This is a genomic window from Puniceicoccaceae bacterium (genome assembly GCA_040224245.1).
In the GTDB taxonomy this organism is placed as follows: domain Bacteria; phylum Verrucomicrobiota; class Verrucomicrobiia; order Opitutales; family JAFGAQ01; genus JAKSBQ01.
The window spans coordinates 1-46384 of sequence record JBEGIR010000030.1 but is presented as its reverse complement, the minus strand read 5'-3'; the positions used below and the strand labels follow the sequence as shown (position 1 = coordinate 46384).

42 protein-coding genes are annotated in these 46384 nt (G+C 53.2%); 23 read left to right on the top strand and 19 right to left on the bottom strand.

The features are described 5' to 3' along the window. The 3 genes from ABQ298_05320 to ABQ298_05310 form a co-directional block, all read left to right on the top strand. Positions 1-1750, top strand: a 1750-nt coding sequence (locus ABQ298_05320) for a histidine kinase (protein ID MEQ9823786.1), incomplete at its 5' end; no start/stop codon positions are given. A gap of 86 nt (positions 1751-1836) precedes the next feature. Then, complete coding sequence (locus ABQ298_05315) at positions 1837-2541, top strand: LytTR family DNA-binding domain-containing protein (protein ID MEQ9823785.1); 705 nt, start codon at positions 1837-1839, stop codon at positions 2539-2541. Positions 2542-2610: 69 nt separating this feature from the next. After that, entirely contained in the window at positions 2611-3264 is a 654-nt protein-coding gene (locus ABQ298_05310) for an NTP transferase domain-containing protein (protein ID MEQ9823784.1), read from the top strand. On the opposite strand, the gene ABQ298_05305 is transcribed toward ABQ298_05310, so the two are convergent. From ABQ298_05305 to ABQ298_05275, 7 genes are all read right to left on the bottom strand, one after another. Beyond that, positions 3258-3650 (bottom strand): hypothetical protein, encoded by a 393-nt coding sequence (locus ABQ298_05305; protein MEQ9823783.1) that lies wholly within the window; start codon positions 3648-3650, stop codon positions 3258-3260. The two genes, ABQ298_05310 and ABQ298_05305, sit on opposite strands and share 7 nt — an antisense overlap. Positions 3651-3673: 23 nt before the next feature. Then, a complete protein-coding gene (locus tag ABQ298_05300; protein ID MEQ9823782.1) occupies positions 3674-3847 on the bottom strand; it encodes a DUF2191 domain-containing protein in 174 nt (57 codons plus the stop codon). A 57-nt stretch (positions 3848-3904) separates the two neighbouring features. Further along, the gene (gene menB, locus ABQ298_05295) at positions 3905-4744 is read right to left on the bottom strand and encodes a 1,4-dihydroxy-2-naphthoyl-CoA synthase (protein MEQ9823781.1); all 840 of its coding nucleotides are present in this window, start codon (positions 4742-4744) and stop codon (positions 3905-3907) included. Further along, positions 4741-6525, bottom strand: a complete 1785-nt coding sequence (menD, locus tag ABQ298_05290; GenBank protein MEQ9823780.1) for a 2-succinyl-5-enolpyruvyl-6-hydroxy-3-cyclohexene-1-carboxylic-acid synthase — start codon at positions 6523-6525, stop codon at positions 4741-4743. The genes menB and menD overlap by 4 nt, the downstream gene beginning before the upstream one ends. A gap of 9 nt (positions 6526-6534) precedes the next feature. Then, complete coding sequence (locus ABQ298_05285; protein MEQ9823779.1) at positions 6535-7980, bottom strand: isochorismate synthase; 1446 nt, start codon at positions 7978-7980, stop codon at positions 6535-6537. 12 nt (positions 7981-7992) lie between these two features. Beyond that, positions 7993-9534: a methionine--tRNA ligase gene (gene metG / locus ABQ298_05280; protein MEQ9823778.1), complete on the bottom strand. Its 1542-nt coding sequence runs from the start codon at positions 9532-9534 to the stop codon at positions 7993-7995. 139 nt (positions 9535-9673) lie between these two features. Beyond that, a complete protein-coding gene (locus ABQ298_05275) occupies positions 9674-10249 on the bottom strand; it encodes a YqgE/AlgH family protein (GenBank protein ID MEQ9823777.1) in 576 nt (191 codons plus the stop codon). Between the two features lie 133 nt (positions 10250-10382). Between ABQ298_05275 and ABQ298_05270 the strand changes: the two genes are divergently transcribed. The 4 genes from ABQ298_05270 (at position 10383) to ABQ298_05255 (ending at position 16786) form a co-directional block, all read left to right on the top strand. Beyond that, positions 10383-11654 (top strand): hypothetical protein, encoded by a 1272-nt coding sequence (locus ABQ298_05270; GenBank protein MEQ9823776.1) that lies wholly within the window; start codon positions 10383-10385, stop codon positions 11652-11654. Positions 11655-11801: 147 nt separating this feature from the next. Further along, positions 11802-15578 carry a DNA polymerase III subunit alpha gene (gene dnaE / locus ABQ298_05265; GenBank protein MEQ9823775.1) on the top strand — a complete coding sequence of 1259 codons (3777 nt, stop codon included), beginning with the start codon at positions 11802-11804 and terminating at the stop codon, positions 15576-15578. A gap of 507 nt (positions 15579-16085) precedes the next feature. Beyond that, positions 16086-16301, top strand: a complete 216-nt coding sequence (locus tag ABQ298_05260) for a hypothetical protein (protein ID MEQ9823774.1) — start codon at positions 16086-16088, stop codon at positions 16299-16301. A 128-nt stretch (positions 16302-16429) separates the two neighbouring features. Further along, a complete protein-coding gene (locus ABQ298_05255) occupies positions 16430-16786 on the top strand; it encodes an energy transducer TonB (GenBank protein ID MEQ9823773.1) in 357 nt (118 codons plus the stop codon). A 387-nt stretch (positions 16787-17173) separates the two neighbouring features. On the opposite strand, the gene ABQ298_05250 is transcribed toward ABQ298_05255, so the two are convergent. Beyond that, a complete protein-coding gene (locus ABQ298_05250) occupies positions 17174-18244 on the bottom strand; it encodes a DUF481 domain-containing protein (GenBank protein MEQ9823772.1) in 1071 nt (356 codons plus the stop codon). 369 nt (positions 18245-18613) lie between these two features. Between ABQ298_05250 and ABQ298_05245 the strand changes: the two genes are divergently transcribed. Beyond that, the gene (locus ABQ298_05245) at positions 18614-18979 is read left to right on the top strand and encodes an energy transducer TonB (protein ID MEQ9823771.1); all 366 of its coding nucleotides are present in this window, start codon (positions 18614-18616) and stop codon (positions 18977-18979) included. Positions 18980-19031: 52 nt separating this feature from the next. Here the strand turns inward: ABQ298_05245 and ABQ298_05240 are convergent, their stop codons facing one another. The 7 genes from ABQ298_05240 to dinB all read right to left on the bottom strand — a co-directional run bounded on the left by ABQ298_05240 (position 19032) and on the right by dinB (position 28465). Beyond that, positions 19032-20186, bottom strand: a complete 1155-nt coding sequence (locus ABQ298_05240; protein ID MEQ9823770.1) for a DNA-binding transcriptional regulator — start codon at positions 20184-20186, stop codon at positions 19032-19034. Positions 20187-20302: 116 nt separating this feature from the next. Next, a complete protein-coding gene (locus ABQ298_05235) occupies positions 20303-22039 on the bottom strand; it encodes a sodium/solute symporter (protein MEQ9823769.1) in 1737 nt (578 codons plus the stop codon). A gap of 47 nt (positions 22040-22086) precedes the next feature. After that, positions 22087-23256 (bottom strand): galactokinase, encoded by a 1170-nt coding sequence (galK, locus tag ABQ298_05230; protein MEQ9823768.1) that lies wholly within the window; start codon positions 23254-23256, stop codon positions 22087-22089. Between the two features lie 159 nt (positions 23257-23415). Then, complete coding sequence (locus ABQ298_05225) at positions 23416-24504, bottom strand: aldose epimerase family protein (GenBank protein ID MEQ9823767.1); 1089 nt, start codon at positions 24502-24504, stop codon at positions 23416-23418. Positions 24505-24684: 180 nt separating this feature from the next. Then, positions 24685-25260, bottom strand: coding sequence for a thioredoxin-like domain-containing protein (locus ABQ298_05220; protein MEQ9823766.1), 576 nt, complete (start codon positions 25258-25260; stop codon positions 24685-24687). A gap of 119 nt (positions 25261-25379) precedes the next feature. Continuing rightward, entirely contained in the window at positions 25380-27245 is a 1866-nt protein-coding gene (locus ABQ298_05215; GenBank protein ID MEQ9823765.1) for a TonB-dependent receptor, read from the bottom strand. A gap of 146 nt (positions 27246-27391) precedes the next feature. Further along, positions 27392-28465: a DNA polymerase IV gene (gene dinB / locus ABQ298_05210; GenBank protein ID MEQ9823764.1), complete on the bottom strand. Its 1074-nt coding sequence runs from the start codon at positions 28463-28465 to the stop codon at positions 27392-27394. Positions 28466-28642: 177 nt separating this feature from the next. On the opposite strand from dinB, the gene ABQ298_05205 reads away from it, so the two are divergent. The 7 genes from ABQ298_05205 to ABQ298_05175 are packed head-to-tail and all read left to right on the top strand — an operon-like array spanning position 28643 to position 34213. Continuing rightward, positions 28643-29113: an EVE domain-containing protein gene (locus ABQ298_05205; protein ID MEQ9823763.1), complete on the top strand. Its 471-nt coding sequence runs from the start codon at positions 28643-28645 to the stop codon at positions 29111-29113. Continuing rightward, entirely contained in the window at positions 29106-29873 is a 768-nt protein-coding gene (locus tag ABQ298_05200; protein ID MEQ9823762.1) for a putative 4-mercaptohistidine N1-methyltransferase, read from the top strand. The genes ABQ298_05205 and ABQ298_05200 overlap by 8 nt, the downstream gene beginning before the upstream one ends. Positions 29874-29877: 4 nt before the next feature. Beyond that, positions 29878-30621, top strand: a complete 744-nt coding sequence (locus tag ABQ298_05195) for a VTT domain-containing protein (protein ID MEQ9823761.1) — start codon at positions 29878-29880, stop codon at positions 30619-30621. 2 nt (positions 30622-30623) lie between these two features. After that, entirely contained in the window at positions 30624-32033 is a 1410-nt protein-coding gene (xseA, locus tag ABQ298_05190) for an exodeoxyribonuclease VII large subunit (protein MEQ9823760.1), read from the top strand. Between the two features lie 33 nt (positions 32034-32066). Continuing rightward, positions 32067-32654, top strand: a complete 588-nt coding sequence (locus tag ABQ298_05185; protein ID MEQ9823759.1) for a hypothetical protein — start codon at positions 32067-32069, stop codon at positions 32652-32654. After that, positions 32651-33154, top strand: a complete 504-nt coding sequence (locus tag ABQ298_05180; protein ID MEQ9823758.1) for a hypothetical protein — start codon at positions 32651-32653, stop codon at positions 33152-33154. Before ABQ298_05185 ends, ABQ298_05180 begins: the two co-directional genes overlap by 4 nt. A gap of 24 nt (positions 33155-33178) precedes the next feature. Continuing rightward, positions 33179-34213, top strand: coding sequence for a M23 family metallopeptidase (locus ABQ298_05175; GenBank protein MEQ9823757.1), 1035 nt, complete (start codon positions 33179-33181; stop codon positions 34211-34213). A gap of 56 nt (positions 34214-34269) precedes the next feature. Here ABQ298_05175 and ABQ298_05170 read toward each other — a convergent pair whose 3' ends face one another. The 3 genes from ABQ298_05170 to ABQ298_05160 all read right to left on the bottom strand — a co-directional run bounded on the left by ABQ298_05170 (position 34270) and on the right by ABQ298_05160 (position 38973). Next, positions 34270-35481 (bottom strand): MFS transporter, encoded by a 1212-nt coding sequence (locus ABQ298_05170; protein MEQ9823756.1) that lies wholly within the window; start codon positions 35479-35481, stop codon positions 34270-34272. 91 nt (positions 35482-35572) lie between these two features. After that, a complete protein-coding gene (gene nadA, locus ABQ298_05165; protein ID MEQ9823755.1) occupies positions 35573-36562 on the bottom strand; it encodes a quinolinate synthase NadA in 990 nt (329 codons plus the stop codon). Between the two features lie 77 nt (positions 36563-36639). Continuing rightward, the gene (locus tag ABQ298_05160; protein MEQ9823754.1) at positions 36640-38973 is read right to left on the bottom strand and encodes an alpha-amylase family glycosyl hydrolase; all 2334 of its coding nucleotides are present in this window, start codon (positions 38971-38973) and stop codon (positions 36640-36642) included. Between ABQ298_05160 and ABQ298_05155 the strand changes: the two genes are divergently transcribed. From ABQ298_05155 to ABQ298_05120, 8 genes are all read left to right on the top strand, one after another. After that, positions 38960-39217, top strand: coding sequence for a hypothetical protein (locus ABQ298_05155; GenBank protein MEQ9823753.1), 258 nt, complete (start codon positions 38960-38962; stop codon positions 39215-39217). The genes ABQ298_05160 and ABQ298_05155 overlap by 14 nt on opposite strands. A gap of 132 nt (positions 39218-39349) precedes the next feature. After that, complete coding sequence (locus tag ABQ298_05150) at positions 39350-40360, top strand: hypothetical protein (GenBank protein ID MEQ9823752.1); 1011 nt, start codon at positions 39350-39352, stop codon at positions 40358-40360. Between the two features lie 72 nt (positions 40361-40432). Next, positions 40433-40948, top strand: coding sequence for a DUF456 domain-containing protein (locus tag ABQ298_05145; GenBank protein ID MEQ9823751.1), 516 nt, complete (start codon positions 40433-40435; stop codon positions 40946-40948). Next, positions 40941-41705 (top strand): lipoyl(octanoyl) transferase LipB, encoded by a 765-nt coding sequence (gene lipB, locus ABQ298_05140; protein MEQ9823750.1) that lies wholly within the window; start codon positions 40941-40943, stop codon positions 41703-41705. Before ABQ298_05145 ends, lipB begins: the two co-directional genes overlap by 8 nt. Next, positions 41699-42571, top strand: coding sequence for a lipoyl synthase (gene lipA, locus ABQ298_05135; protein MEQ9823749.1), 873 nt, complete (start codon positions 41699-41701; stop codon positions 42569-42571). The genes lipB and lipA overlap by 7 nt, the downstream gene beginning before the upstream one ends. Positions 42572-42630: 59 nt before the next feature. Beyond that, the gene (pdhA, locus tag ABQ298_05130) at positions 42631-43755 is read left to right on the top strand and encodes a pyruvate dehydrogenase (acetyl-transferring) E1 component subunit alpha (GenBank protein ID MEQ9823748.1); all 1125 of its coding nucleotides are present in this window, start codon (positions 42631-42633) and stop codon (positions 43753-43755) included. 36 nt (positions 43756-43791) lie between these two features. Further along, a complete protein-coding gene (locus ABQ298_05125) occupies positions 43792-44766 on the top strand; it encodes an alpha-ketoacid dehydrogenase subunit beta (protein ID MEQ9823747.1) in 975 nt (324 codons plus the stop codon). A gap of 21 nt (positions 44767-44787) precedes the next feature. Continuing rightward, entirely contained in the window at positions 44788-46140 is a 1353-nt protein-coding gene (locus tag ABQ298_05120) for a pyruvate dehydrogenase complex dihydrolipoamide acetyltransferase (protein ID MEQ9823746.1), read from the top strand. Positions 46141-46170: 30 nt separating this feature from the next. On the opposite strand, the gene ABQ298_05115 is transcribed toward ABQ298_05120, so the two are convergent. Beyond that, on the bottom strand, positions 46171-46384 hold a 214-nt coding region (locus ABQ298_05115; GenBank protein ID MEQ9823745.1), incomplete at its 5' end, for a hypothetical protein.

Below are 46384 nucleotides of genomic sequence, written 5' to 3'. Positions count from 1 at the left end.
GATCTATTCGCAACCTGCATTGCCTACCCCTTCACATCGGAGAAGTCCGGGTGTAGTGCTCCTGCGCAGTCTGGGTCTTCTTTGGGCTACGCTCGGATTCTTTTCGTCACATCTCCTGACCGCAGCAGAAAGCACTGCTGTCGAGTTGGAAGTGATCGATGCGAGCTACGAAACCTGGGATGCCTCAACGAACGAATGGCATCGCACCACACTTCCGTGGGTTTATTCCAAGGGTTTCTGGCACCGTTGGAAAGAACAGGTGGTTCAATACCGTTACCGGCTAACCCTGCGTAGCCATGTGGAAGCAGACGCCATGCGCCAGACCTACTATTTTGTTATCAACCTGCCCGGAACGTACGAAGTGTTTCTGGATGGGAAATCCATCGGAACAAACGGTGATGTCAAAATCGAAGATGGGATGGTGCGTGAACTTGGAGCTGGCAAAAACCGAATAATCCTGCTCCTGCCTCCTACGCTCCTGCAACCCGGTGAGCACGAAGTCCTGCTCATGGGATACCGAACCCCGCACTGGGTGTTGTTGAATCATGCTGGATTCCACCTGCAGCCACTGGATGCCATGATTGCAAATGAGCGGTGGCACATCATCAACTACGGCTCTTACCTTGTCTATTTTGTGTTTGGAGTCTTTTTTCTCTCCACCTTCTTCACCCGCCGCGACAGTCTCGTTCAATTCTACCTCGGCACACTGTGCATTTTGTTTTCCACCTTTGCCCTGAACAAACTGGCCTACTACCACATGGATCTGACGTATCGTCAGGCAGCGTGGGCAATCTATCTGGTTTATTCGGTTAACTACGTGATCAGCGTTTTCGGGCATCTCTTGCTCTTCGAAACCTTCCGCTTCCCGCGTCGCATCGCCTGGATGTTGTTGCCGATTCCCCTGCTGCTTGCAGCAATTCTTGAGGGGTTTGCAAGCTATGGAGTGTTGAAAGTTGCCTATGAATGGCTGGCTCTGGTCTCAATCGTGGCAATCTTCCTTCGCCGAAAATATGCTGTGACGGCGTCGATCATTCTGGTGATGCTTTCCATCGTTTACAGCATGCGCCTTTTTGAGAAACAGCAGTTTGTGATTTATTTTGTCCTGTTTCTTTACCTGCTTTTCTCCATCGCGCTGGCCCTCTACAAACAGCACAAAGAAAAACAGGACGCCATCCTGACCAACACACGTCTCAATCTCGAACTGGTTAAAAACAAGATTCAACCCCACTTTATCTTGAATTCCATGACCTCTGCGATGGAATGGATCGAATCAAACCCAAAACAGGGAGTCGCTTTTTTAGGAGCACTGGCCCGTGAGTTCGAGGTGCTATCCCGCATGACTGACCAAAAGCTGATTCCAGTCGGCATGGAGATTGATTCCTGCCGGAACTATCTGAAAGTCATGGAGTTTCGAAAAAAGGCAGAATACCATCTGGTGCTGCGTAATGTGAATCTCAACAGCACCCTACCCCCTTCCATCATTCGCAATCTTCTTGAGAACGCCATTTCCCACAATTCTTTTGGCACGACCAGTGTTGAATTCGTGCTGGAGGAAACCCGGGATAAATCCCGCCGCATCTACACCTTTCGATCCCCGATCACTAACCCACCGACTTCAACCCACAGTCCAGAAGATGGCACGGGCATTCAGTATATCAAGGCACGCCTGATGGAGTCCTACAAAAATCGCTGGAGCTTTTCCCACGGACCGTGCAGTCAAGAATGGGTTACGACCATTGAAATCCATTAAACGTCTACAACGTGCTCGTTCAGAACCCTTCCCGAAGCGCGGATGCATTCAGAATGATTCGAGCGAAACCCTACCCAGTATCCAACATGAGAATCCTTGTCATTGAAGACGAAGCCAGCATTCAGGACCGTATTGTTCGCCTGACGCGAAACATTCTTCAACAGCGACTGCAATCGATCGAAACCGCAGACAACCTCGACCGCGGCATTCAAATGATCAAGAACAGTCGCATTGATCTCCTGCTTCTGGATCTGAACCTCAACGGAAAAGACGGATTTGAGGTATTGAGAGAAGTCGCCTCTCATGCGTTCCAGACGATTGTGATTTCGGCCTACCCGGAACGCGCCATCGACGCGTATGAACTGGGCGTCATCGATTTCATTACCAAACCCTTTGACGAGGCCCGGCTCAAATTGGCATTTGAACGCGTCGCCGGGCGTCAGGGACACGGGCGCGAACATTTTGCAAAATACCTGGCGATCCGCAAATTCGGACTCATCGAGCTGGTTGCACTCGAGGATGTCAATTATGTGCAGGCCGACGGGGGATACTCGCAACTCTACCTCGTTGATGGTCGCAACGAAATGCACGACAAGATGCTGAAAGACCTCTGCAACTTGCTGCCTCCGACTTTCGAGCGCATTCACAAGTCCTTTGTTGTGAACATGCAACGCGTAAAGGGCATTCACAGCAAAGGCAGTCACAAACACTTTATTGTGATGAACAACGGTGCGGAAATCCCACTGAGCCGCTCCAAGTACAAGGAACTGAAATCGCTGATCAATCTGTAGTCGCTCCCATCCCTGTCTCGGCACACCTGTGCGAAGGCAGGGAGTCTGTTCCAACACACAATACCAAGCGTGCAAGTCCATGCGATCATTCCTGCTGCTGGAGCATCCCGACGCCTTGAAGGGCACATCAAGGTGCTCAGTCGCAATGCGTTGACCGGGAAAAGCCTCTTGCAACACTGCCTCGATGCGATTTGCGACCTGCATGGACTTGAATCCGTCACATTGGTGCTGGGACCACCACATGGACCGTGCATCGAAGCAACGCTTCCTGCGGCACATCTCAAGAAGCTTCACATCCTACGCCACACATGCAACAACAAGGGGCTGGGTGATTCGATTGCGTTGGCCGTTTCATCACTGCCTGAGTGCCTGCCTGACTCGGCCTTTCTGATCCTGCTTCCAGATCAACCTGAATTAAGTCCGAAAGCAATTGCCACACTGTGTGAGCATCATGATTTCTCCAACTTCAACGCGATCACGACCGCTCAATATACCGGAGAAACCTGGGGACCTCCGCTGCTGGCAGGAAGCGCCTATCGCAAAGCATTTGAAGCACTCAACGGTGCTCAGGGCGCCAAAGCAATCCTGCTCCGCAACGTCCATTACATGCAATCAGTTGTACTTCCGGATTTTACAGGAGTCGATCTCGACACCTTGCCCTTACTTCAGTCGCACGGTTGGGAACCTTTTCCGGTTCCAACCAGCGGATGCACGCCTCATTGAAGAATGCGAAGTCGTCGGATCCGGTTCACCTGAACCTGCGCATCACTCAGCGTGAACAGTGGCATCTGATTTTGAAGCGCAAGGGCTACGACAATCGCCTCACTCTGCGTTAGTTTCAGCTCCAGGTGCTGCATTTCCCAGGCAATTTGGACGGCAATATTCCAACTGGCCGCTTTGGCCGGCAGCACGGGAAGCTGGTTGAAATAAGAAAGGAATGCAGCGCGCTGAGCCGGTTGGATGCGCTGAAGTACATCAAACCGCACGGCATCACAAATGGACACCATGTAGAGATCGAGAAGCTCCTCCAACTGAATGCGGGCTTTGAACGCCGCAGGATCTGAAGGATTCAGCGCGGTAAGCCAGACACTGGAATCAACGAGAATCATGGTGCATCGAGTTCACACTCATCCTATTCCTTCAGATCAAAGGTTCCGGACTTGATCAGTTCGCCAAACTCGGCGGACTTCATTCGTTTGATGTATTCGAGTACGGCCTTGCTCACAGCCGGACTCATCTTTTTTTCACCCGTAATCTCGAGCAATTCCCTGAGTTTATCATCTGGAATATCAACCGTTATCCTCATTCGTCAGATTATAATGGAATAAAATGATGAAACAAGTCGATGTGGAGAAAACTCTTGTTAGGGCAACCAGGGGAATTTGTGAAACTCGGGCTTTCGTTTCTCGAGAAACGCTTTTTTCCCTTCACTACCCTCTTCAGTCAGGTAGTAGAGCAAGGTGGCATTGCCCGCGAGTTCCTGAATGCCCGACTGTCCGTCGAGCTCAGCATTGAATGCAGATTTCAGGCAGCGAATGGCCAGCGGACTCTTGGTCATGATTTCCCGTGCCCATTGCACCCCCTCGGCTTCCAATCGGTCAACGGGGACTACCTGGTTAACCAATCCCATTTCCAAGGCTTCCTGCGCGTGGTATTGGCGGCACAGGTACCAGATTTCCCGGGCTTTTTTCTGTCCGACACAGCGTGCCAGATAACTGGCACCAAATCCACCGTCAAAACTTCCGACAATGGGACCGGTCTGTCCAAAAATCGCATTATCTGCGGCAATTGAAATGTCGCAGATGACATGAAGCACATGACCTCCCCCGATTGCATAACCAGCAACCAGTGCAATCACCGCCTTGGGAATCGAGCGAATGAGTTTTTGCAGATCGAGCACATTGAGCCGAGGAACTCCACCTTCATCTACATAGCCCGCATCTCCCCGTATGCTTTGATCACCGCCCGAACAAAATGCATACTTGCCGTCGGTGCGTGGGCCGGCTCCGGTCAGCAAGATAGCCCCTACCCTACTGTCTTCCCTTGCAATGCTGAAAGCATCATACATTTCAAAAACAGTTTCGGGTCGGAACGCATTGCGTTTGTGTGGACGATTGATCGTGATTTTCACGATGCCCTCATCCCCCAGGCGCTCGAAACGGATATCCTGATAGGTCTTGATGGGTTTCCAATGCATGCTCATACGGAAGGTTCTAGGTTCTGGAGTTCAAGTTGCAAGGCCGAGAATGCGGATTTGCGAAAACTACGGCTGCTTTTTCGGTCAAAGCGAAGATGGAAACAGCTAACCGAAGGTGATGGCTTCTCGGGATCAAGTGTTTCACCAAGGGCACTGTTCAATTCATTCCAGGAGGTTATCGAGGCATAAGCAATGCCGTAGGCTTCGCAAAGCGGTTTCACCTTCACGCTTTGCGGTGTCGCAAAATAGGTTTCAAAAACATCCCCATGTGCCGCGATGGCAAGGTGTTCAAAAATGCCACCGCCCTGGTTGTCGAGCAACAGAAAGACGATGCGACATCCATCTTGCAGTTGACTGGCGAGATTCAGGCCGCCCGCATCGTGAAAGAAACTCAGGTCGCCGATCAGGCAAAGCAGAGGGAATTCCTTTCGGATGGCACCCATCGCTGTAGACACCAATCCGTCAATACCGTTGGCTCCACGATTGCTCAAGACATGCCGAACATGGGAAGAGCCGCAGTAAAATAATTCCATATCCCGCACGATCATGCTGTTGCCCACAAAAAGATCACAGGGATGCCGGAGCAGTGTCGGTAATTTGTGGCACAGGACGCTTTCACACCACGTCTCGCTGCGACAATGGTCTTGAATCTGCTTCCTAGCCACCTCATCGAACTGATTCCAGCGCTGGAACAGACCCTTCTGTTGCGACATGCCAGGAGTCCATTTTTGACAATATTGCAGCGCAGATTGTGGATCCATTCGAGCAACCGTGCGAAGGAATCCGGGATCCCGATGGTCGCTCTCCCCATTTTCCTGAACGACGATGCGTGCACAATCCAAGCTGCCCAACCATTGCCTCAGCGCTTTGCTCGTGGGAAGATTGCCCCACTGAAACACCAGATCCGGACTCATTCCATGCTGAGCTTCAGGCGGAACATGCTTTACACCCTCAAAGTTCGTGATTCCAGGTGTGACGGAATCCAGCAGGGATCGAGCGGGATGCAGGCCATCGATACACACGGGGATGTGCAGTGCTGCCAAGGTTTGCAAAAGATCCGCGTATTCACTGGCCTGCTTCCATCGAATTCCCGAACCCAGTATCCACATGCAACTGCGCGCATTGCACTGCCATTCGTCACCCGGCATCGTCACCATGGTCTGCCTGGCTGGGCTAACTTCGCCAAAAAATGCGTACGCAAGTTGATTGCGAACATCGGCACGTTCAGAGCTGGGAATCGATGGGGTCAGCGGTTCTTCGAATGGAAAATTGAGGTGAACGACCCCCGCCTGCGGGTGTTGGGTTTTCCAGACAGCTTCGCGCAGTGTTTCCCGAAGGTAGCGCACATAGGATTCCTCTGCACGCGGAAGTTCGAGCATCTGCCGGTGATTGCAGAAGTCCGCGTAGATCCCAGTCTGCAGAATCGTCTGGCCGGAATGACAGTGCTGACCCACAAGTGGACGATCCGTGGTGATCACCAGAAGCGGGGTTTGACTGTATCGCGCTTCGACGACTGCAGGCAAATACTGGGCTGAAGCAGTGCCTGAAGTGCAGAGCAATACCACGGGTATTCCACGACTTTTGGCTCTGCCCAGGGCAAAAAATCCAGCACTTCGTTCGTCAAGCACAACCGAAGTATGGAGGCGAGGCTCCACGGCACATGCATAGGCCAAAGGAGTGGAGCGTGAACCCGGTGAAAGAATCACATCAGTGACCCCGTTTCTTACCAATGATTCAGTGAAAACCAAACCTGCTAGATCATTTCCCTGGAACGCATCGAGCTGCATCGCTCCACCCTAGTCGAGGTTCATGAAATTTGGCAACATGCTGATGAATTTGAGTTCCGTCTCCCTCAACTCATTTTCCGGTTGCGAATCCACCACGATGCCAGCTCCTGCAAACAATTCTGCTCGATTGTGGCCGACACGGGCGCAGCGAATATTGACAAGAAACTCTCCTTCCCCCCTTGTGTCGATCCATCCCGTCAGTCCCGCGTAGCGCTCGCGGGGTTGATTCTCGATCCGGGCAAGCTGCTGCAGTGCAGCATACTGCGGATATCCACCGAGTGCGGGCGTCGGGTGCAGAGCCTCGACCAGATCGAAGAGGTGCAGTTCAGCTGGCATGCTCCCTTTCAACGGCACTCGCAAGTGCTGGATGTTGGAGAGTTGCAGAATCTCGGGAATTTCGCTCGCCTCGGCGTTTAGGCCAAGCGATTGCAACGTCTCCTGTATGAATTTCAATACCAGTCCGTGTTCGCGACGATCCTTGTCACTACCGAGCAGACTTTTGCTCAGATGGGCATCCTGCCGGGCATTGTCGCCACGGGCGATGGAACCAGCAAGGGCTTCGGTCATGAATTGTCCGTCCCGCACCGCCACCAGTCGTTCGGGTGTCGCACCGATGAAGGATTCGCCGTGGGTGTTCTGATACGAAAAGGCGGTGCAATCCGGAAATTTCTGGCGGAGTTTGTTGAGGATGTCCAGCGGCACAAAGGCATGTTCCGTTGTGATGTGAAGACGCCTCGAAAGCACAATTTTTTCGACATGCCCCGCATCGATTTGCTCCAGCGCGGTGAGAACGGATTGACGGAAAAGCGACTCCGATTTCTCCTGATCGAGCAGGCGGCAACAGGATGCTGGCGAAGCGACAGTTGCCTGCAGTTCCTCAGGAGCAAATTCGAAGGATGTGAAACGCTGATGCGCACGCCAAATGGGTTCGATCAACGCCTCGAGCGGGGTGTTGGCATCGACCCGCAGATTTGCTGTCGCGCTGAACCGTGCCCCTTTCCAGCCGACCTGCCATCTGGGAAGAAAGAGGTGCAGTGATTCCTCAAGAAATGCGGTTCCCTCCGGTTGTTCGGCTTCAAATGCGGCTGAAACAAAAAAATGAGGTCCCGACCAAGGCAAATTCGGATCCCCGACAAACACACAGCGATCCGTCCACTGCCGGACAAACTCTTTTGCCCGCTGAAAACGATCCTGGCCACTGATCGAGAGACTGAGCACTGGTTCTGCACAGGCGACTCCCTCCTGACGCGAATGACGCTCCAGATAACAGTGTTCGACGCTGGCGTCATTGACGCTCTGCAGGACTGCAAGGGGATCCAGGTATTCGGAAGGCAGGGAAATACTGGCAAGGATGGCGTGTCCCTGCGCTACCGCACGTTCCTGACAAAAAGAAAGGAACCGGTGCAAGCCTTGCTTGTCCGGACTTCCAAATTGCGCCTGAGAAACGGTCACCATGAACGCTGCGGCCTATTCAGACTCTGGACGAGGGAAGAGGATGACCTTTTCCCCAACCTTGCGGCCAGTCAGCACAAACTCCCAGACAGGTTGATCGGGAATCACCGATTCAATCGCCTGTGCAGGAACGTTGAGATGCTCATGGATCTTTGGCACGACATTCGGCATCACGGCACCGAGCAATTTGACTCCTAGGCGAAGCCCTTCCGCCATGTATGCAAGGCAGGTTTGAAGTGCTTCCTTATCTGCTTGAGCATCCGATTTTGCCAGTTTCCATGGTGCGCGGTTTTCTGCGTAGCGGTTGATCGCCTTAAAGAAGGTGAAAAGTGCATCAAGACCCGCACTGAAATCGAGATCGTCAAAGTGCTTCACTGTGGAAGCAGCAGCACTTTCGAACTCGTTGACCAGCGTGGTTTCCGGTTCTTCTGAAAGAACGGGTGCCGGAACGATGCCTGCTTCATAGCGGGAAAGCATGTTCAGCGTTCGGCTGAGCAAGTTACCCAGATCATTGCCCAATTCACCACTGTAGCGGCTGAGAAAGCGTTCGTGTGAGAATTCAGCATCCTGTCCCACTTTCATTTCTCTCATCACAAAATACCGAAAGGCGTCGGGTCCAAATGCCTTGGCATAGTCCAACGGATCAATGACGTTGCCCGCGCTTTTGGATACTTTTTCTCCGGCCTTGGTCCAGAATCCATGCACCAGCAGGTGCTGGGGCAGCTCAATGTCGCAGGCCATCAGCATGATCAGCCAATACACGGCATGGGCCGGGATCAAGATATCCTTTCCGATCACGTGAAAGTCTGCAGGCCAATATTGCTCAAAGTGCTCCGAACCGTAACGCACTGCCGAGATGTAGTTGATCAGGGCATCAAACCAGACGTAGGTGACGTAGTCTTTGTTGAACGGCAACTCAATGCCCCACGAAAGCCGCTCTTTGGGTCGCGAGATGCAGAGATCATTCAAGTCTTCCTTCAGGAATTCGACGACCTGTTTCTGCCGGAATGCGGGCACGATAAATCCCGGCGTGGCCTCCAGAAAATCGAGCAGTTGCTGTTGATACTTTTTGAGCGGGAAAAAGTAGTTCTCCTCGGTGATTTCCGAGACGGTTCCAAAGACCTCTGGCCATTTACCCTCCACCTTGTCTTTTTCCTGCACAAACTGTTCCGCGCGCTGGCTGTAATACCCGGTATAGTTGCCCAGATAAATTTCACCCTTGTCATACAGGCGTTGCAGCAGCTGCTGAACCACTGCCTTGTGGCGGTCCTCAGTTGTGCGGATGTAATCGTCGTTGGAGATGTGAAGATCCTTGCAGAGTGCGTGGTATCGCTCCGCCATCTGGTCACAATATTCCTGTGGGTCCATGCCCTTTTCCGAAGCGGACATCTGTACTTTTTGTCCATGCTCATCGAGTCCGGTGAGGAAATGCACCTCATCTCCACGGGCACGGCGGTGGCGTGCGATCACATCGGAGAGTACTTTTTCGTAGGCGTGACCGATGTGTGGCGCTCCATTGGCATAGTCGATGGCGGTAGTGAGATAAAATCGCTTCATGCTTCGAGTTTCGTTCGGGAAAACGGATCATTCCACGGAGGCCGGGCATGGGTGTCAATGCAAACTCCGGTGAAGCGCCGTCGGCAGAGTATTGAGCGATGCGGGCAGCCCACCTCGCATTCAGGCCAGCGCAAATGTCTCAGTTGAGACTCGGGTCGTCCGGAATCTTCAACAGTCCGTCCAGACCCTGATGAAACCTGCCCACCATGGTCTGCCACATTTCTGCAGGGGACGAACTTTCAAGCATGCACACCGGATCAACGGGAGCCTGAAACCACGCATGATGCCGAATCTCCTCTTCGAGCTGTCCTTCGGACCAACCCGCATAGCCGAGATATCCGCGAATCTCCACATTCGGTCCTCCCTCCTGCATGAGTTGTACGGCTTTATCCTGAGACATCCCAAAATACAGCCGGAAATCCTGGTAACAATCAGACCATTGCCAACCTGCCAGAATCAACTGGTTTTGCTGCACGGGACCCCCAAGGTAGATGGCAACATCGGCCAGCGGACCATGGCGAAATTCTTCCACAAACTCGCCCAGGGTATGCTGCAGAGGTTTGTTGATGACAACGCCCAGCGCACCCGCGTCTTTCGCATGGGCAGAAAGCAGGATGACCGACTTCTCAAAATTCGAATCTTTCAGGTCGGGTGTTGCGACCAGCAATTGACCCGAATGAAGGGAACTTGATACAAAATCTGGGTTAAAAACCATAGTGCATTCAGAAATTACTACGGGATTGCAGATCGATCAAGCAAGGGCTTGGTTTTCGACCCTGTGGCACAGGAAACCTACCGGGAACAGTTTCGATTGAAACCAGAATGAACTGAATCCAATATACACTACTATGCTGGATATGATTCTCAAAGGCGCGGATGGGAAATCCGGACTGATCACAATGGAAACCCTGTCGTCAGATGTGGCCAGGATTCTGCCAACCTTCAAGATCACTGTGATCGTTGCCCTGCTGGCATGCGTTTCGGGATATCTGCGCCTGCTTCTGGTAGGGTTTCATCCGGTATTGCAGGGGATACTGTTGGGTCTGGTGATTGGAACCGCGTCCGGGAAGGTGCTGCGACTTGGAGAACAATGCCCGCGCACACGCACGCTGAGAGTGGGAGTCGGCCTGGGCATTGCCATGCTTTTTATAGCCCTGCACTACCTGTCTATGGGATGGGCACTGCCCAATGCCAATGCGGGCTTTCTGTTCTTTTCGTGGATCGAGAACGACGTTCGGGAAATTCCAAAATGGATGCCTTCGCTTGGCATCGGCTCCATGCTGGAAAGCACTCATCGAGCAGGGTGGTTGTCGTGGGTAGTCACAGACGCACTGGTCTTTGTGACAGTAATGCTTCTTGCGTTTCGGCAGGCACTCAAACGTCCCGGAAATGTCCGCAAGGAGCGTGCATGGAGTGTCTACCGCCTGGTTTTTTTTGTATTGGCATGTTACGCCAGCGTGCTTTGGGCGCGCTCCGACTCCATTGCCGGCAATCGACGCTTGCTGGAAAACTGGACGGATGAGGTCTGGTCACAGCACTACCTGCGACGACTTTTTCTCCATCAGGATGCCGCTCGTGCCGCTATCACGGACCCTGGGCGCATCGCGTTGGAGACTGCACTCGAGAAGGCATTGTCGATGGAGCGGGAATTCCCCGAGGGCCATCTGCTGCAGGCACTGAATCAGCTCGCCAAGGGAAATATTCACTATGCGCGGGATGAACTTGGGCGATCCATCCTCGAAGCAGAACAGATGACACGTCGCACATGGCTGATGAACGGGAATGCACTGCCCCGGGATCTTCTACTGGCACAGCTCTACCAAATCCGTGCAAAAATCTCGCATCAACGTCAACAGCTGCTCGCCGCAGAGCGGGATCTGACGGTTGCCATCATTGTTTTTCAAGAGTATTGGCCTGATATCCCTGAACAATTGCATCAGGGTTTCTTCCCGCATACGACGGCCGTACTTCGCGATACTGGATACTCTCCCGTATTGGGATTTGCAGCCTGTCACTACGAACGTCATCGGATTCGGCTTGAACTCGGCGATCTGCCACAGGCCGAGCAGGACCTTAAAGAGGCGAAGGACCTTGGATTTCCATTACTCGATCCTGCATAAACATTGCAGTGCGAAGCACCAGCTATGCCATCGGACGGCAACCTTTGATAAGGGTATTGTTGCCTGATTCTGAGTCCTGAAGCGCATTGCGCGTTCCCCGTAAACTAAAAGATTGAATGAGCCACAGGCGCTTGCTTTGCTCCACACATGGCTGCTTCTGCGGACTCGTTTGTCCATCTACACCTTCATACCGACCACAGTTTGCTCGACGGTTGTTGCCGTATTGACCGACTGATGCGCCGTTGTGAGGAATTGAACATGCCAGCCGTCGCCATGACGGATCACGGCAACCTCTTTGGTGCGATCGATTTTTACTCTGCTGCCAGAAAAAAAGGCATCAAACCCATCATCGGCTGCGAAATTTATCTGGTCTATGACCACAAAATGTCCGAAAAGCCGCGGCGGGATCGCAAACGAACGGACGATATTGGTGACCTGCCGGAAGACCATCAGTTGCAGCCGTCCGATTTCCCGAAACATCAGATTCATCACAAAACCATTCTTGCGAAGGATTTTGAGGGGTACCAGAACCTCTCACGTCTCATTTCGAAGGCACATACCGAAGGGGTTTATTACAAACCTAGGGTGGATGTGGAGGCCCTGGCATCCTACTCTAAAGGACTGATTGGACTCAGTGGCTGCATCAACGGCGTCGCCTCCCAATACCTGTTGTACAACGACTATGAAAACGCCCGCAAGGCGACCGCAACGTTCGTTGATATCTTTGGCAAGGAGCACTACTACATCGAGCTTCAGGATCATGGTCTACCCTTCCAGCGCCGCATCATCCCGAATCTGATCAAACTTGCCCGGGAGTTTGACCTTCCGATTGTCGCTGCCAACGACACCCACTACGTGCTTAAGGATGATGTCGAACCGCATGATGCGCTCTTGTGCATCCAGACCGGAAAGCTCATCAGCGATACGAATCGCATGAAATACCCGTGCAATGAGTTCTATCTCAAATCACGGGAGGAGATGCTGGCAATCTTTTCAGAAGTTCCCGAAGCCATCGAGAACACCCTGCGCCTGGCCGAGCAAGTGGACCTTCAGATAGATTTTGGAGAAAACCACTACCCGGTCTTTGTTCCTGAAATTACCTTGAAGTATCAGGCTGATCCTGAGAATTTCGACCGCATCCTCGACCGCTACGAACTCGAGCGCAACAAGCTGCTCAAACAAAGCGGCAAGGAGCAGGACTTCAAGCTCAGTGATGAGGAGCGCAAATCCCTCACCAGGAATGGAGTGATCCTGTTTGACCTCTGTAAAAAAGGCGTGCTTGAGCGATACGGGATCGACTACGACCATCCCGAACAATACCGCCCCAGAGAAGGCGAACCCGAGGATCGCGCCCAACAGATCTGCGAAAAACTGGAGTACGAGCTTTCCATCATTTCCGGGACGGGGTTTGTGGACTATTTTCTCATCGTCTGGGACTTCATCGACTGGGCCCGAAAACAGGGCATCCCCGTCGGCCCCGGACGTGGTTCAGGCGCGGGTTGCATGGTCGCCTATGTGCTCAAGATCACCGATATCGAACCCCTGCGCTTTGGGCTTCTGTTCGAGCGCATGCTCAATCTTGAACGCGTTTCACCCCCGGATTTCGACATCGATTTCTGCATGCGCCGACGAGATGATGTGGTCAATTACGTAAGGGAGAAATACGGTGCTGACCAGGTTGCCAACATCATCACTTTTGGAACCTTTGGCGCAAAGATGATTGTGCGGGATCTCGCAAGAGTGAACAGTGTCCCCTATCAGGATGCGGATCGCCTGGCCAAGATGGTACCGGATGACCTCAACATCTCCCTCGAGGATGCGGTGATGAAGAGCGAGGATCTTCGCAATGCCGCAAAATCGAATCCTACCTACGGTCGTATCATCGAGCATGGTAAGGTGATCGAAGGCATGGTCCGCAACACGGGAAAGCACGCCTGCGGAATCATCATCGGGGACCAACCCCTGACCAATCTCGTTCCAGTCACGCTCCAGGAAGGCGACCTCACCACGCAATATCCCAAGGGTCCCGTCGAGGATTTGGGATTGCTGAAAATGGACTTTCTGGGACTGAAGACCCTGACCGTGATTTTTGACTCACAGGAGAACGTCAAAAAATCCCGGAATCTGCCCGATTTTGATATCGAAAAGATCCCCCTCAATGACACAAAAACATTTGACCTGCTGAACAGTGGCATGACCGTCGGCGTCTTTCAGCTTGAGTCCGGTGGCATGCAGTCCCTCTGTCGCCAGATTGCGCTGAGCAGTTTTGAGGAAATCATCGCATTGATCGCTCTGTATCGCCCGGGGCCGATGCAGTTTATTCCGCAGTTCATTGAGGGAAAAAAGGATCCGTCAACCATCAAGATCCCCCACCCTTTGCTGAAGGATCTTGTCATTGAAACCTACGGGGTGCTGGTCTATCAGGAGCAGGTCATGCAGGCGGCCCAGATCATTGCGGGCTATACACTGGGAGAAGCGGATATTTTGCGCCGCGCAATGGGCAAGAAAAAGCCGGAAGTCATGGCCGCGCAGCGGGATGTATTTGTCGCAGGAGCCAAGGCCAAGCACAACATGAACCGCACGGACGCATTGGAGATTTTTGCCATTCTCGAAAAGTTTGCAGCCTACGGTTTCAACAAATCCCACTCTGCGGCCTACGCGATGCTCAGCTATCGCACGGCCTATCTGAAAGCGAATTACCCCGTTGAATTCATGGCCGGACTGATGTCCTCCGATTTGGGGAATTCGGACAAAGTTGCCCACTTTGTATCTGAATGTGCGGCGATGGGAATTCCGGTGTTGGGGCCGGATGTGAACGAATCGCTTGAAAACTTCACCCCCGTTTATTCTGAAAAACATCCCGATGGCTCCATTCGCTTCGGCATGGCTGCGATCAAGGGTGTCGGTGATTCGGCGGCAGCCAGCATTATCGAAGAGCGTGAGCGCAATGGACCCTTTCAAAATTTCCGCGATTTTGCAGCGAGAATTGACAGCAAAGCCGTCAACAAGCGCGTGATCGAGTGTCTCATCAAAACTGGCGGCTTTGATCAGCTCGGTGAAAAACGCTCCTTCCTCCTCGAACACGTCGAAGGCATCATGAGCGAAGTTGCCTCACTGCAGCGGGATCGCCAGTCCGGGCAGGGTTCGCTCTTCGATCTTATGGGATCGGATCCCGACGATTCTGACGATTGGAATGAACGCGATTTGAGCGGTCGCAGTTCGGATGATTTTCCTGAACTCGATGATGAAACACGTCTTTCCTACGAAAAGGAACTGATCGGCTTTTATCTCACCGGACATCCTCTCGATCAGTACGGACGTCTTTACGAATACCTGCAAACGCTGGATGCTTCACAGCTCAAAACAATTCCGGATCGCCAGCAGTTCCGCATCATGGGAGTGGTGTCCAATGTAGCGGTGAAGGTTTCCAAACGCGACAACCGTAAATGGGCACTTTTCAGTTTGAGCACACCCCAGCAAAGTTTTGCAGATCTTTGCATCTACGCGGATGCCTACGAAAAATATGCGCACTTACTCAGCAACAATACCATCGTCACCGTTCACGGTCAGGTGCTGAATAAGAATGATGAAATTCGCCTTAACGCGCTGGAACTCATCGGAATCTCAGAAACCCTCGAGAATACGATTGAGACAACTTTTGTGATCTTCAACAATGGAGAAACCATCGATGCCTCCCTGAAGTGGTTGCGTCGCCTGCTCAATGATTCGTTTGGAGAGGCCAAACTGGACCTCGGATTGCGTCTGGCAGATGGGAGTGTGCTACGGGCAGAGGTTGCGCCCTCCCTGCGATTTCGGCCCACTACCCGGCTGCTCCGCGAAATCAACCGACACCCACTTGTGATCGAGGTGCGTTACGCAGTGAAGGAGATGCCCGTGCTGGATACTTCGCGCCGCTTCTTCTGATGCATTTACAGTCTGCAGAAATTCTATTTTTGATAAATTTCCAACACTGAAATCGAACAGTTTCAGGGTGCCCAAAGCTCTGCTGATTTCGCGCGAGGCTTCCCTGCGGATCTCAATGCTCACATTAACGGGAAATTCACTTGCTGAACACAGCGGGAATACGTTAGGTTGCATGCGATTCTCACCCGCACGTTCACAGCCTCCACGACCATCATGTCGATCTTACGCAAGGACTATGTCCAAATTCCCCTCGTGTATCTGATCTTCGGATTCCTTTGGATCCTGTTTACCGACTCCGCAGTGCACGCATTTTTTGAAGGAAGCTAGACCTTGCGGACCTTTCAAATGCTCAAGGGCTGGTTGTTTGTCTTTTTGTCGGCAAGCGTCATTCTCACCCTAATTTGCATCCATCATCAGCTGGCAGCGCGAGAACGTGCCAAACGTGAAGAAATTTTCCATCAAACGGTATCAGGATCCTGTCACATCATCCTGAACTACTTGAATCAAATGAAACTGCTCACTCTGGAAGCAGAAAAATGTCCGGAATTTGACCCCGAACTCATTGAGGAGGCGGAGGCGATCAGCGCCCGTGCACTCAGCTTGCTGCAGCAGCTCGACCAATTGGAAATTATCGAATCTGAGGAGATTGAGGCTCTCATTTATCGTGAACTGCATCCCGATCAAGTCCAGTCGATTGCGCCGGATTCGGAGTTCAAACCCTGAGAAAGCAAGCAGCATTTAGTCCTGAAGCGATCTCCTGCTTTTTGATCTTCGTTGAAAACCCTGTAAAACCACAAGTTTACCATAACTTTACCTCAAGTTTTGCTACTTGCACCGATCATTGTGGGCATATGAAGACAATCTTCACACTTCTGATTGCAACCTTAACGCTTGGAGCACTCCACTTGAACGCATCCGACGCTCACGATAGCGCGCTGTCGATCAAGGACGTGGATACGGCACCTGTGCCAGTTCAACAGGCCGCACCCACGCTCACGGATGACATCAAGGGCATTTCCGGAATGGTTCACGTTTCATTCGTGATCGGAGCGGACGGTTCGGTTGTCGAACCGAACGTGCTCAAGACCACCGATGAGCGCTTGAATGCTTCTGCATTGCAGACCGTTTCCAAATGGGCATTCAAGGCTGCCGAAAACAACGGCACTCAAGTCGCTGTTCGCGCTGTCGTTCCGATTCGTTTCAAATAATTGCAATCGAAGATTCGGATTTTTGGGAAACGGACCGTCCTTGGCGGTCCGTTTTTTTGGGTACGGTCATTCCCACCTCGAGTGGATTTCTGTTGGCGCAGGCATGTATCCATACCGCCATGGAATCGACATATCGTGCACAGCTCATTCGCCCTTATGCTTGGATTCCGATATAACGGCTAAACTCCCCACCCGTAAGCGAATCAGAACGAATAGATTGCAGATCCCATCAGTCGATGGTTTGTCGCAGCATCACCGCTTAGATAATCGGTTGTGACGCGGACATACTCCATGGATTCACATGTGACTCAGCTCCTGAGCATCGAACCCATGCATGAAGCCACTGAACTCCAGCTCATGCATGGAGGAAATCAGGTCTGATCAAACTCAGAATTTCACACCCACGCTTGTGATGATGCGACTCTTGGAGCGGGAGTCGGCATCCTGTATCGCCGAATCATAGTCAAGGCGATAGGATAGTCCCAGATTGAATGCACCGACTATCAGGGCATCCAGTCCGGATTCAAAGCGAAAATTGTAGTCGAGGTCCTCTGTCGGAGACACGTAAAAGCGAAGACTTTGCTTGAATGTCATGTGTTGGTTGAATTTCCACTGAAGGTTCTGATTGAGGTTGACCTTAAAGGAGGTCTCAGCCTCCCCTCCCCGACGTTGGAGTTGCTCCACGGCACCACCAAGAACAGTATCGAGCTTCAGACGATCTGAGTTGAAAGGCTCAACCCCCCAACCCACCGATGAAGTGGAGCGATAGCGAGGATCAAAAAGTTCGTCCACATCGTGCGTTGCGAGCGTTTCGAAAAAACCACCCTTCTTTTCAAGCTTGTAGCGGAAGCGACCAGACAGGCCCCAATCGTTTTCACTTCGAATACCACTCTGTTTGGCGTAGGCAAAATAGGATTTGAACTGGTAATTGGATTTGGACTTTGTGCCGTCGAGCGAAAACTCACCGTGATAACGTGTATTGGTCGTTCCAGCTTCTGTCAGATTATACCCGAAGCGCAACTGTCCCTTCCAATCTTTTGGCATGCGTGGAAACCAATCGGGAACGCGATCATGCACGAAGCGGTTCAGCGTCTTCTCTGCAGTTTCCCACAAGATACCCAATCCGCTGCTCACTGACTCTTCCTGGACCAGCAGGGGTGTTGGTAGCACGGGAGGTTTGGGAGGAGCTACGGGCACGACAGGTTTCGGCTGTTCAGGTTGAACAGGCACCACACTTTCTTCGCTATCGAGTGATTCAGCTTGAGACCCTTCCAGGTCGCTCTGTCTCACCAGTGTGGCAATGCGGGTCGGTACTTTGATCGTACCAAAAAACTCAGATTCAAAATAGATCAATGAATCGGTTTGCCCCAGAAAAGTACCATGAATGACATCGCCGTTATCGAGCTGCAGTTGATCCTGCGCGTGCAGACCTGCACAGGCACCTAAGACGATACCCATCAGAAGCACTCTGAACCACCCCATCCTCATGCAAACCTGCTCACGAACCTCTTCTCATTTCTTGGCCTCCGAACCTACCGAAAACGCCCAACTACAAAGCCACTAGACAATCAGAATCCGAAATGGATTCAAGAGATTATACAGGTAAAATCAAAACAGCTCACCCTGTGCTCGCATTCAGCATTTCCAGCGGAATTGAGCGCTGGAAGCACAATATGCGATTCTGTTGTAAAACAGATTTAAAATATCGGTAAGCTTTCGTTTAAAACCGCGGAAATTCACGGATTTCCGTAAAGTTTCCTTATTCTGGTCGATTTCCGAAAGCACACTTTCAGTAACTCAGGTTTCAACCCAAAAATCCCTATTGATATGAAAAAAGTAGTCGTTAGCATTATCACTCTGGCAGTCGCAGCCACCACGAGCGTCATGGCAAATTTCACCGATGATGAAGTTGCCAACACGTTCTCGGCAAAAGAAGTCGAAGTCATGCCGGTGCCCGTCGAACAGGACCAACCCAACGTTCCCGCATCACTGAGGGGACAAGCTGGACGCGTCTATGTCGGCTTTATTGTGGATGAAGCAGGTAAAGTCGTCGCTCCACGCGTGCTCAAGACCGAAAATGAAGCGCTCAACGAAGTGGCGGTTAGCTGCGTAGCAAAATGGCAGTTCAAGGCAGCCCAGAAAGATGGTGCAAATGTATCCATGCGCGTAATCGTTCCCCTTCGCTTTGGCTGATCCCTTTTTTTCTTTCTCGCTCAAAGGTGCACCCAAACACGGTGCACCTTTTTTAGTGCCTCTGGTTTGAGAACCGCTTCCGGTATTCCCCCGGAGTCATGCCAATCCTGTCTTTGAAAACATGATTGAGATACTCCTGGTAGTTAAATCCAGATCGCACCGCGACTTCAAGCAATGGCAGGCGCGTCAAAACCAGCAACTCCTTGGCACGGGCAAGCTTGGTAGCCAAAATCGCATCATGAACCGTTCTGCCGAGCAGGGATCGAAAGCGTCGTTGCAAGACACTGCGAGAGTAGCCAGCATGCTGTGCGATGTGATCGACGGATATACCTTCACATGCATGCTCGCGGATGAGCAGCAGTGCCTTTCGAATTCCCTCGTCCGTGATCGCAAATGCATCTGACGACTGCCGGGTCACCACCCCGGTCGGCTGGACACGATGTTCGCTGGTTCGCTGCTCCTGCCCTTGCAGGATTCTTCCCAAAAACGCCGCTGCGACATATCCGACTTCAGCGTGATTCGCATCCACGCTGCTCAGTGAGGGCTGAATCACTTCACAAAAAGCCGGATCGTTATCCACCCCCACCATGGCAACTTCATCGGGAATGCGAATGCGGGCAACTGAGCATGAGCTCGCCAGATCGGGTGCAAACTGGTCGCTGCAGACAAACAGTCCTACCGGCTTGGGTAGCTGTTCCATCCATTTCACCAGCTCAGTGCGATAGTGGTTCCACGAGTGTTGCTGTCGAAAATCGTGACTGACTTTTCGCACGGCAAAAAAACACTCCTGTTGCATCGCAAATTCTTCATACGCAACGCAGCGCTCGTCAGACCAGCGTTCCCCTTCAAGGCCGAGAAATGCAAAACTGCGAAACCCCCGTTCATAGAAGTGCTCAAACACAAGGCGCGCAATGGCTCGATTGTCACTTCGCACGCAATAAAGGTCCGCATCTTCATAATTTCCAAGGACGTCAACAACCGGAACTTTTTTTGCCCTGAGAACTGCAAGCATTTCCGGAGTATGCACACGCGCGATGATGCCATCGCCGTCCCAGTGATCGAGCACCTCCGGCATCATGCGCCCAAGGGAACCGCTGGCATGAAACACTTCCCAATCCTGTCGCTCATGCACATACTGCGAGATGCCGCGAAGAATCTCTCTTCCCGATCCAAGTGCAGTTTCCACCAACAGTGCGATTTGTGCCATTGCATGTACTTTGGGCAAAATCACGAAAAAACGCGATACTCAGCTCTTTCGAAGATTAAAAAAGCCGCTCCGGCAATCGAAGCGGCTTTCTATCAAAGCGATGAAACTTCCAACGTTTACCAGAAGATCGCGTAGAGCGCGATGGTTGCCACAATCACGCCACCTCCCATGATCTGTGCAGAACGCGAGGTTGTCACCTCGATTTCCTTGTTTTCGGGCATGGTTACGGGTCGCTTCAAGGGTGAAATGATCGTCAGCAGCACACCGACCAGAACCACGATGAAAAAGCAGATCGCCATGCGGTCAAGGAAGGCAATTTCGTTCGAATACCACCACCCATTCTGGGTGATGATGTCGCCGAGCACCCACTTGATCAGTGCATAGAATACCGCATTCACCACAATGCCCACCCAGCCGAAGTAACGGGGAGTGCGGGGTGAAAAGAATCCAAAAATGAACACCGCAAGGATACCCGGTGAAATGAACCCCTGAAATTCCTGAATGTAGGCAAAGATGCTCGTGAAATTGTCAAGACGTGGAGCCACCAGAGACGCAAGCACCACAAATACGATGACGAGCGAACGCCCCACTTTCACCAGCTTCTCCGGATCTTTCTGTTTACTGATGCGCGAATAGAGGTCCATCGTCGCAATGGTCGATGCCGAGTTGAGCATGGATGCGAGCGAACTGATCACAGCACCGCTCAGCGCAGCGAGCACAAACCACGAGATGAGTGGATAGGGCTTGATCAGATTGCGCACCAGGACAGGAAATGCACGGTCGTAGTCGTAGGTTCCTGTTGCTGCGTTAAATAGGTCGGCACTGAACAGGTTGTAGGCAAGGATGCCCGGAATCACTACGAGGAATGGGATCAGTAGTTTGAGGAAGGCTGCAAAAACAATCCCTTTCTGACCCTCCGCTAGCGATTTGGAACCCAAGGTTCGCTGCACGATGTACTGGTTGAGTCCCCAGTAGAAAAAATTGGGAATCCAAAGCCCGATCAGAAGCGCGGTCCAGGGAAGATCCGTGTCCGTTTTGGGGCGCACCATGTGCACTTTTCCACCACTGCCGTTGGGTCCATCCACCGCGATGGCTTCCCCATCGACTCCATCATTGAGCAGCATAAAGCGAGACCATGCTCCAGCCTGCTCGATATCCTCAACCGTTGCGTTGGAGTTGGCCACTTTTGTCTGGATGAGTTCCTCCGCAGGTTTGTTCCCGAGCACATGAAAGGCCATGAACATGACAACGGCACCACCGACGATGAGTGCGGAACCCCACACCAAATCGGTCCAGGCACAGGCTTTGAGTCCACCGATAAAGACATAAATCGCAGCGAAAGCACCAATCAACCAGCAGACTGCGGTGAGGTTGTTGAGCACGGGAACCGTGTTGTAGTATTCGGAGACAAATTTGCCTCCGGAAAAAATCACCGATGATGTGGTCACAAAGACCAGAGTCACCACTGCCGGAACCGCCATCGCCATACGTGCGGTAACATCAAAACGGTATTCCAGAAATTCGGGAATCGTGTAAAGTCCGGTTTTCAGAAATCGGGGAAGAAAGAAGAATCCGACAATCACCAGGGTAATGGCGGCCATCCATTCGTAGGAAGCAATCGCCATTCCAAGCCAGTTGGCGGCCGAACCCGACATGCCGACAAACTGTTCGGTCGAAATATTTGCGGCGATCAGGGAAAACCCTACCAGCCACCAGCTGAGTCCACGTCCGGCGAGAAAGTAGTCAGATGCGCTTTTGCCTTGGCCTTTCGCACCGCTGTTACTCTTCCAAATACCAAGACCGATCACGCCGACCACCGCGACAATAAACAGGATAACTTCAATTGTGTTCATAGTTTCAGGGATTACAGAATATGAGAATCAGGGCTTTGCACATTCGCTCAACTGAAGCGTTCTAATACCACTCCCTGCGCAGGACTGGTCATAAACGCGGTTGCCCGAATGCCAAAGTTACGAAAATAGGAAGTTTCTGCCAGTGATGCAACGTCGGCAGCAACGGCCTTATCGAGCAACACCAGTGCCGCTCCGCCAAAACCGCCTCCCATCATGCGGCTGCCATACACTCCCGGCTGTGCGTTGCAGAGCGAGGTCAGGTAATCCAACTCCGGACAACTGACTTCAAAGTCATACTGGAGCGAGTGGTGGCTTTGCTGCAATAACTTGCCCGCGAGAACAAAGTCTCCGGCCTGAAGGGCAGCAATCATGGAATCCGTTCGCTCAATCTCGCTGACCACATGCCAGGCCCGGTCGCGGATTTTGGGTTCGGAAAATGCAAGCGTTTCAATTTGCTCACGGGTGGCATCGCGAAGCGACTTCACCTTCAGTTCTGTGCAGGCCTTTTCACAGGCATCACGGCGGTTTTTGTACTCCCCGTTTGCCAATTCGTGATGCACTCCCGAATCCACGATCATCAGTGCAACTTCATTACTCTGAAAGGGCACCTGTGAAACACTCAAGTCCCGGCAGTCGAGCTTGAGAAGATGTTGTGATGTTCCCAGAATGACTGCTGCCTGATCCATGATGCCACATGGAACACCTGCGTACTGGTGCTCTGCCTTTTGGCACAACAACGCTTTTTCCATCGGTTCGAGCGCAAGTCCCAGCAAATGCTCGATGATGGTGGCAAACAAGGCTTCGAGCGCAGCGCTCGAGCTGAGTCCGCCGCCCGTCGGAATCGTAGAATAAAGACAGAGATCAAAGCCCGGTATTCGCAACTTTCGCTCCTGAAACTGCGCAAACACGCCTTTGGGGTAATTCAGCCAGCTGCCCTTTTCCGGTGAAAGGGGATCGTTGGGAGACAATTCAGCGGCTTCATCATATTTGAGATCGTAGATGCGAACGCGACCGCTTCCGTTTGCACGCACACAACCGCAAATCCACCGTTCGATGGCTGCGGGCAGCACGACTCCGCCGTTGTAGTCGACGTGCTCACCAATCACATTGAGGCGTCCGGGAGAAGTGATGCCAAATTCCGGTTCCTGACCAAATCGCTGCCTGAATGCAGCACTGGTTTTGTTCAGGATTTCATCGCGCGAGAGTCCAGTTTCCATATTGGGGTGTCGATTGAATGCGATTGTTCAAAAGCATAGTATAGCAAGGCTCCTACCCGAGGATCAATGGATGTACCGATCAAAGTTTTAAGATTTTCGGTCAGCATTGCATGTAGGTTCTGTCCCAACTGCGTCATTTTCACTTCCCAAGTTTACTCTTCAGCGCGATTCTACCCCAAATCGGTAAACGGTCGTAGTGGTGTAAACTTCGCCCGGTCTCAACAGCGTGCTGGGAAATTGGGGTTGATTGGGACTGTCTGGAAAATGTTGGGTTTCCAGGCAGAAGCCCGAGCGTTTTCCATAGGGGCGACCGGACTTCCCGATCTGCGAGCCATCGAGAAAATTTCCAGTGTAGAACTGGACACCCGGTTCCTCTGTGATGACCTCAAGAAAGCGGCCTGAGGCCGGGTCCACCACTTTTGCGATCCTCGAAGCACTTCCTGCAGCAGGGTTGACCACATAGTTATGGTCAAATCCGCCGCCAAGCTCGAGTTGTGCGTGGGGCATTCTTATGCGGTCCGCAATCAATGCCGGTGCTTGAAAATCAAATGCCGTGCCCTCGACAGGCATGCGTTCTCCAGTTGGGATGAGGTTCGCGTCCACGACAGTGATCGCTGCTGCATCAATCCAGACTTCATGATCGAGGATGTCGCCCTGCCCTTCGCCTTTCAGGTTGAAGTAGCTGTGGTTGGTCAGGTTAATGTGAGTCGCACGGTCCGTAGTCGCACGGTAGTCCATGCGAAGCTCGTTGGCATCCGTCAGCGTATAGATCACTTCGACCTCCAGATTGCCGGGATATCCTTCTTCTCCATCGGGACTCAGCAGGTTGAGAACAAGCGCAGCTTCACCATCGCGCACTTGTGGAACTCCACGCCAGAGTCGTTTGTCAAAGCCCTGAAGTCCTCCATGCAACTGAACGGGAGGCTGCCCAGGTTCTGTGGTCGGTGACAGCTGAAACCGGACTCCGTCGATCTCAAATGAGGCCCTGCCAATGCGATTCCCAAACCGCCCAATGATCGCCCCAAAAAAAGACGAACTGCGAATATACGAATCCAAGTCACTATGACCCAAAGCGACATCCGTGGTCGTACCATCCGGATTGGGAACATCGATAGCGGTCACAATACCACCATAGTCGAGGATGGAAACCGACATTCCTTTTCGGTTTTGAAGGCGGAAGGAAAGCACGGGTTCGTTGTCTGGCGTCACACCAAAGGGTGTCACCGCTATCTGGGGTTCTTGATTCATGTTGGAAGAATTCAGATCTGCAAGAAAAGGAACTAGACCGGACTTTCTGGCGAATTCCGGAAGTCGTATCTGAAACCACAAATCCAGCCGCTCGTCAAAACCCGAATTTGGGTACAGCAAAAAAGACAGGTGCACAAAACACCTGCCTTTAAAAGTTGAATTTGCTGTTCAGCCGATGACTTAAATCATGTCGCCGAGTTGCTCCAGTACCTTGGCAGGATCAACACCATTGTCATAATCTGTGTTCGCTACCTGATTGCCATCTCGATCAAACACCACGAGCCAGGGAATGTAGGCACCCGCATGTTGCTTGATGTTGCTCGAATCAATAGCGCTGAAATTGACGGCGAGCCAGGGCATCTGCTCTTCCTTCATGTAGCCATACATGTCAGCCTCCGAACGATCCGAACTGACAAATACAATTTCAAAACGCTCTCCACCACCGTTTGCCTTGTAGAATTCCACCAGTTTGGGAGTGAAAAGTCGGCATGGTGGACACCAGTGCGCAGAATAATAGAATGCAACATAAGGCGCTTCGGCAACTTCAGATACCGAGATGCTCTCCGCCTCAGCGTTCACGAGTGAGCTTTCAATGGGTGCAAGAATGGGCGAAGGAGCATCGGAAGATTGGGTCGTTGCCGATGGGCTGGCAACAACTTCCTCATCGACTGATGCATCATCGGAGCAGGAAGTAATTGCAACGAGCAGGGTGGTCGCCGATGCGAGTGTAATGACAGATTTGAGTGTGAATTTCATGGTATCAGGAAAACCATAAGGTTTACTCCACTTAACTGTTGGCACAAGTCTCTGATTGCATTTCAGAACATTTTGCGTGAACACCTTGGCCAGACGTTCAACTGAAGCTGCAAAAGCACTCAAGTTCCCCATTTCCAAGTCAGCGAAACCCACGCGCTTGTCTCTGGATTTGGGTAGCCGATGAGAACCTCCTGTCGCTTGTTTAACAGATTGTGCAGCTCAACACTGCTGTAGAGCGATGCGGCGATCTGCCAGCGCCAGTGCACAAACACTGCCGTATCGGCGGAAAGTTCCCGATTTCCCGTTGGAATCGAGGAATCCCACCTCCTCCCCGTCCAGCGCAAGGACAGCGTGAGTTCGTGATCATCATGGGCATACCAGTGAAGGCGGGTCGTGAGTTGGGCTTTGGGTCGATGCCGAAGGATTTCACCGGGGGTATCCAGATCATAGTCCAATGCAGCCACATCCATCGACCAGCGAAGCTTGGGATGCAGGTTGAACCACATGCTTGCCTCCAGTCCACTGATCTGGAGGGAATCCAGGTTTTCCAGACGTTGGCTCAGTTCCGACATATCGACCAGATTTTCATAGTCCTGACGAAACACCGATACCCTCCAGCCTGCTTCCGTTCCGGGCAGGATACCCGAAAGCCCAAGTTCCCAAGTGTGGCTGCGCTCGGCATCCAGTTCGGGGTTCCCCACCAGTCCATTGTTCAAGGCAAATAGGCTCGGTGCCTTGAACGCCTCCCGAAAGCTGAGATCGAGAGTGCTGTTCAGAAAGCGGGTTCGGGTGAGAAAACGCACGCCACTGCTCCACTCTGCGTCCAACCCCGACAGATCTTCCATTCGCTGTGAGAACTGCAAGGCATGGGCCTCACTCCAACTCAAGCCCAGCTCTGCAAAAATACTTTGGCTGTCCCTCTTCACATCATATTCGGAGGGAAGGGAAAATCCCGGAAACAGGTGTACAATGCTGCGACTCTCCGCAGTTTCCCGATGAAACGCCGTGCCGAGCACCAGGTCGATGTGCTCATTTGCCGTCCACTTCAAATCCGCTTCGGCCTGCAATCGTCGAAAGGCATCATCGAAACGATTCCCGGGAATTCCCATCGGATTGCGCGGACCACCCGCAACTCCTGGTGAATCGGAAAGCGTGTCGATCGCATACCGCCCCAGGGTTACTGACACTTGCGCATTCTCCAGAATCTGCTGCCTGTAGCGAAGACTCAGACCAACAGTGTCAGTCTCGACGGTTTCCAATTCATCGGATTCACTGTAACGTAGTCCGCCACTGTCCTCCGGCAAGCGAATCTGTTCCGAACTTGTCGACCACAGGCTGGCAACCCAGGTTCCTCCCGTGCCCGCATCGATACGGGTACGCAAAAAACCGCCTCTGCTTTCAAACTCATGATCCCGAAAACGCCCTGATTCGCGGGTGGAGTGCACACCGACCTGCGAGTCAAATCGCCCTGACTCGAGTCGGGTGACAGCGTCCCCTGAAGCCCAACCCGTCGAGGCGATGCTCCCTCTGACATAACTTTCTCCGCTCGGCGAACCCAGCTCAAATGCCAATATACCGTTGAGTGCTCCGGAGCCTTCGAGCGACGAAAGCGATCCTTTTTGCAACTGAAGGGCTTGCACAGGCATGCCTGCAAGGCTCGCAAATGCAAATCCCCCACCGCGATGATCCAGTGAGTTGTTCACCTCAATTCCGTCAATGCGCACTTTGGTGTAGTTGGGTTCGCCTCCCCGAACGATGAGTTCACTGTTGCCCGCAGCTCCCAAAGGATGAAAAAAATGAGTGCCTTCAAGAGATTGAATTGATGAGAAAATTGAGACCTGATCCCTCAATTCATCAAAAAAATCGTCATTAAAATCCTCAAAAAGCGGATTCAAGCGACTCCCATAGATGTAAAGAGGGTCCATTGTCGCAATGGTTGCTTCATCATCAGCCTGTAGCGCAAGCACACTGGCGAACAGAATCATAATGAAAAAGGGCGAAAGAGCATGCTTCATTGTGCATGATCATAGAGCACGCTGCTGCATCGTAAAGCATTCTTGAATACCCATTTCCTGGAACGTTTCAAAAAATGCTGTATTCAGTATTCAACCGGAACGCAAACTCCCCTGCCCTACTCCATCGAAGCATCACCTGGCATGAGTTCCAACACCATCTGATCATCAGGCGGGGAGACAGCTGGTGCAAAGCGAACACCCACTCCAAGCAAGCGAACTTTTCCATTTCCGCGATCCCACGCCTGCCTGAGCAGTGTTTCGAAATGCGCGGGATCGATCTGATGGCATGCACCAGCCCGTGTGGTCGTTTGGAAGTCCGAGAATTTGAGTTTTACAAATCCTGTCGTGATGCGCCGTGAACGGTGTCTTGAACGCTCAAATTCCACCGCAAGTTCATTACTGAGGCGTCGCAATTCCGATACGGCCTGTTCGATCTCCTGCAAGTCGTTCGCAAAGGTCGTTTCTGTGCTCATCGATTTGCGTTCCCGTTCAACCACCACTTCGCGAGTGTCTACTCCCCGACAGAGCCAGAACAGGGACTCTCCAAAACTGCCGAACTCCTGCAACATTTCCAATTCACTGAGTTGCTGCAGCTGCCCGCATGTTTCAATACCGCGAGAGGCCAGTCGCTCTCGCGTGCGCTTGCCGACCCCCCATATTTTTCCCACTGGCAGTGTCTTCATGAACGCGTCCACCTGCTCCGGAAGCACTGCAAACTGCCCATCAGGCTTGCGCCAGTCACTGGCAATTTTTGCGAGTAACTTGTTGCCCGCAATTCCGGCTGAGGCCGTCAATCCGGTTTCGGCGCGGATGCGTTGACGGATTTCCTTGGCAACGTCCCAGGCATAGCGATCAGTGATTTCAGAAACATCCAGATACGCTTCATCGAGCGAGAGGGGTTCGATGCGTTCAGTATAGTCCGCAAAAATCGAGCGAATCCGTTTCGATTCAAATTGGTATTTTTCAAAATTTGTCGGAAGCAAGATGAGCTGCGGACAGCGCTGCAACGCCTGAAAGGCGGGCATGCCGGAATGGCAGCCAAACTTCCTTGCGTGATAGTTGCACGTCGTCAGCACTCCACGCGCACGAGTTCCGCCCACCGCAACGGGTTTCTTCGCCAATTCGGGACGATCCCGGATCTCGACCGCTGCAAAAAAGCAATCCATGTCGATGTGGATGATTTTGCGCATGCTGGGCATCAGTGTGCACGAAACAAAGGTGAACACAAGTTCATTTTAGTTATCGCCATCTCCATCGTTGGAAATTCAGTGCTGCTGCTTTCCAGAAATGCGAACATTCGCATGCGGGATGCATTTCTTCAAAGGTAAGATTTGAAATGACTTCAACATGCACTAAGAATCCCTTTCATGGCTTACTGGCTCTTCAAAACCGAACCCTTCCAATTTTCGTGGGACGATCTCAAAACATCGGACCGACAAACCACCACCTGGGACGGGATTCGAAATTACCAGGCCCGCAACTTCCTGCGTGACAATGTCAAACTTGGAGACAAGGTGCTCTTCTATCATTCCAGGGTGGATCCTCCGGGTATTGTGGGTATCGCAGTCGTGACCCGTGAGGCCTATGCCGATCCCAGCGCATGGAACCCGAAATCTCAGTATTATGATGCCAAATCCTCTCCCGACAACATTCGCTGGTTGATGGTGGATGTAACTTTCTCCCAGGATTTCCCGCGCATGGTCACGTTGGAACAGATGAAAAACGAACCCGATCTCAGCGACATGCTCGTCGTCAAACGCGGGCAACGCCTCTCGATCCAACCCGTTGAAGAACGCCATTTTCGCAAAGTTTGTTCCATGGGAGGGTTGAATGAGTGAGTTCTATGAGGATGCGGATGTTCTCTCGGAATACTTGCTTTTCCATTATGGAGATCCCGAAACAATCCTGCCCTGGAGTTTTGGTCCTTCGCAAAGTGTCGATTTTCCAAGAAGAATCGCGCATCAGTTCCAACACCTCTATCCCGAAATTCCGGCAAGCAGCTCACAGCCGACACGCGCACTGGATCTGGGCTGCGCCGTCGGGCGAAGCACTTTCGAGCTGACGCGATGGTTCGACGAGGTGGTTGGCATCGACTACTCTCAGGCGTTCATCCATGCCGCCTCCCGACTCAAGCAAGAGGGTTCGCTTCAATACCGCTTCCGCATTCAGGGTTCAAGATTTGAACCGGCTCAGTGCACAGTGCCCGAGGGATGTGATGCCGCTAAAACCCGCTTCATTCGGGGAGACGCAATGAATCTGGCAACTTTTTCACTCGGAGAATTTGATCTGATTTTGGCAAGCAACCTGATCTGCCGTCTTCCGGATCCCTCGCGTTTCCTGCAAGGACTCGCCAGCTCGCTCCGCCCCGGTGGTATGCTGATCTTGTCCACACCATATACCTACCTCGAATCGTTTACTCCCCCATCCTTGTGGCTGGGCGGACGGGAGGATGGTCCATCTGCGGAAGAGGCTGTTACCGACGTGCTGAGCCTGCATTTCACACAACTGGAAGCATTTGACCTGCCCATGCTGATTCGCGAACATGCACGAAAATTCCAGTGGACCGTTTGCCATGCCAGCGCCTGGAAAAAAATCTGACACCATGACTTCGAATCTTTGGACTTCGTTCTCATCCCAGCTCAAACGTCCGCAGACACTGCTCGTATTGGCTGTGCTCATCACGATGGCTGCATCGGGAATTTATGCCATGCGGGTAACAGGGATCAGCCCTTCGGATCTCAAAACGCTGAGCGATCAAATCATTGAATCGATTGCAGATTATCCATTGCTCGCCTTTCTTGCAGTGCTGTTTGTGGCGGGACTTCCGCTGCCGCTGAGTCCCTTTCTCGTGCTTGCCGGTGCACTCTACACCCACCGATATGGCCTTCCCACTGCCCTGTTGCTGTGTTATTCGGCAATGGTTCTCGGTATGGTTTGGACCTATTTTGTATCGGCATACCCGCTGCACTCGCTTTGCCAGCGCGTAGTGGCACTGTTCTCGCGCAAGCTTCCGGAAATCCCCGAAGAACACAAATCCAAGGTCGCCCTGATCATTCGCATCACTCCGGGAATTCCGTTTTTTGTACAAAACTACTTTCTCGGGGTATCCAAAGTTCCATTCTGGAAATACCTCTTCATTGGCATGGCTGTGCAGGCGCTCTATACTCCGGGCTTTGTCATCGGTGGTGGAGCCATCTTCGAAGGCAAGCTGGGACTTGCCCTGGGTGCCATTGCCCTGATCATCGTCATGGGAATCACCATTCACTGGCTGCGATCCCGTATGGCCAACAAGTTGAAACCCGTGCCAGAGAGTCCCGATCCATCCCACTCCACCCCTAGCCTCTGACTGTGAATCCATCTCCTTCACCCGATCAAATCCGCACAGTCTCCGAGCTGACTTCCCAGATCAAGCGACTGCTCGAGGGAGCGGTTCCGCCATCCTGGGTGAAGGGTGAAATTTCCAACCTTCGTTATCAATCGAGCGGCCACATTTACCTCACGCTGAAGGATGCCGGAGCACAGATCAGTGCGGTCATGTTTCGTGGAGATGCATCGCGCCTGCGCTTACGTCTCAAGGAAGGCATGGAGGTGTTGGCTTTGGGGAATCTCAGCGTCTATGAACCACGTGGTTCCTATCAATTGATCATTCGGGATTGTGTGGAGGAAGGCGCCGGACGCCTTCAGGCTGAGTTTGAACGGCTTAAGAAACTTCTGCAGTCCGAAGGACTTTTTGACGCAGCGCGCAAACAGGCACTGCCCCTCCTGCCCCGCACCGTGGGCATTATCACTTCACCAACCGGGGCTGCATTGCGTGATTTTGTGAGCATCCTCAAGCGACGCAAATGGATGGGTCGCATCGTGCTCTTTCCCGCAACCGTACAAGGCAGCGAGGGTGCGGCGGATATTGTGGATAAGTTGAAGTGGGCAGAATCGTATGGCGAACTCGACCTGCTCGTCATCGGCCGCGGAGGTGGAAGTGTTGAGGACCTCTGGAATTTCAACGAGGAAAGTGTCGTGCGAGCGGTGGCTTCCTGTGCGATTCCGATTGTATCAGCGGTGGGTCATGAAATCGACTTTGTGCTGACTGATTTTGCCGCAGACCAGCGCGCCGAAACCCCAAGTGCAGCAGCAGAACTCATCTCCAGCGGGTATCTGGAAATTCAACAACGGCTGCAACAGTCAACACTCGCCCTGCGACGTCAGCTTGCCGTCGGCATGCGCCAACACTTGCAGCGACTGCAGCATAACCGCGAGCGTCTGAGGGGTGTCACTCCGTCTCGCATGCTCGAAAATCGCCATTTGCGCCTGGATGAATTGCAGCAGCGCATGGGTTCTCGCCTATCAAGCGCCATGCATCGCTATCGCCATGAAACCCACCTCGCCGCTGAACGCCTGAAAAACCTGCATCCCTCACGTCAGTTCCTTCAGCGGCGCGACCAGTTCACGTCGCTGCAGTTGCGCCTGAGCAGGGAAGTTCGTCATCAAATGGATCGCAGGGCACAACACATGAGAGGCTTGGAAAAACGTCTCGAAGGACTGGGTGTTGACAATGTTCTTCGCCGGGGTTTTGCGGTGGTCCGTGATTCCAAGGGCAAGGTAATGACTCATGCAGGCTCGCTGAAACATCAACAACGCATCACATTGCAGATGCAGGATGGCGTCCGGAAGGCCCAAATTGATTCAAGCGAACAGCTCGATTTTTTCCTGGGACACGAATCCCAAGGCAAACCAGACCCTCAGGGACCAACGAACACTTGATTCCCGTGCGGCTTTCCTTCATCTTCAAGCGAGATGATCACGGAGTGGCAGATTCAATCCTTCTCACGAAAATGCGCTCATAGCGGCCAAACCTTCCAACCCGGAGATCAGGTCGTTTGTCTGCTTGTCGAAAGCGCAACACAGGGCCTCATTCGTCTCGATGTGCTCGAGTCCGTTGCAGAACAACTCTCGCTCGACGGCCCAATCGTTGGACGCTGGTCCCGCCGAATCAAGGAACCCGACACCACTCACTCTGAGGAGCAGAAACAGCAGGCACAATCGGTAGAGGAGCTGTTCCTCTCGATGGCGGAATCCGTCGAGGTATCGATTCGCTCCAATTCCACGAAGTGCATGATCTACATTTTGGCCCTTTTTCTCGAGCGCAAGCGCATCCTCAAATCCATTCCATCTCGCGGCATCCCCCAGCACTATCTCAATTTTCGCCATGTAAAATCCAAGCAGGAATACCTGGTTGAAGCGGTGGAAATGAATCCCGAAAACATGGCTCACATTGAAAAAAACCTGAGCATCCTGGGAGGTTCTGACAGTTCGGATGATGCATCCGCAGCGGCAGAGCAAAGCGATGATGCCTCAAAAACTGCAATTCCGGAGGCATCGTGAATCTCAAGTCCATTCCCAGGCATGCCATCGCGCGCTCTTTGCAATGCATCAGCCTTCTGATGCTGCTGGCGGGTTGTGCTACAGGTCCGAAGGCTGACCCTCAGTTTATTCCCAATTTTTTCATCGAAGCACGGGGTTCCGAACTCCGAAACCCCAGGGTGACGAGTGTGCAACTGCCGATCAGCGCATCGGTGATCCAGATCAAGCCCGTTCCAAGCATACCCCACTTTGATCTGCAATCGGTTCAGTTAAAACAGGGAACCATGGGTCCGTATCTGGAGTTTGCGCTAAATCCTGAATCGCGCCTGCGCCTCATGGAGCTGTCCGGAACATACCGCTCGAGGCGTCTCGTGCTCGTCGTGGGTTCCGAACCCCTGGGCGCCTGGCGCATTGACCGCATCATCGAAGACGGAACTCTCGCGATCCATGTTGAGGTGGATGAGGGCGAGCTTCCCACGCTGGTTCAAAACATTCAGAAATCGCTTCAGGCACAGCCTTAAACTGACCCTCTGCCCTTGCTATTCATGGTTTCGCAACAACAAAAGTGGTGGTTTTCGGGCATCGCTCTGTTTGCCTGCAGCATTCTTTTCACAGCGGCCTCGGATGTGTCCACCTACGGAAGTACGCTCGTTTGGCCAACACCCAACACGGCCTTTCTCAACGGAGAGCATCCAGAACACTACTTGCAACCCACTTCATCCGGAAGGCTGGCATCTGCGGACTGGGGCTGCACTCGCAATGGCGGAAGTCGCTTTCATGAAGGAGTTGACTTAAAATCAGTGCAGCGCTCTCCCGATGGTCGCAGTCTGGATGCGATCGGTTCCATCGCAGCCGGAGTCGTGGCGCATGTCAGTCGCACTACGCAGCACAGCAATTATGGCAAGTATGTGGTGATCTCTCACGTCGGACAGGGTCTCGAGTGGGTTTCACTCTACGCCCATCTCGAGCAAATCGCAGACTCCATCCGGCCTGGCGTGCGCGTGCGCGCAGGAGATGTTCTGGGAACCATGGGAAACAGCTCATCCAATATCCCCATTCCCGTTGCCAACGCACACCTGCACCTCGAAATCGGGGTCAGGCTCAACAGCAAATTTGACAGTTGGTATGCCTTACAGGGATTTGAAACCCGCAACTGGCATGGCTCCTGGAACGGGATGAATCTGCTGGGTCTACACCCGCTGGAGTTTTTCAACTATTACCTCGATCACCCCGGTGCCCCGTTTTTTGCCTACTTCCTCACAGAACCCGTCTCGTTTGAATGTTGGATCCACTTCGAAAAACGTCCCGACTTTCTGGAGCGCAACCCGGTTTTTCTGCGCGGTCAACCCGCTCCTGCAGGACCGAGCTGGTACCGGGTCGGCTTCACCTGGTATGGCATGCCAGTGGAATGGATTCCGGCTGAAGCATCGACTCTCGACCGACGTCTGGATCCCGATGCCGTGCACGTGCATCAGCTCAGGCATGAAAAACCCTGTCGCAACTGGATCGATGAATCTCCTGCGGGTCTGGTGCCCACCTCGCTGTTGCTTCGCCACATCGAACTCCTGAAAACCCACTGAGCCAACTCGGGTCTTACTGCAACCTGAGTCGCCTTCTCTCTAACGCAGAATTCTTGTCAATACGATGCCTTCAGGCGTGGGTGTCGGGTCAGCGGAAGGTTGATCAGAATCGAAATTCCGGCAAGTGCCGACGCAATCAAGGCAGTCTGCACCGGTCCCAACAGCGTGATTGCTGCAAACCCGAGAAAGGGTGACAATAGTCCCCTGACACCAGTGGTTGCGGTGTGCACGCTCATGTAGGAAGCGGATTTCTCTGGTGGTGCAATTTTTGTCACCCACAGGCTCCAGGCAATGTTGCCTCCACCATGGGCAAAGCCGGTTATCGCCATGGAGATTGCCATCGGTTCAAAACTTCGACTCATGAAAAACATCAGGATGCCGACCAGAAACATGCCATTGAGCAGGCTGCGAAGCACCAGCATGTTGACCCGGTCGAAAAAATACCCCCAGATCCGCGTGCTCAGAATCCTGCAGATCGAGGGGATCACAACGACCAACAACGAAATTTCCGCATTGCTGAGATTCAATCCGTAGCTTGGCGAGGCCAGGTATTCCACGCGGAGTGGAATCGTCATGAGATTGGCGAACCCGATGAACATCCACGAGGCCAGCATGCCACCAAACAGGCGGTCCTTCCAGATCAACGAAAAATGCTGCAGCGGTGATCCATGATGCTTCGCCTCCACCGGCGGAGAAGGCATGAAAAACGCACAGGCCGCACTGGCAAAAGCAGCAGCGGCGATGATTCGCAGAATCCAGCGAAATCGCTCCAAATCCACATCAAGCCACTCCCCCGCCCAAAACGAAAAAACGACGGCTGCTGCAGACGAGATCATGAAAAATACGGCGATACGCTGCCCGCGCTGCTGCGCCGTGTAGTTGTTTGCATAGGCAAAGATCATGAACGTTGGCACCAGCGCAAACACGAGCATGCCCGGACCCAGCATCGCAAAATACCCATGAAATCCCTGCGCATAACTTGCTCCGAAGACCCAAAGTCCGCTCAGTATCCACAAAAGCGATGCGATGCGGGTTGCGCGAACCCTCAACCGCCATGCAACGGATAACACGATCGGACTGAGCAAAAAGCCGACTGAAATCGAGGCGGGGATCCATGCTTTGAAAAAGGGATTGGGGTCAAAGACCCGAATCGCGATCAACAGCACCAGTGCATGCATGCCGGACTCCAGCACTCCGGCAAAGGGTGCACGCATCAAGTCCAGCGTGTAGGTGCGATTCGCAATCGCCCGTTTTTCAGGTGTGATCAAAACGAAAAATGTCAGCCTTCCTCAACAAGGCAGCGAAGACCCACACTGCGCACTCATATATGCCCGGTCAGTAGCGGGCACGCAAGAGGACTCAGCGGCTCCAGTCCAGCATGCGCTGGATCGGCAGGCGTGCCTTGTCGATAAGGTTTGCAGACAGGTGAATCTCGGGACTGAGTGTCTCGAGGCAAGCATGAAGTTTTTCGAGGGTGTTGAGTTTCATGAACCGGCAATCGTTGCAGGCGCAGGTTTCGGTCGGACCCGCAATGAAGGTCTTGTTCGGAAGTTCCTTGCGGAGTCGGTGCAGCATCCCGGTCTCGGTCACCACGATAAAGGTATCACTATCGTCACTTCGACAGAACTGCACCATTTTTTCCGTGCTGCAAACTTCGTCCGCAATATTGCGAACCGTTTCAACACATTCCGGGTGAGCCACCACTTTTGCCCCGGGATGGTCGAGGCGGATGCGCTCGATCTGTTCTTTGGAAAAGAGCACGTGCGCGTAACAGCTGCCCGGCCACAATTTGATGGTGCGGTTGGTTTGCCCCGCAACCCATTGCCCGAGGTTTTGATCGGGCACAAAGAGAATGTCCCGATCCGCAGGCACCTGCTCCACGATGCGCACCGCATTTCCACTGGTACAAATGACATCGCTCAGCGCCTTTACTTCTGCAGAACAGTTGATGTAGGCCACCACGTAGTCGTCCGGGTAGCGTTCGCGGTAGGCAGCGAGTTTTTCCGCAGGACATGAGTCCGAAAGCGAACAACCCGCATTCAGATCGGGCAAAATCACCCGCTTCTCCGGGTTGATGATTTTTGCAGTTTCCGCCATGAAATGCACCCCGCAAAAACAGATAACCTCTGCATCCGTCGACGCTGCCTGGTAGGCAAGCCCGAGGGAGTCTCCGAGATAGTCAGCTACTTCCTGGATTTCGGGAATCTGGTAATTGTGCGCGAGTATGACTGCGTTTCGCTCTGTTTTCAGACGCAGAATCTCCTGCTGCAGTGACGAAAGTCCGGACGCACCCGTGGTTGCGCGCGCGGATAGAATCATGGGTTCGATGTTGGGAAGTGTCGTGGCCATCTGATTGCTCAATGAACCGGACATCCTGAAGCATTCAACTCCGGAATACAAGACCCTGTGCGATCACTCTCGAGCACCTAGCGAATCCAGAGTCCACAGGTGAGCGGTGGCAGTAGCAGTTTGCCGTCCTTCCACCTCAGGCGCGCACTCGGAAGTCCATGAATCTCAAAACGGAACTGGTCTGCGATCTGGGTAGCTCCTTCGATTCCCATACCCTCAATGCTGCAGGATTCGGCGTGCAAACTCGGATTGATCGCATAAATCAGCTGACGTTCGCCATGCTGATGATTGGCATTGATCAATACTGCCAATCCCCGTCCTCCATGCTCCGCATGGGAAAAGCGGAAATAGTCCTCATCCGGATGGAATTCGAGCCGTAGTAACGATCCCGCATCCGAGAGGCGAAACGCGATCCAGCGCCGCACGTAGTCATGGGTATTTGAAAACGAGATCAGTCGGCTGTAGTCCATCGCATTGATGTCGCCACGCTGGTAGGTGTTGCGCACTCCACGCTTGCTGCGCAGGAAATCCTGTCCGGCCGAAATCATCGGTATACCCAGCGAGATGAAGAGCATCGAAAACATCAGGTGCGTGCGCCGCATGTCATTGAAGGAGGGGTGAGATCCATCCCGCTGCCCATTTTCGGTGATGAGATCCATCCAGCAATAGTCGTCGTGGGACTCGGAATAGTTGACCGTCTGCGCGGGAAATCGCGTCAACCCTTCCGGGGAACCTTTGAGGTGCCAGGCGAACTGCTCAGGTGAGCCATCGCCTCCGAGGTATTTGACAAAAAAGTCGCGGTAACTGTCATTCCAGGACGCAAAACCCGTGAATTTCAGCTTGTCCGCAATGTGCCCGCGAAAACTCCATGGTTCGGCGATCAGGATGACGGAGGGGTTGATTGCTTTGAGTTCGTGCTCGATCTCTTCCAGCACACTACGCCCGATCAGTTCGCCTAGATCGAAGCGAAAGCCGTCCACACCCATGTGGGTCATGTAGTATTTCAAACTGTCGATGATCAATCGCTTGGCCATGGGAGAGCGGCAGCGCAGGTCGTTCCCCACTCCACTCCAATTGGTCAGGTTGAAGTTGGAATCCACCTCATAGTAGTAGTGTTTGTCGATTGCATACAAGGCATTGGGAGAACCCAAGTGGTTGTAAACCACATCCAGAATGAAGGCAAACCCCGCCTCGTGTGTGGCCGCTACCATGTCGCGAAACCCTTCGATCTGTGAACCATTTTTCGGGAAGCGCGCATTGCAGCTGGCGGGGCTGAACCAGTTCACCGGCATGTAGCCCCAGTGGTATTCATCCTTGGAGTCATACTCAAATTCGTGCAGGGGTTGAAACTCGATGGCATTGACCCCGAGCTGCCGCAGGTAGTTGCCCTGATCACGCAGCCATTTGCTCATGCCCCGAAATTGCTGACGCTCGGTGTTAGAGAGTGGAAGGAAGGAATTCGCCATCAGGTCGCGCAGGTGCACTTCGGCGATCACCAGATCATGCCACATCGGCGGGTGATAAGTGGAATTGGCCAAGGGCTGCGTCGACGGATCGACGATGATGCCCGGTCCTTTCGAAGATGCCATGGCGCGGGCATAGGGATCGACGATAGGCAAGGTGCCGTCAAAGCAGGTTGAGCCGTCATGGTTGATGCCATCAACGTAGTAATAATAATAGTGTCGATCCCAGTCCCTCGGAAGTGCAATTTCCCACGAGCCGTCCTTATTTTCCTTCATCTCATGGCGCTCCCGTTTTTCCTGTTTGAGGGATTTGAACAGTTCGAGCGTCACCCGGTTGGCGCGGGGAGCAAAGAGGCGAAACACCAGCAATTCTCCCTCGCGTGAGACTCCCATTGGCAAGGAAGACTCGAGCGAGAGGTAAAACTCCGCATTCGAAATCGCAATGCTTTCGTGAAAATTCGGGTCCTTCCAATGCAATGCGATGTGCCGGTGCAGGCTGATCGATTCATCAGTTCGAAGGTGAAAGACATGTCGCCCGCTCTGGCGCAGATTCAGCATAAAATCACTTCCCTGATAACGATTTGGGACAAGGTTCGGCGCATTTTCGGGCACACTCAGCCAGCGGTGTTTTTCGGAGACAAACCGAAAGTAGGACGTGTATTCCCCCTTCAATTCCGAAACTGGCACATCCACGACCAGCACCGGATTTCCATTCATCTCATAGGGACACAAGCGGTAGGCCTGTTTGCCAATCGCTGCTTGCCAATCGTTGAATTGCCCCGCCACATACACGCTTTCATCCACGTCCAGCGATGGGTGAACCGTAGGATCAAGCACAAAGCGAATCTGGTCCCCTTCAATGCAGTATCCCGACAGTCGCGCTATCTCGTAGGGATGCACTCGCTCAATCTCAAAGCGGATGGAATCGGGTTCCATGAAAAATGGCATGCGGAGCGATTCCGAATCCCAATCCTGTGTCAAAAACACCATCGCGCAATTGGTGCTTTCCCAAAATGCTTTCAAAAAAATCTTGTCATCCATAGTTGCTGCAAAGCGTCATCCCGAGCTGCAAAGCTCTGTTTTAACGGCACGTTTTCAACTTGTCCGAATCTCGGCTGCTCGCAAGCGAAAGCGTTGTTCTCCACTTTCCTTTGCCTCACATCAGGTTGAACGTCACTTCCATGTGATGTGAGCGGATTCGATGCCAACCTTCAAATTTATCGAGACTCAGCACAATTCTTCCTTCCCCAATGGCGAGTTGTTGTTTATGAACTGCGTTGATCAAATCGCAATTTCACGCAAACGGACAAACTGGACTGTATCAATGATTGGCCCTCTGAACTACAAAACAAATCCATTCGCCCAATCAATTACCAAAGAAGAAATCAACAAACTGCCGCTGGTCGAATATGAGGGACCCACAGAATTGGTCCGCGAGGCACAGGAGTTGACCATCGCCCTTAAGGAACTGCGCCGCGAGAAGATCCTGGGGTTTGACACCGAAACCCGTCCGAGCTTTCGAAAGACAGATGTCTACCTGCCCTCACTGCTGCAGCTGTGCACACGCAAAAAGGCATACTTGATCCAGCTCAATCGCATTGAGGACAAGTCCGGCATTGCAGAGTTATTTGCAGATGCAAGCATCACCAAAGCAGGCGTCGCCATAAGGGATGATTTGGCCGGTCTCATGAAGCTCTTCCCCTTTGCCCCCGAAGCTTTCATCGACCTTGCCGACTTGGCGCGAGTCGCCAAAATCAACAACACGGGCCTGCGCAGTCTCTGTGCCATCCTGCTGGGCAAACGCATCTCCAAAAGTGCGCAGGTAACCAACTGGGCCAAGGACGAACTGACTCCCAAGCAGATCACTTACGCGGCCACGGATGCGTGGATCAGCAGGGAGCTTTTTGAGATCTTTCGCAAAGCCGGCTACGTTCGAAAATTCAACAAATCCCTCTCCGATACACCGCGCCTGAATTCCCAGCTCAAACGCAAGGTGGAGCGATTGGGCATCGAAACCATCAAATATCACCTGTTTTTCTGCGGTGGTGCACAGTGTGGGAAATGCTGCCACGCGGATAAAGGAGCAGAATCCCTCAAATATTTGCGAAAGCGTCTGAAAGAACTCGGACTGAGCAACGACCCCAAGCCCGTCGTCGCCCTGACTCCTGTTCAATGTTTTGACATTTGCCAGAAGGGACCCCACCTGCTCGTGCAGCCCGACGGAGTCTGGTACATGAGCTGCACTCCCGATGTCATTGAACGCATTCTTCAGAATCACTTGCTCAACGGCAAGCCGCTCAAGGAACACACGCTCGCCGTGAGCCGTCTGAAGTAACGCGCAACACCAATCCCTCTCCTCAATCAAGCAGGTTGCGTTGCTCCGCCATCAACAGCACATTACACTATCATGAATTGGGACTGGATACCGGATTTTCTCAGCTCGGCCCCCTTTTGGGCCATGGCGATGCTGTGGCTCTTTTTTCTAATCGGATTTGTCCTGACGATCCTGCCTGTGGCTCCCGGCAACTTTGTCGTGCTAACGGGCATCGTTTTGCACCGCCTGTGGGTGCCCGACCACTCCGTCAGTTGGCAGTTTATCCTCATCATGTTGGGTCTTTCCCTGGTCGCCATGGCTGGTGACTACGCGCTGACCTACTGGGGGGCGCGGCGATTCGGAGCCACCTGGCGGGGCGGACTGGGAGCCATCGTCGGCGGATTGATCGGTTTTTTCATCCCACCTCCCCTCTTCTGGCTGATTTTCGGACCGCTCATCGGGGCCATTCTCTTCGAACTCATCGGGGGACAGGAGTGGCGCAAGGCGGGTCGGGCAGGCTTTGGTTCCTTTCTCGGGGGTGTGGCAGCCATGTTGTTCAAGGTGGCAGTTTCCGCGATGATGATCGTCGGTTTTTTCATGTATGCATGAGCCTGCTCCAGCCCATAATGCAGTGGAGGAGCAGTCCGGCACAAATCCACCCCGTTCCGTCATTCCGAAGATTGCGTATTATCAAATCGTGCAGCAAGATCAGTCTCACATGATTGGCAATACGGTAGATTGGGGGCGCACTTCCTACAAAGAGGCCTATGACCGGCAGCTGCTTTGCGTAGCCGAGCGCATCGCTGGTGAGCGCGGCGATACGCTCATTTTTACCGAGCACTCCCCCGTTTACACCATCGGAAGGCGCAAGAATGCCGAACAACATCTCAAATGGGGAGCAGCATTGCTCGAACAGGCTGGCATTGCCGTGGAAATGACCAACCGTGGAGGCGACGTCACTTACCACGGCCCCGGCCAGTTGGTCGCCTACCCCATCGTCAACCTCGCCCATCACAAGGATCTGCACCGCTACCTGCGTCATTTAGAAGAAGCCCTTATCCGCACCCTCGCCCATTTTGGTCTGTTCGCCAGCCGGAGGCAGGGAATGACGGGCATCTGGCTGGAGAAGCGTAAGATCGCTGCCATGGGAATTGCAGTGAAACAGTGGGTCACCTACCATGGTCTCGCACTCAACGTCGATCCCGACCTCGAACACTTTGCCGGAATCGTTCCCTGCGGCATCACCGACGGAACCGTCACCTCCATGGCTGCCGAACTGGGTTACATACCCGATATGGCCATGGTCAAGCACCTATTAGAAGTTGAATTCTGGGGGATTTTCACTAACTATGCGAACCCATGCTGAAAAGTAAGCCAAAGTGGTTGAAAGCCAAGTTGCCGACCGGTGCGATGTACCGGGAAACGCGCGAGACCGTAGAGCAGAACCAACTGCATACAGTTTGCCAGAGCGCACAGTGTCCCAATATGGGAGAATGCTGGTCCCGAGGCACCGCAACGGTCATGATTCTCGGCAACATCTGCACGCGCTCCTGTCGCTTCTGCGCGATTCAAACCGGTCGTCCGACGGAACTCGACCTCGGTGAACCGGTGCGCGTGGCTCTGGCTGTCGCCAAAATGAATTTGAAACACTGCGTGGTGACCTCAGTGGCGCGCGATGACCTCAAAGATGGTGGCGCCTCGATCTGGGCCGCCACGATTCGTGCGATCCACCAGCGCTGCCCACAAACTGCTGTGGAGGTGCTCACCGCCGACTTCCGGGGCAACATGGATCATCTCGATATCGTGCTCGATGCCAAACCCGAGATTTTCAACCACAACATGGAGACCGTCGAACGCCTGCAGCGTCCCATCCGCAAAACCGCACGCTACGACCGCTCTCTCGCAGTGCTCGAACATTCGGCCAAGCGCGGATTTCCAACCAAGTCCGGCATCATGCTCGGCATCGGTGAGCAGCAGGAGGAAATTGAAGATGTGCTCACCGACATGTACGATGCAGGCGTACGCATCGTCACCATCGGGCAATATCTGCAGCCAACCCCGGATCATGTGGCCATCGACCGCTGGGTTACCCCTGAGGAGTTCGAGCACTGGAAATCCTGGGGGCTTGAACTCGGATTTGACGTCGTCGAGTCCGGGCCGCTCGTGCGCTCCTCCTACCAAGCTGACGAGCAGTCAGCCCGCTACCGCAAGCCCGAGCGCAGCAGTGCCTGATGGGGCCGCGCTTTTTCAGCTTTCAAACCTTTCACAACCGAAATACTTAATCAGCAATCGTGCCTACCCAAAGAGTATCTGAACGTTCCAAGGAATTTTCCATCGCCGCGCGCGAGGAGGTCCTCGAACACAACAAAAAATACGGAAAAGACCCGATCAACAAATCCCTCTCGAAGGAGGAGCGCATCCATCTGCTGCGCGAGATGATCCGCATCCGGCGATTTGAGGAACGCACCCTTCGCGTTTACCAGCAGGGCAAAATCGGTGGTTTCCTTCACCTCTACATTGGCCAGGAATCCATCGCCGCCTCTGTGGCATCGCTCATGGGCGAAAACGATCACGTGATCACGGCCTACCGTGACCACGGCATCGCACTCGCCGTCGGCATGTCCATGAATGAATGCATGGCCGAGCTTCAGGGCAAATTCACCGGTTGTTCCAAGGGCAAGGGTGGCTCCATGCACTACTTTGCACCCGACAAGCGCTACTGGGGCGGTCATGGCATCGTGGCGGGCCAGACTCCACTCGGACTGGGCCTCGCCTATGCCCTGAAGTATAAGGGTCTCAAGGGCTGCGCTGTCTGCATGCTCGGCGAAGGTGCCGTCAACCAGGGTGTCTTCCACGAGTCGCTCAACCTTGCCTCCCTCTGGCGCATTCCCGTGGTCTATCTCATCGAAAATAATGGGTATTCCATGGGTACGAGCCAGGAGCGTTCCTCCGCAGCCGATGTGTTGGCCCAGCGCGCAGAGGCTTACAAGATGGGTTGGTATGCCGGCAACGGAAATTCCGTCTACGAAGCGCGCTCCATCCTCAACAAGGCAATGACTGATGCTCGGGAAAACCAGACCCCCAGCATCGTCGAGCTCTGGACCTATCGCTATCGCGGACACTCCATGTCCGATCCCGACAAGTCCTACCGCACCAAGGAGGAGATCGAGAACTATAAGAAGAATAAGGACCCGATCACGCTCTACGAGGAAACCCTGAAGCAGGAAGGTGTGCTCACCGATGACCTGCTCAAGCAGATCCGCGCCGAAGCCACCGAGGAGGCCGAGAAGTCGGCACAGTTTGCGGACAAGAGTCCCTTCCCTCCACAGGAGGAGCTGATGTCTGACATCTATTGGGATACCGACCATCCCGATCAAAAAATGGCGGAGGGTACCTTCTTTTTTGAAACCCTCTGAACCGCAGCGCCAATCCAGCTAACCATTCATACTTTCATGCGTAGTATTACCTATCGTCAGGCGATCAACGAAGCCCTTGCTGAGGAACTCAAGCGGGACGAAAACGTTGTGATCATCGGAGAAGAAGTTGCCCAGTTTGATGGTGCCTACAAGGTCACCGAAGGACTGCTCAAAAAATTTGGCGACAAGCGGGTCGTCGATGCCCCGATCAGTGAGGCCGGTTTTATCGGCATGGGCATCGGTGCCTCCATGCTGGGCATTCGCCCGGTCATGGAGCTGATGTTCTGGAGCTTTGCCTACGTGGCATGGGACCAGATCATCAACAACGCCGCCAATGTGCGCTACATGTCCGGCGGGCAGATCCATTGCCCCATCGTCATTCGCGGCCCCGCCAATGGTGGCACTGCCGTCGGTGCGACACACTCCCATACACCCGAAAATTTCCTGGCCAATACACCCGGCCTCAAGGTGGTCTGCCCGGCAACGGCCTATGACGCCAAGGGTTTGATGAAGGCCGCCATCCGCGACAACGATCCGGTCATGGTCATGGAGAATACCATTCTCTACAACGACAAGGGCGAGGTCCCCGAGGAGGAATACCTGGTCCCCATCGGCAAGGCCGATGTAAAGAAGGAGGGTTCCGATCTTTCGCTCATCGCACACGGGCGAGCCGTCATCACTTGTCTCAAGGCCGCCGAAATCCTTGAGGAGCAGTATGATATCTCCGTCGAGGTTGTGGACCTGCGTTCGATCCGTCCACTCGACGAGGAAACCATTCTCAAGTCCGTACGCAAGACTCACCGCGTTGTGCTCGTTGAGGAGAACAAGCCCTTCTGCGGAGTGGACGCCCAGATCGCTGCTCTGATCCAGGACAAGGCCTTTGATGACCTCGACGCTCCGATCAAGCGTGTTTCGGCCATCGATGCTCCCCAGATCTACAGCATGCCGCTCGAGAAACTTCAAATTCCGGATGCACAGCGTGTGGTCAAAAAGGCCGCCGAAATCCTCTAACTTGCAAACCCATTACACATCATGGCTGAACTCATTGAAATGCCCAAACTCAGCGATACCATGTCCGTCGGGACCATCGTATCGTGGCTGAAAAAAGAGGGCGACAGCGTCGCTTCCGGAGACATGATCGTCGAGATCGAAACCGATAAGGCGACCATGGAAATGGAGGTATTTTCCGATGGCGTCCTGCTCAAGCAGTATGTCAAAGCAGGTGGACAGGTCGCCGTGGGCGAACCCATTTGCGCCATCGGAAATAAGGGCGAAAAGGCACCCGATGTAACCCCTTCCGCTGGTGATGAACCCGCGAAGGAAGATGCAAAGCAGGAATCCAAATCCAAGGAAAAACAGGAGGAAGCATCCTCCTCCGCGTCCCCATCTGATTCGGGTTCCAAGGCGGAATCCTCCCAGGCAAGCAGCTCCGGTGGGTCGCCATCATCCGACACTTCAAACAGCAGCGATGGCAAGCGCATCAAGGCCTCTCCGCTCGCGAAAAAGATCGCTGCGGAAAAGGGAGTCGACATCGCACAGGTGAAGGGTTCAGGTCCCGGTGGTCGCATCGTTCGCAAGGATGTGCTCGAGGCCGCTGAGAAGGGAACCGCTACACCCAGGGCGGCGTCATCCGCTGCGGGTACGGCAGCCAGTGCCCCCGTTTCAGGTCCAGGCATTGGCGAAACCGTCGATCTGCCAGTCAGCAACATGCGTGCTGTCATCGCAAAGCGCCTACTCGAATCCAAGACGCAGATCCCCCACTTCTATCTCGATATCGAGGTCGATATGGGGCCGCTGCTCGAGATGCGTTCCTTGATCAATGCCAAAACCAGCTCGCTGCCCAAAGAACAGGGAGGCTTCAAGTTTTCGGTCAATGACTTCATTCTCAAGGCTGCCACCGAGGCCCTGCGCGAAGTTCCCGCCGCCAATGCATCCTGGATGGGAGATCACATCAAACAGCACGGTGAGGTGCACATGGCCTTTGCCGTCGCGGTTGAGGAGGGTCTCGTTACACCGACGATCAAGAATGCACACCTCAAGGGGCTGCGCCAGATCAGTGCCGAGGCCAAGGAATTGATCGCCAAGGCGCAGAACAAGAAGCTCAAACCTGACGAAATGTCCGGCTCCACCTTCACGGTGACCAATCTGGGCATGTATGGCATCCACAGTTTCTATGGCATCATCAATCCGCCCAACGCCGCCATCCTCTCCGTCGGTGCCACTGTTCGCAAACCCGTGGTCAACGCCAAGGGCGAAATCGTTCCCGGCGACCGCATGCATGTGGGACTGAGCGGCGATCACCGCATCGTCGACGGTGCCGTCGGCGCACAGTATCTCAAGGCATTGAAGGAAATCATCGAAAACCCTGCGATGATGCTGATCTGACACACTCCATTCACTCCTCACCACTCCACTTCAAAACGGGAAGGCTCTGATCGGATCCTTCCCGTTTTTGCGCTCCAGTTCATATAAGCTCAGCGTTCGAACAGGAAGAGTCCCAAAAATTGTTAAAACTTTGAGGTGGTTTCCCGCCCCCAAGCGACCAAGCTTGGAGGCAGCAAAACTAACAAGATAAGGAAACCACCATGGAAAACAGTGACCTATTGGAACGTCTGCATCAAGCGGATTC

Excerpts from the sequence above, each read along its gene's own strand:
- ABQ298_05315 (MEQ9823785.1), top strand. The coding sequence starts at position 1,837 with ATGAGAATCCTTGTCATTGAAGACGAAGCCAGCATTCAGGACCGTATT.
- ABQ298_05305 (MEQ9823783.1), bottom strand. The coding sequence starts at position 3,650 with ATGATTCTCGTTGATTCCAGTGTCTGGCTTACCGCGCTGAATCCTTCA.
- ABQ298_05300 (MEQ9823782.1), bottom strand. The coding sequence starts at position 3,847 with ATGAGGATAACGGTTGATATTCCAGATGATAAACTCAGGGAATTGCTC.
- menB (MEQ9823781.1), bottom strand. The coding sequence starts at position 4,744 with ATGAGCATGCATTGGAAACCCATCAAGACCTATCAGGATATCCGTTTC.
- menD (MEQ9823780.1), bottom strand. The coding sequence starts at position 6,525 with ATGCAGCTCGATGCGTTCCAGGGAAATGATCTAGCAGGTTTGGTTTTC.
- ABQ298_05285 (MEQ9823779.1), bottom strand. The coding sequence starts at position 7,980 with ATGGTGACCGTTTCTCAGGCGCAATTTGGAAGTCCGGACAAGCAAGGC.
- metG (MEQ9823778.1), bottom strand. The coding sequence starts at position 9,534 with ATGAAGCGATTTTATCTCACTACCGCCATCGACTATGCCAATGGAGCG.
- ABQ298_05275 (MEQ9823777.1), bottom strand. The coding sequence starts at position 10,249 with ATGGTTTTTAACCCAGATTTTGTATCAAGTTCCCTTCATTCGGGTCAA.
- ABQ298_05270 (MEQ9823776.1), top strand. The coding sequence starts at position 10,383 with ATGCTGGATATGATTCTCAAAGGCGCGGATGGGAAATCCGGACTGATC.
- dnaE (MEQ9823775.1), top strand. The coding sequence starts at position 11,802 with ATGGCTGCTTCTGCGGACTCGTTTGTCCATCTACACCTTCATACCGAC.
- ABQ298_05260 (MEQ9823774.1), top strand. The coding sequence starts at position 16,086 with ATGAAACTGCTCACTCTGGAAGCAGAAAAATGTCCGGAATTTGACCCC.
- ABQ298_05255 (MEQ9823773.1), top strand. The coding sequence starts at position 16,430 with ATGAAGACAATCTTCACACTTCTGATTGCAACCTTAACGCTTGGAGCA.
- ABQ298_05250 (MEQ9823772.1), bottom strand. The coding sequence starts at position 18,244 with ATGGGTATCGTCTTAGGTGCCTGTGCAGGTCTGCACGCGCAGGATCAA.
- ABQ298_05245 (MEQ9823771.1), top strand. The coding sequence starts at position 18,614 with ATGAAAAAAGTAGTCGTTAGCATTATCACTCTGGCAGTCGCAGCCACC.
- ABQ298_05240 (MEQ9823770.1), bottom strand. The coding sequence starts at position 20,186 with ATGGCACAAATCGCACTGTTGGTGGAAACTGCACTTGGATCGGGAAGA.
- ABQ298_05235 (MEQ9823769.1), bottom strand. The coding sequence starts at position 22,039 with ATGAACACAATTGAAGTTATCCTGTTTATTGTCGCGGTGGTCGGCGTG.
- galK (MEQ9823768.1), bottom strand. The coding sequence starts at position 23,256 with ATGGAAACTGGACTCTCGCGCGATGAAATCCTGAACAAAACCAGTGCT.
- ABQ298_05225 (MEQ9823767.1), bottom strand. The coding sequence starts at position 24,504 with ATGAATCAAGAACCCCAGATAGCGGTGACACCCTTTGGTGTGACGCCA.
- ABQ298_05220 (MEQ9823766.1), bottom strand. The coding sequence starts at position 25,260 with ATGAAATTCACACTCAAATCTGTCATTACACTCGCATCGGCGACCACC.
- ABQ298_05215 (MEQ9823765.1), bottom strand. The coding sequence starts at position 27,245 with ATGATTCTGTTCGCCAGTGTGCTTGCGCTACAGGCTGATGATGAAGCA.
- dinB (MEQ9823764.1), bottom strand. The coding sequence starts at position 28,465 with ATGCGCAAAATCATCCACATCGACATGGATTGCTTTTTTGCAGCGGTC.
- ABQ298_05205 (MEQ9823763.1), top strand. The coding sequence starts at position 28,643 with ATGGCTTACTGGCTCTTCAAAACCGAACCCTTCCAATTTTCGTGGGAC.
- ABQ298_05200 (MEQ9823762.1), top strand. The coding sequence starts at position 29,106 with ATGAGTGAGTTCTATGAGGATGCGGATGTTCTCTCGGAATACTTGCTT.
- ABQ298_05195 (MEQ9823761.1), top strand. The coding sequence starts at position 29,878 with ATGACTTCGAATCTTTGGACTTCGTTCTCATCCCAGCTCAAACGTCCG.
- ABQ298_05185 (MEQ9823759.1), top strand. The coding sequence starts at position 32,067 with ATGATCACGGAGTGGCAGATTCAATCCTTCTCACGAAAATGCGCTCAT.
- ABQ298_05175 (MEQ9823757.1), top strand. The coding sequence starts at position 33,179 with ATGGTTTCGCAACAACAAAAGTGGTGGTTTTCGGGCATCGCTCTGTTT.
- nadA (MEQ9823755.1), bottom strand. The coding sequence starts at position 36,562 with ATGGCCACGACACTTCCCAACATCGAACCCATGATTCTATCCGCGCGC.
- ABQ298_05155 (MEQ9823753.1), top strand. The coding sequence starts at position 38,960 with ATGAAAAATGGCATGCGGAGCGATTCCGAATCCCAATCCTGTGTCAAA.
- ABQ298_05160 (MEQ9823754.1), bottom strand. The coding sequence starts at position 38,973 with ATGCCATTTTTCATGGAACCCGATTCCATCCGCTTTGAGATTGAGCGA.
- ABQ298_05150 (MEQ9823752.1), top strand. The coding sequence starts at position 39,350 with ATGATTGGCCCTCTGAACTACAAAACAAATCCATTCGCCCAATCAATT.
- ABQ298_05145 (MEQ9823751.1), top strand. The coding sequence starts at position 40,433 with ATGAATTGGGACTGGATACCGGATTTTCTCAGCTCGGCCCCCTTTTGG.
- lipB (MEQ9823750.1), top strand. The coding sequence starts at position 40,941 with ATGCATGAGCCTGCTCCAGCCCATAATGCAGTGGAGGAGCAGTCCGGC.
- lipA (MEQ9823749.1), top strand. The coding sequence starts at position 41,699 with ATGCTGAAAAGTAAGCCAAAGTGGTTGAAAGCCAAGTTGCCGACCGGT.
- ABQ298_05125 (MEQ9823747.1), top strand. The coding sequence starts at position 43,792 with ATGCGTAGTATTACCTATCGTCAGGCGATCAACGAAGCCCTTGCTGAG.
- ABQ298_05120 (MEQ9823746.1), top strand. The coding sequence starts at position 44,788 with ATGGCTGAACTCATTGAAATGCCCAAACTCAGCGATACCATGTCCGTC.